Origin of the sequence: Rothia koreensis, assembly GCF_004136575.1 — a bacterium.
Lineage (GTDB): Bacteria > Actinomycetota > Actinomycetes > Actinomycetales > Micrococcaceae > Rothia > Rothia koreensis.
On record NZ_NOIQ01000001.1, the window covers coordinates 283,402 to 341,072 of the forward strand.

Here is a 57,671-nt window from a genome sequence, read left to right on the forward strand (position 1 = left end):
TCCTCCAGGTTCCTTACGCGGAGTCCATGAACTTCATGTTCCTCGCCGGATTCCTGCTGGCCCTGGTGCGAGGAAATCTGGTCATTTGTTCGCTGGTGCTGATCCCGACCTGCTTGTCCCGACCGGTCGGGGTGCCCGTGGCGGCCGCGCTGGGGTTCTGGTGGCTGACCCGTTTCGTCCTGGCCTACCGCGAACGTTCCTCGACGGAAGGGTTCGCTCGCTTCGCCGCCTCGTTCCGAAGAACCGCACGATACCTCGGCGTCGCCCTGTTCGCCTGCGTCTGCGCGCTGGCCTGGCCCGGTATCGCCTGGATCGCCACGGGGCGATACGACGCCTACACCTCCACCGAGACGGCGTGGCGCGGTGAGCACCTGCTGCCCGTGCAGCCCTGGATCGACCAGTCGCTGAACTACTTCGGCGCTCCCGGCCCCCTCATTCTCCTGATCCTGGTCCTCGGGTTCCTGTGGGTCATGCACAGCCGCGTGGTGCTGACAACGTTGCCGCGCAATATCCGGTATTGGTGCTACGCATACGTCACATATCTGCTGATTTTTCTCTTCCCGCAGTCCTCGACCTTCCGCCTGCTCCTTCCGGTCTTCCCCCTGGCCGCGCCGCTGGTGGCGCTCTCCGAATCGCGTGCATACCGGGCAACACTGCTCATCGGGGCGGCCGTGGGGCAGCTGATCTGGGTCGGATGGCTGTGGCACTGGAAGGAACTTCCCAGCGGAGGCGACTACCCGCCGTGAGCCCGGCGGAGCCCGTAACCATCGGTTGTTAAGGTGATCGAGCTATCATTGACCAACCGAGGTTCGAACCTCCTCGGCGAACAGCGTCTATCCGACAAGGAGAAACAATGGCCGCGATGAAGCCGAGGACCGGCGAGGGACCCATGGAAGTCGCCAAGGAAGGCCGGTCCCTCATCATGCGGATTCCCCTCGAGGGCGGTGGCCGCCTGGTTCTCGAGATCACGAAGGACGAGGCCCAGGACCTCAAGGAATGTCTCGACCCCATCACGCAATAGGGAAGGGAGCGGAGCACCCGCCCAGCGGTCGAGCGAACGCACACGGACCTCAATCACAATGACCGGCTCCGGCCCATCGGGGGCTGGTAATGTGCTGGTGTGTTTGGAATCAACGGGGCCGAGTTCGTCGTCTTGGCCATTATCGTTTTCGTGGTGATAGGCCCTGAGCGCATGCCCGAGTACGCGCGGCAGCTCAAGGACCTCATCAAGTCATTGCGACGCACGGCCGCGGGTGCCAAGGATGATCTCAAGGAAACCTTGGGGCCGGAACTGTCGGACATCAACTGGAGGGCCTACGACCCCCGACAGTACGATCCGCGCCGGATCGTCCGCGAGGCGCTCCTGGAAGACGACGAGGAACAGCAGGAAGAACAGGACAAGGCCTCTGCGCCGCCTGCTTCCAACACGACGCGATTGAGCCCGGGTCAACTCGCTCCCTACGACACGGAAGCCACCTGACCCAACGACGGATTGTGGCTTCCTGGCCAGACCGGACGGTGTCCTCCGTCCGGTCTTTTTTCTGTCTTCGTGGTTCTTCTGTCCTCGTGGTTCGCCGCACGAGCCGTGACCGGGTCAGCTCAGGTCCAGGGGGAGCCTTCGCCCGGAGAGCCCTCGCTTCTGCTTTCTGATTCCGTCTGCGACGTCGGAGAGAGCCCGGGCCGAGGGAGAGTCCGGGGCGGACCACACCACAGGAACGCCCGTGTCTCCGCCTTCCCGCAGGGCCGAGTCCAACGGGACCGAGCCGAGGAGGGGCGTCTCGGTGTCGAGAGCCTGGCCCAGGCGTTCTGAGAGCATTGCTCCGCCGCCGGAGCCGAACATCTCCATGCGTGTCCCGTCCGGCATGACCATGGCGGCCATGTTTTCCACGACCCCGACGACCTTCTGTCCGGTCTGCAACGACATCGTCCCGGCCCTTTCCGCGACGTTGACCGCCGCGGGCTGGGGCGTGGTCACCACCACGAGGCCGGCGTTCGGGACCAATTGGGACATCGAGATCGCGATGTCGCCGGTTCCCGGCGGAAGATCCAGGAGCAGGACATCCAAGTCTCCGAAGTGGACGTCGGTCAGGAACTGCTCGAGCGCACGGTGCAGCATGGGTCCACGCCATGCGATAGGCCGGTTGTCCTCGAGAAACATCCCGATCGAAATGACCCGGATCGATCCGGGAACGTCGTCCCGTCCCGCCGCAACCCGTCGCGAGGCCGGAACTTCCACGACCGGAGGAAGGATCATGTCCTCGAGCTTGGTCGGCGGCTGGGTGATGTTCAGGAGCCCTGGTATCGAGAAGCCGTGCACATCGGCGTCGACGATCCCCACGGACAATCCCTCGGTGGCCAAGGATGCGGCGATATTCGCCGTGACGGTCGACTTGCCGACGCCGCCCTTGCCGGAGACGATCGCATAGACCTGGGTCAGATTGGCCGGGTCGGCGAAGGGGTTGGTCTTCGTGTGGCCGAGCTGGTCACGGAGGCGGTTGCGTGCCTCGGCGTCCATGTAGCCGAGGTCGATCTCGACCGACTCGACGCCGTCGACCGATCGGACGGCTTCCCGGACGTCGTCCTGAATAGTGTTCTTGAGCGGGCAGCCTTCAATGGTCAGCCGAATACCGATCCGGGCCGTGGTCCCGTCCAACTCGGCGTCGGTCACCATTCCCAACTCCGTGATGGGCCGCCGCAACTCGGGGTCGATCACGGTGGACAGCGCCGCACGCAATGCGTCATTCATGAGTCTCCCGCGGGGTGCGCGTATCCCGTGCACTGTGATCGGTCGTGGAACTCGCATGACTTCCGCCGTCGCCGTCCGCGGTCACGATGTCCAGGACCGACGTCCGGGGTTCGGGGCTGCGGTGCCTGTCGGAGTCCTTCGACGACGAATGCGCGGCATCGCCGTCGGCCCCGCCACCGTTCGTTTCCTGGGCGCGAGAATCCTGCACGAGTTCCTCGATGAGGTCCCGAATCTCGGAACGAACGAAGTCGCGGGTCGCGACTTCCCGGAGCGCGATCCTCAGCGCCGCGATTTCCCGGGTCAGGTATTCGGTGTCCGCCAGGTTCTGCTGGGTCCGTTGCCGATCCTCCTCGGCGACCACGCGGTCACGGTCGTCCTGGCGGTTCTGGGCGAGCAGGAGGAGAGGGGCCGCGTAGGACGCCTGCAAGGACAGCATGAGGGTCAGCAGCGTGAAGTTCAGCGCGCGGGGGTCGAACTGCCACGACTCGGGCAGCAGCGTATTCCACCCGAGCCACACGGCCACGAACACCGTCATCCACACGAGGAACTGGGGCGTGCCCATCCACCGTGCGAAGGACTCGGTCATGACGCCGAAGGCCTCGGGGTTCGGCTGGTACCTCTGGTACCACTTGGGCTTGCTCGCGAGCGGCGTGTCCAGACCGGCACGGTGGGTATCGCGGGTGCGGCGATTTCTGGTCGTCTCACTCAAATTTGCGTCCCACCTTTCGGACGGGGGTGCCGTCGTCGTTGGTGCGCCAATCCTCGGGGAGGAGCGCGTCGAGAACGTCGTCAATGGTCACGGCGCCGACGAGGCGATCGTGTTCATTGGTCACGGGAATGATGGTCAGGTCGTAGGTCGCCAGGACCCGGGAGACATCCTCCAGGGAGGCGACGTCAGGGATCGGTTCGATGCTCCGATCGATGATGTTTCCCACGGGTTCCGGTGGTGCGAGACGCAGGAGCTCCTGCATGTGCACCATGCCGATGTACCGACCGGTCGGAGCCTCGAGGGGCGGGCGGCAGACGAAGACCGCGGCGGCGACCGCCGGGGGAATTTCCTCCTGCCTGATGTGGGCCAGGGCCTCGGCGACGGTCGCTTCCGGGGGAAGGATGATCGGCACCGGCGTCATCAACGATCCAGCGGTTCCTTCCTCGTACTCGAGAAGCCGCCGGACGTCTTCGGCGTCGTCGGGTTCCATCCGCTCCAGGAGCGCCTCGCGCTGGTTGTCGGTGAACATGTTGAGCAGGTCGGCGGCGTCGTCCGGTTCCATCTCCTCGAGGATGTCCGCCGCACGGCGAATGTCCAGGCTGGAGAGGATACGCACCTGGTCCTCCTCGGGAAGCTCCTGGAGGACGTCCGCGAGCCGCTCGTCCCGGAGTTCCTCCGCAACCTCGAGCATGCGTTTGTCGTTGAGGTCGTGGAGGGCGTCCGCCAGGTCGGCGGGCTGGGTGTCCTCGTGGGTCGCCAGGAAGTGCGAGGCGCCCTGAGGATCCATCGCGGTCCCGTAGACCACGTCCTCCCAGTCCACGACCAAGGCCTCGTTCTTGCGTCGCACGAAACGGCCCGTGGTACCGGCCCGACGAACGAACAGCTCGGTAATCTTCCAATCGCCGTTCTTGGTCTGCTCCATGGCGCAGTCCTCGATGGTTGCCTCGCCCGAATTGTCCTTGAAGTGGACCTTGCGGTCGAAGAGCTCACCGATGACCAGGGCTTCTGCCCCGCGCTGCTCGAAACGGCGGAGATTCACCAGCCCGGTCACGATCACCTGGGTCGCGTCCATGCTGTTGACGCGCGTCATCGGCACGAAGACGGGCTTCTTCCCCAGGACCTCGACGACGATGCCCACCACGAGCGGTTGCAGGTGTTTGCGCTTGGCGTCCCTGTTGAGCACGACGACGTCCCGCAGGCGCCCCAACCGGTCGCCCACGGGATCGAAGACATCAAGGCCCAGGAGCCTTGCGATGAAGATTCTGCTCGGAACGTTGCTCACTGCAACAGCGTACTCATATATCCCGGCCAGTATCATCCCGCCGGTTCACCTGTGGCGATACCCACGAGAATGGTTGGCGGTCAAGCCCGGAGTCAGGGAAAATGGTCCGTATGGCTAATTCCGGAAAGTCCAGACTCGCCGCCTTGCGGACCGAACAACTCGCGGGGTCCGTGACCGTGGGCAAGTTCTCCAAGTACCAGGACGCCCAGGGCGCGGTCGACCTTCTGGCCGAACGCGGCTTTCCGGTCCAGAACCTCGCGATCGTCGGATCGGACCTCCGCCAGGTTGAACACGTCGTGGGGACTCTCTCCTATGCGAGGGTCGCGGCCTCAGGGGCGCTCCAAGGTCTGTTCTACGGCGTGGTTCTGGGCGCCTTGCTCATGGCCTTCGGACGGGAATCGCCCCTCTCCGCCTTCCTGACGTCCATCCCGCTCGGCGTCGCGTTCTGGATGATCCTTTCGATCGTCGGATATTCGCGGCGCGGCGGGCAACGCAGCTTCACCGCTGTAGGCCAATTGGTCGCCGGAAGCTACGATCTGGTGTGCGCGCCCCAGGAGGCGGGTGAAGCGCGTCGTCTGTTGGGCGGTCATCGATCGGCGCCGACCTTCCGTCCCGCCGCGAACGAGCAGCCGGGATTTCCGGGAGGACCGCAAGGCTCGGGAGATCGTCCGGCCAACCAGCCTGGCTCGCCCGGGCCTGACGGGCCGTGGGGTCAGGCGGCCCCGGGACAGCGGCCGAACCATACTCAGACCCCGCCACCGCATGCCGCGGAAGGCTCCGCGCAGAACAACCCGACCGGGAACGACGGCGCCGCCGAGACCCCGGACCGGTCACAGGCCCGGGATTTCAAGGATCTTCCCGACGGACGCCCCCGCTTCGGCATCCGCTCCGACGAGGCCGGAACCCAGAGGGACGATGCGGCTGGCGCCGGCGGTAGCGAGCGTCGGGACGAGCCACCGACGGGGGATTCCGCTCCGGACCACGGTCGACGGCCCGACTCGTCGGGCTTCTGAGAACCCGGCGCGGCAGCGGCGAACGCAAAGCGCCGCACTCAGCGGCGCACTCTTGATCATTGACCTGCGCCCCCGGTCCACGTGGACCGGGGGCGCAGGTGCATGCCGTACACGGTCTACCGGGACAACTCGGCAATCCAGGACTCGATGTCCTCCGTCGTCCGCGGGAACCCGGCGCTCATGTTCTCGGGGCCGTCCTCGGTGATGAGAACATCGTCCTCCAGCCGGATTCCGATGCCGCGGTACTCCTCGGGCACGGCCAGGTCGTCTTCCTTGAAGTAGAGTCCCGGCTCGATCGTGAAGACCATGCCCGGCTCGATGATCCCGTCCAGGTAAAGATCCCGCTTGGCCTGTGCACAGTCGTGAACGTCCAATCCCAGGTGGTGGCTCGTACCATGCGGCATCCACCGGCGATGTTGGCCCCCGTTGTCCGAGATGGCTTCCTCGACCGAGCACGGGAGCAGCCCCCACTCGTCCAAGGACTCGGCCAGAGACTTCATCGCGGCCGCGTGCACATCGCGGAACCGGTTGCCGGGAACGGCGACCTCGAAGGCGGCGTCGGAGGCTTTCAGCACGGCGTCGTAGATCTTCTTCTGAACGGCGGTGAACGTGCCGTCGACCGGCATGGTCCGGGTGATGTCCGCCGTGTAGAGCGTGTCGTCCTCGACGCCGGCATCCACCAGAATTAGTTTGCCGTCCTCCACGGTTCCGTTGTTGCGGATCCAGTGGAGCACGGTGGCATTGTTGCCGCAGGCCGCGATCGTTTCGTAGCCGACGTCGTTGCCTTCGGCCCGGGCGGCGGCGAAGAACGCGCCCTCGACGATCCGTTCACCGCGGTGATGCTCGCGGGCCTGGGGGAAAGCCCGAACGATATTCTCGAAGCCGGTTTTGGTCGAGGCAATCGAGCGACGAAGGTTCGCGATCTCTTCCTCGTCCTTGACGAGACGCAACTCGGACAGGGCCTCGGTCAGTTGGCCGTCGAGCGAATCCGATTCCTCGAGATCCACGCTCGTGTTCAAGCGGGAGGTATCGACGAGGGCGTCGACGTTCAGATCCACCTCGCGCAACAGACGCACACGCACGCCGCCCAGCGCCTGGGGGCCGGCGTTCTTGGTGATGGCCACCTCGACGTCGGACAGGTCCTGGCACCGGATTCCGTACTCGGACTCGATCTCCTGCAGCGTGGGTCGGGGGCCGACCCAGAACTCGCCGTACCGGGGGTCGGCGTAGAACTGCTCCGAGTCGCGCCCGGCCAGCGGACGGAAGTACAGGGTCGCCTCGTGGTTCGAACCGTCCGCGGCCGGTTCGTCCAGCGGCTCCAGGATCAGCACGGCATCCGGCTCGTGGTCGACGCCGAGACCGGTCATGTGGGCGAAGCCCGAGTGGGGGCGGAAACGGTAGTCCGTATCGTTGGACCGCGTCTTCAGCGGTCCGGCCGGAATCACCAGACGCTCACCGGGGAATTTCGCCGACAACGCCGCACGACGCCGGGCCGCGTGATCGGCCACCGAAGCACGCTCGGGGAGCGGCTTGTTCGAGGCCGCCCATTGGGTGCCCATGAAATCCTTGAACGCGCTCGATCGCGGCGGCTGCGAGCGGTTGCCGACCCGTTCCTCAAGAGGCTGCTGGTCGGCGGATTCCTGGGTTTCCGGGGAATTGTTCGAAGTCATGACTCCACAATATCGCCCGAGTTCGGACGCCGCCTCCCGGGCACCGAGTAGATTGGTTCCCGTGTGCATTGATCTCCATACCCACTCGAACGTCTCCGACGGAACGGAGCCCCCGGCCGTCGTCGTTCGCAGAGCTGCCGAGGCGGGCCTGACCTCCGTTGCCCTGACGGACCACGATTCGACCGCGGGGTGGGAAGAAGCAGCACGGGAGGCATCCTCCCTCGGCATCGACTTCGTCCCGGGGACGGAAGTCACCTGCGCCTCGGAAGACGGCATCTCGGTGCACCTCCTGAGTTACCTGCACGACCCCGAGGCTCCGGAACTGCGCGCCGAAATCGACAGGTCGAGAGCGGCGCGCCTGACTCGGGCGCGACGCATGGTCGACCGGCTCGGCGAAGACTTTCCCATCACCTGGCCGGACGTCGAGGCCCAGGTCAACGCCGATGCGACGGTCGGCCGCCCGCATATTGCCGACGCCCTGGTCGCGGCCGGAGTATGCCGGGACCGGACCGAGGCCTTCGCTACGATCCTCACCACGGGAAGCAAGTACTACGTCCCGCACTACGCGCCGAATCCGGCGCTCGCGGTATCGCTCGTGAGGCGGGCCGGGGGAGTACCGGTATTCGCCCACCCGCTCGCGAGCAAGCGTGGGCGGACCGTGGGGCTGGAGGTCTTCGAGGACATGGTCGACGCCGGTCTGGCCGGAGTGGAGGTATACCACCGGGACAACGGGCCCGAAGACCGGCAGTGGCTCCTGGAGTTCGCTCGAACGCACGGGCTGATCGTCACCGGGTCCAGCGACTACCACGGCGCGGGAAAGCCCAATCGTTTGGGAGAGAACACGACCGAGCCGCAGGCTCTGGAGGCCATCAGGGCCCAGGCGCGATCCCCCCGTTAGACACCATCGATCCAGTCAGGCTCGGTCAGTCCTCGATCACGCGAGCGTGCGGAAGCCGGTTGCGCATGATCTCGATCGCCTGATCGTTGGAATCAATGCACACGAAACGTCGTTCCAGAGCGTGGGCCACGGCCCCCAGGCTGCCCGATCCGGCGAAGAAATCGAGGCACCAGTCCCCAGGTCGGGAGGAGGCCGCCACCATTCTGCGCAACAGGCCCATGGGCTTCTGCGTGGGGTACCCCGTCTTCTCCTTGCCCGTCGGCGAGACGATCGTGTGCCACCACACGTCGGTCGGTAATTTGCCCCGGGCAGCCTTTTCCGGCGTGACCAGTCCCGGAGCCATATACGGTTCCCGGTCCACCTCGGCCGAGTCGAAGTGGTAGTTTTTCGGGTCCTTGACGTAGACCAGGATGTTGTCGTGCTTCGCGGGCCAGCGCCTCTTCGCCCGGGCGCCGTAGTCGTACGCCCAAATGATTTCGTTCAGAAAGCAGTCGCGGCCGAAAACCATGTCGCACATGACCTTGGCGTAGTGGACCTCCCGATAGTCCAAGTGGAGATACAACGTCCCGGACTCCGTCATCAGGTCACGGGCCAGTTCCAGGCGGGGGAGCAGGAAGGACCAGTAGTCCTCGAAGGCGTCGTCGTACCGCGACAAGGATTCGAGGACACTTTTGTATCCGCGGCCCTTGAAGCCACGCCGATCCGCGTCCTCCGGATCCACGCGGTGGCTCCGGAGGTTGCGCCTGACCTGGGCGCGCCCGGTGTTGAAGGGCGGGTCCACATAGATCATCGAGAAGGCCTCGGTCGGCAGATCCGCGAGGACGTCCCGGTTGTCTCCCCGGATCACCAAGTCCTGGTCGTTCAGCTCGATTCCCACGGGAGCCGGGGCTACTCGGCCGACGAGGCCTGCGAGCCCGAGGCACCGCCCGTGCGACGCCGACGCCGGCGTCGCCGGGGAGCATCCCCGCCACGGCCACCGGATTCGGCGGATCCGCCGTCGGACCGCTGGGGTCCGGAACCGTTGCCCTCGCGAGGACCCTGTGAAGGCTTCTCCGAGCGACGACGCCCACCGCGGCCACCGTTCCTGGACCGCGAGCCCGAAGACCGGCCGGAAGGGCGAGCCTTCCCGCGGCTCTCGCCGCCGGAACGGGAACGACGGTCATCGCCGTCGATGTCCTCGACCTCTTCGGCCTCCAAACCGGCGTGGGTGCGCTTGTTGCGGGGCAGCTTTCCCTTGGTCCCCTCGGGAATGTCCAGGTCGGTGAACAGATGCTTCGAGGAGGAGTAGGTCTCGACTGGCTCGGGGACGCCCAGGTCCAGTGCTCGGTTGATCAGGGACCACCGGGGAACGTCGTCCCAATCGACCAGGGTGATCGCAGTGCCCTTGTTGCCCGCGCGCCCGGTCCGCCCAATGCGGTGCAGGTAGATCTTCTCGTCCTCCGGGCACTGGAAATTGACCACGTGCGTGACGTCCTCGACGTCGATCCCGCGGGCGGCGACGTCGGTCGCCACGAGAACATCGACCTTTTCGTTCCGGAACGCACGCAGAGCCTGCTCGCGGGCGCCCTGTCCGAGGTCGCCGTGGATTGCTCCCGCGGCGAATCCGCGCTTGACGAGCTCGTCGGAGAGGCGGGCGGCGGCACGCTTGGTCTTCGTGAAGATGATGGTTCGCCCGCGGCCGTTGGCCTGCAGCGCCCGAGCGATCAGCTCGTCCTTGTCCATGGGGTGCGCGCGGTAAATGACCTGTCGAATGTCCTTCTTGGTCGCGCCTTCGTCATCCGGGGTCGAAGCGCGGATGTGCATCGGGTGGGACATGTAGCGGCGGGCCATGGAGATGACCGGTCCGGGCATGGTCGCGGAGAACAGCATGGTCTGACGGACCTCGGGCACCGAGGCGAGAAGCCGTTCGACGTCCGGCAGGAAGCCCAGGTCGAGCATTTCGTCGGCCTCGTCCAGGACCACCGCCCCGACCTGCTGGAGGTTGAGGTACTTCTGCCGGTGGAGGTCGATGAGGCGACCGGGTGTCCCGACCACGATCTCGACGCCCTTCTCGAGCTCCGCGATCTGCGGCTCGTAGGCGCGTCCGCCGTAGATCGTGGCGACCCGGGCATTGCGCTTCCGCGCCGCCACGGAGATGTCATTGCCGACCTGAACGGCCAATTCCCTCGTGGGAACCACGATGAGGGCTTGGGGCGCGCCGGGGGACTTGAGGGAGGCCCAGGCGGCGTCGTCGCGACCGACGACGCGCTGGAGCACCGGCAATCCGAAGCCGAGGGTCTTGCCGGTACCCGTCTTGGCCTGGCCGATGATGTCCTGTCCCGACAGGGCGACGGGCAAGGTCATGGACTGGATGGGGAAGGGGTGGGTGATCCCCTTCTCGGCCAGGGCTTCGCAGATGTCCTCGCGGACGCCGAAATCTGCGAAGGTCTTGTCTTCTTCGGGGCGAACCTCCGGGGATTCGGCGGCATCGGTCTCCAGGCCGCGCTGCACGGTGTCGGGGGTTTCTTCGAGAACTGTGGTTTCCGGATCGTTGTCTTGGTTCACGGGGATGAGCTCCACTCGGTCGATGGTGTGACCGCAGGGCGGACGGTTGGGAACCGTCGCGCGGAGGCTGGTTGCGCACGTCTCGCGGCGCTCAACCTCAGCGGTCGAAGGATCGGTAGGAAGCCGATCGCAACAATCATCGGGTGAGGCGCGCTTCCTCGAAATCCGAGGTGGCGCCCCGTGGCGGACGTCAATTCAACAGGAAACGACCGGGCATCCAGGGTTCAGTCTATCCCGCTGGACGAAACGAAGGGAGGACCTGGCCCGATTCGGGCGGGTCCTCCCTTCCGTCAGCGGATTGCGGGCAGGTTGCTCAGCTGTCGCTGAACGGGCCGAAGCCGATGTGGCGCCGCGTTTCGGCGCCGATTTCGACGTAGCCGATCGAGGCGCCGGGGACGAGGGTGATGTTGCCCTTCGAATCGGCAAGTTCGAGCAGGCTCTGGTTGGCCAGGGCCTCGGAGACCTGCTTCTGGACGGACTCGGGCGTCTGGTCGGATTCGACGACGACCTCCCGGGCGACGTCCTTGATACCGATCTTGATTTCCATGCGTATTCCTCCTGCGATGATGGCGGGAACGGGACTCGAGCCCCAGCCTACTCAACCCTCGAGCGAGCTGGTGCGCACCTCGCACCGATTTCGCTGAGCGCGGTAGTCACTCCCACGGCTTGTCGACGTTCTCCAGGCCCCGCCAGACGAGTTTGAACAACAGAAATTGCTGACGCAATTGCTTGTCCGGGCACTCCGTGGTGGAGACGATGCGGGCCGCAGATATGGCCAGGCCGACAAGGGCCTGGGCCAGGAAGTCACAGTCCTCGTCGTCGAGGTCGCTGTTTTCGCTCAGTGTGCGACCCAGGCGCTGCGAAACCCGTGCCACGAGACCGTCGAGCTTCCGAGCGACGGACTCGTTGGCCCGCGCGTCCGATTCGAACAGAATCCGGTACACATCGTGATCATTGATGACGACGTCGATGAAGTTCGCGATCATGGCCTTGGTTCGGGTCTTGTTCCCGATGTCGCGGAGCAGGGGAGTGATGACCTGGTTCTCGAAGAGCTCGATCGCCGACTCGAGGACAGCACAGTACAGCTCGTGCTTCCCCGAGAAGTGCTGGTAGAGAACGGGCTTGGACACGCGCGCTGATTCGGCGATGTCTTCCATCGTGGTGGTGTGGAAGCCGTATGCGGCAAAGTGCTCTCGGGCCACGGAGAGCAACTGACGACGTCGTTGGGGCCCCGGCATCCGGGTACCGAACTCATATCGTGGCGACAGTTCTGACGAGCCAGACATGGGAGGGGCAGTCCTTTCATGGCGATTCGGCCGCATTGTCCAGGACCACGGGTGGTGGCGGCACCATCGGACCATGAGCGTCCCGTGACCACGCCGTCCGGGTCCAGGACACTACTATAAGACTTGTTTGCCCTTGTCAGGACGCTTTCTGTTGCTCCGCGACGTCGTGTCCCGCGGGCGTCGTGTCCGCTTCGGGGGAATCCTCTGCGGCCGGCTCCGGGACGGTGATGTCGTACAGCGCCTCGATCGCGTCCATGAACTCCTGCTCACGGCCTTCCGCGGCCAGTTTCCGAGCCTTGACCATGGGTGTGTGCAGCAAAGAATGCATCATGCGGCGCATCGCGAATTCGAGCTGATCCGCCTGGGCGCCGCAACCGTACTGGTGCCTGACCTTGTCCATTTCGGTGTCCAGAACCGCCATGGTGTGACGCCTCAGGGCGACGATGGCATCGTCCACGTTCTGCTGGTTCCTGTGTGCCCTGAACTCCCGCGTGGCCTTCTCGACGATCGCGCGGGCCGCGGAGACCGATTCGTTGGCCTCCTCCGGGGCCGCGAGCCTCACGGATTCGAGGGTGATGAGTTCGACACCGTCCAGGTCAGCGATGGAAGGATCGAAATCTCTGGTCAGAGCCATGTCGACGACGATGTGGTTGCCTTCCGGGAACGTCTCCGAAGAAAAGGGGGTCGATCCGCCGCTGCAACCGATGATGACGTCGGAGGCGGTCATGGCCTGAGTCAATTCCGCATCTGTCACGGGTGTTCCGCCGCGCTTCGCGGTGAACTCTTCGGCGCGACCGGATGCGGAGTACACCCAGACGTTGTGACAACCTCGTGCGCTGAGTGCGGCCATGGTGGCACCCGCGTAGGCGCCCGTGCCGAAGACCAGCGTGTGGGCCTCCTTCCACGGCGTGGTGGCAACCTCTTCGGCGAGGTCGAGGGCGACGGAGACGATGGACCTGCCGCGCTCGCCGAGAGCAGTCTCGGTCCCGACCGTGCGTGCGGTCCTGGCCGCGGCCTCGAACAGACGAATGAGTTCGCCCGACGCCGTGCCTTCTTCGCGAGCGTTCATGAGGGCCCGTCGCACCTGCCCGGTGATTTCCCGTTCGCCGACCACGGCAGACTCGAGCCCCGTGACCACGGTGAACAGGTGGGATGCGGCGTCTTCGTCCCGGAGGATCTCGAAGGATCCGCGGACGAAGGATTCGTCGAGATCGGCGGCATCGGAAATGGTGGCAACCATGGCGTCCACGGCCCGGTCGACGTCGCCGTCGGTCGCGAGTGCCTCACCGTAGAGTTCGAGCCGGTTGCAGGTCGAGAGGGTCACGAGGCCCTTGAGCGGCCCCTCGTTCACGAGGGCAGGACCGAGCGCCCCGACGCCCGTCGTCAACGTGGCGACGGTATTCAGGTCAACATTCTTGTGCGATGAAACCAGCGAAAACAAAACCACGACTCACTCATAATAACCACGTCCCGAGAGACCGCGAAACACGCTCGGAGTGACTCTCGCGACCCCGATCCCGTGATGACAACCTGTCCACAAAAACGGTCCGACAAGTTGGCACAATGGAATCATTATGACGACTCCGAACCACGCGCCCCGGCCGATGTTGACCGAGGCGCAGCTTTCCCGCCTGCCCTCCGAACACCCCCTGCGCACGGCGGGCACGGACCGCTCGCCCATGATCCGGGCCATGCTCGGGGACAGGCCGGAACACCCGCCGGTCTGGTTCATGCGGCAGGCCGGTCGTTCCCTCCCCGAGTACCGGGCGGCCAGGGAAGGCACCAACATGCTCGAGTCGTGTCTGACACCCGACCTCGCGTCGGAAATCACACTGCAACCCGTTCGCCGGCACCACGTGGACGCCGCGATCTTCTTTTCCGACATCGTCGTCCCACTCAAGGTGGCCGGCCTCGACGTCGACATCCTGCCGGGCAAGGGCCCGGTCATGGGCGCGCCCTTCAACAGCATGGAGCGGATCGCCGAGTTGCCCGAGGTGCCGGACTCGGCTTTCGATCCCATTCGCGAGGCGGTCGCACTGACCGTCGAACAGCTCGGCAGCACGCCCCTGATCGGATTCGCCGGAGCGCCGTTCACCGTGGCCGCCTACATGGCCGAGGGCGGCTCGAGCCGGGACCACCTGGGCCCCCGCACCATGATGTACCGCGACCCCGAAGCCTGGGACGCACTCGCCGGATGGGTTTCCAGAGTCTCGGCCCAGTTCCTTTCCGCACAGATCGAAGCGGGAGCCAGTGCCGTCCAGCTCTTCGACTCGTGGGCCGGCTCCGTTTCCGAGCGTGACTACAGGGAGCATGTGATGAAGTACTCGGCCGGGGTCCTCTCCGCGGTCGAACCCTATGGTGTGCCACGGATCCACTTCGGCACGGGCACGGGTGAGCTCCTCGTGGCGATGAAGGAGGCAGGAGCCGACGTCGTCGGCGTGGACTACCGCATTGACCTGGACCAGGCCGCGGAGAGAGTGGGCCGCGATACACCGCTGCAGGGAAATATTGACCCGGCCCTGCTGGACGCGGGGTGGGGTGTTCTGCAGAAGCACACCATGGACGTACTCTCGAAGGGTAAGGCCGCCGCTGCCCACATCGTGAATCTCGGGCACGGCGTCCCGCCGGGAACGGACCCCGCCGTACTGACCCGGCTCGTCGAATTCATACACGAAAGCTAGCGTCGATGGCATCCCAACCTCAGAAAGTCACCCCGGATCAGGCCAACACCCTCAAGAGCCCTGAGGCGCCGGGCGATTCCTCCCCGGCCCATGCCCCGGACGCGGTTCGTTCGCGCAAGGCCCGGACCGCGCTCGTGGTCGGCGGCGGCGTCTCCGGCCTGCTGGCTGCCCGCGAACTCGCCGATCGCGGCCTGCGCGTGGTGCTCACGGAATCCCGGGACCACTTCGGAGGAGCCGTGGGAGCGCACCAGGTAGGCGGCATGGTTCTCGACTCGGGTGCCGAATCGTACGCGACGCGCAATGCATCGGTTGCAGAACTCATCGATGATCTCGGCCTGGGAGAGGCGCGGACCACGCCCTCGCGAGTAGGATCATGGCTGTACTTGCCCAGCGGTCCGATCCCCATGCCTTCCTCGGGGATCCTGGGAATTCCCGCGAATCCGGGCGACTCAGAATTGCGCCCCGCGCTCACCGCGGCCGGTCAGCGCAGAGCGGCCATGGACCGGTACTTGCCGTCGTCGGTCGGGGCCCACCAGAAGACCCTCGGCGGTCTGGTCAAGGCGCGGATGGGGCAGCACGTCGTCGACGGACTCGTCGCGCCCGTGACCATGGGCATCCATTCGACCCACCCGAACGAGCTCGACGTCGACGCCGTGGCGCCTGGACTCAGAGAGGGGATCCGTACCTACGGTTCCCTGGGTGCCTCCGCGGCGGTACTCAGAGCGAACTCGCCCGCCGGATCCCAGGTGGCCGGCCTCGTGGGCGGGATGAACCAGCTCTCCGAAGCGCTGGTCAATGACCTGACCCGTCGCGGGGTGCGCCTCCTGGCAGGATGCGACGTGATCGCGGTGGACCGTGACGAGGTCACGCAGAACTGGATCGCGATCCGGCGTCAGGAGGGCTCAGCGGGAAAACGGGCGGCGCTGACCGCCGACGTCCTGGTCCTGGCCACGGACGGACCCACGACCGTTCGCCTGCTGGGGCCCCACCTGGACAGCGACCTGTTGCCCGAAGTGCGCCGCGGGCCGGAGATCGCGCTCGTGACACTCGTTGTGGATGCACCCGCGCTCGACTCCGCGCCGCGAGGCACCGGGGTTCTTGTCAGCGACCGTGTCAGGACCGTCCGGGCCAAGGCCCTGACGCACATGACGGCCAAGTGGCAGTGGATCGCCGACCGCGTGGGGGAGCACCGGCACATTCTGCGGCTCTCGTACGGTCGCGGGCCGACGTCGGAGGGGCAGTCCATCACGGAACTGACCCTCTCGGACGAACAGCTCATGAGCCTTGCGCTCCACGATGCTTCCCGGATCATGGGCACCAGCCTGAGCCGCAAATACCTGCAGGGGGCCGACGTCGTCCGGTGGAAGACGGCGATGCCGCAGGTTTCGATCGGTCACGCCCAGAAGGTCAAGGCATTCCGCCAGAACCTCACGAAACTCAGCCGGGTCGCTTCCGTCGGGGCCTGGCTCTCCGGTACCGGTCTGGCCTCGTTGGTCCCGGACACGCGCACGACGATCGCCGATCTCGATCTCGGGTGAGCAACGGTCGGTCGACCGGCGACCCTCGTGGGGTCGATCCCGGTCGGAATCTTGTAAGCCACAGACGCATGAAGCGCCTTGCGACCAAGGCGCCCGCAGTGAAAGGACAGGTCAGTTGATGACTGAACAGAATTCTGGCAACTCGCAGGCAGGCGCGGACCGCGCGGCCTCTGGGGACGATCGCCTCTACTACGCGCTCTACACCGTCTTCGCGCGTCGGAACGATGCCCAGACGGCCCCGTCGGAGGGGGCTGCCGAGGAACTCAGGAAGACCGTGGAGTCGATCGAGTCGGACGGCGTCGTCGTGCGCGGAATGTACGACGTCTCCGGGATGCGCGACCACGCGGACATCATGGTTTGGACCCACGCGGACAACCCCGAGGACCTGCAGGCCGCGGTCAGGGACCTGCGCAGGACGGAGGCCCTGAAGGGAACCGAGATCGTGTGGTCGACGATGGGTGTCCACCGCGACGCGGAGTTCACCAGGAACCACGCACCGGCCTTCGCGCGGGGGAAGGACCCCGAAGCCTGGGTCTGCGTCTACCCGTTCGTTCGTTCATGGGACTGGTACTACATGGACGAGAAGCACCGGGCCGAGATGCTCAAGAACCACGGCATGAAGGGGCGCGACTACCCGCAGGTTCTGGCCAACACGATCGCGACCTTCGCACTCAACGACTACGAGTGGGTCCTGGCCCTGGAAGCTCCGGAGCTCGTCGATCTGGTCGACCTCATGCGCCACTTCCGCAACACCGAGGCGCGACTGCACGTGCGCGAAGAGACCCCGTTCTACACCGGCCGAAGGATCGGGGCCGAGGACGTGGTGGAGGTGCTCCGATGAGCCTGACCCGCATCGACCCGATTCCCAACCGGACGGATCCCGACAACACGGCCAGCAACGGGCCGGCGTCGCTCGAGGACACCGACGGCTTCGTCTCCGAGGAGACCATCGACCGGACGCGCTCGCAGGCGCCGGAGAACTACGACGCCGTGATCCTTTCGTCCTTCGGCGGGCCGGAAGGCCAGGATGACGTGATCCCGTTCCTGCGCAATGTCACGGCCGGGCGCGGGATCCCGGACGAGCGCCTCGAAGAAGTCGCTACCCATTACCGCGCCAACGGCGGGGTCAGCCCGATCAACGAACAGAACCGTCAGCTGCTCCAGGCCCTCCGTGACGAGCTGGCCGAGAACGGGCCGAACGTGCCTGTCCTGTGGGCGAACCGCAATTGGGAACCGTACGTCGCCGACGTCGTGCAGGAAGCCTACGACAAGGGGTATCGCAAGCTCCTCGTCCTGGCCACCAGCGCTTATCCCGGCTATTCGAGCTGCCGGCAGTACCGCGAGGACTACGGCATCGCGCTCGAGAAGCTCGGCCTGGGGGATGACCTCCGGATCGACAAGCTCCGTCAGCACTATGACGCGCCGGGCTTCATCGAGTCCTTCGCCGAAGGCCTCACGCAGGGCATTCAAGAGGTCAAGGCGAGGATCGGCGCGAGCGACAAGCACGCCGCCGGCAACGGAAGGGTGCGTATCGTGTTCTGCACCCACTCGGTTCCGACGACCGCGGCCAACGAGGCCGGCCCGCGCGGAGTGGAGTACGAAGGAGGCTCGGCCTACGTCGAGAAGCACCTCGAGGCCGCCCGTTCCGTGCTGCGCCTCGTCGAGGAAGCGGACGCGGACCTGCTCTCGGATTGCGACTGGGAACTGGCGTACCAATCCCGGTCCGGCTCGCCCTCGACTCCGTGGCTCGAACCGGACATCAATGATGCCCTGGAGGCGCTGGAAGGTTCCGTGGACGGTGTGGTGATGGTTCCCCTGGGTTTCGTCTCCGACCACATGGAGGTCAAGTGGGACCTGGACACCGAGGCCATGGAGACTTGCGAGAACCTCGGCTTCGAGGCCGTCCGGACGCCGACGCCGGGCACGCACCCGGCGTACGTGCGGTCACTGCGCGACCTGATCGCGGAGCGATTCGTCGAGACGGCCCCCAGCACGGACCCCCGAGAACTCGATGCCCTGCGGGTCAGCGCATGCGGGGGCAAGGGATGGTTCGATCGGTGCGATTCCAACTGTTGCCTTCCGGCTCGGCTCAAGAACCCCAAGCCCGTCATCGCCGACCACCCGGTCGCGGCGACCGCGGATTCCGAGGCCGTATGACGCGGATCCTGGTGGGAACGCGCGGTTCCGCGCTGGCCACGACCCAGTCCCAGTACGTGGCGGACATGCTGGTCGAGGCCGGACAGGACGCGCAGCTCAAGACGGTGACCACGACGGGGGACATCACCTCGGGGCCGCTCGCCCAACTCGGCGGGACGGGGGTTTTCGCGGCGGCGCTCCGGCAGGAACTGCTGGGCGGTGCCGTGGATGTGGCGGTCCACTCGCTCAAGGATCTGCCGACCAAGGACCTGTTCGAGGGCAAATTGTCGCTCGTCTACCCGCCCAGGGGCGATCCTCGTGACGTGCTCGTTGCTCGGGACGGTTTGCGCCTGGAGGATCTGCCGGAAGGATCGAGCATCGGAACCGGGTCCCCCCGAAGGGCCGCACAGATCCGTGTGCTGCGCCCGGACTGCTCGGTCACCGACATCCGCGGCAACGTGGGAACCCGGTTGTCCCGAGTGGCCGGTCTCGAGCACTACGCCACGAACGACAAGGGCGTGGGCCGAGGAACCCACGGCGACCTCGACGCCGTGGTTCTCGCGGCATCGGGGCTGCAGAGACTGGGTCTCGAGGACGTCGTCACGGAGTACCTGGATCCCACGAAGGTTCTGCCTGCCCCGGGGCAGGGGTGCCTGGCCATCGAGTACCGAACCTGGGACACGGGAGAGGACCTGATGACGGCTCTTGCCCAGATCGATGATGCGCAGGCGCGGCTCACCGTGGAAGCCGAGCGTGCCCTGCTGCTGCGGCTCGAAGCGGGCTGCGCGGCGCCCATTGGGGCCTATGCCCAGGTGGCCGGAGAGTCGCTGACGCTCGACGTCGTCGTCGCCGATCCCCGAGGTACGGAAACCCTCCGGGAAACGAGGTCCGCGCCGGTTCGGGACGAGGACGCCGCGAAGGCCCTCGGGACCGAGACCGCCGAGGCTCTCCTGGATCGCGGTGCGGCCGAGTTCACGGAGCTGACGCTCGAGTGACCGGACAGGTCGACGCCGCGGACCGGGAGGTTGCGGCCGCGCCGCGTGTCCTGGTGACGCGCACTCCGGCGCGGTCGGCCGAGCTGGTCGAAGGCCTGACGAGCCAAGGATTCGCTCCGGTACTGAGCCCCCTGTCCGAAGCCCAAGCGGTCTCAGGACGTGCCGGGTCGGACGCGGTCGGCCTTCTGTCCGGAGGACCCTACGACGTCGTGACCTTCACCAGCGCCAACGGCGTCTGGGCCGCCGACGTTCTGGCGCGCGAGCACTCGGCGCGCTCGCTGGGAGAACTCTTCGGGCACGCCCGCGTCTGGTGCGTGGGCGAGGCCACCAGGGCGGCCGCAATGAACTTGGGGCTGACCGTTCAGAATCCGCCGCGAGAGAACAGCGCGGCGGGAATGCTGGAGGAATGGACGAGAGTTATGGGGGAGGGGCCGGGACAATCCGTGTTGTGCGTGCACGGCGAGCCGGCCCGCACGGAACTGGTGGACGGGTTGCGCGATCGCGGACACCGGGTCCGGGAAGCCACCGTCTACGAACAGGTACCGTTTCCCGCGTCGCGCCCGCTCATCGAGACGGAGACCGAACGAGCATCTCCGGCGCCCGTGCTCGGGCGGGAGGCGACGTCGACGTGCCTCCGGGCGGAGGGCGTGGACGCGATCGACGCCGTGGTGGCGACCTCGCCCCGACTGATCCAAACCCTCGCGGACCTGGGGCCCGTCCGGGTTCCGGTGATCTGCATCGGTCGCACCACGGAGCGCGCGGCCCGGGAACTGGGCCTAGACGCCACCCGATCCCCGGGGACATCGGCCGCGCACCTGACGGACACGGTGTCCCGGGTCCTCGGGTACGACGAACACCGAACGACACACACGAGTTGAGCAGGAAAGAAGTGATGACCGTGAGCGATACGACCGCGTCAGGAAAACTGGATCTCGTCCGGAGGCCGCGTCGGCTCCGGACGAACCCGGCCATGAGGGACATCATCGCCGAGACTCGGCTGCACGCAGAAGACCTGATCCAGGTGCTGTTCGTCCGTGACGGCATCGACCATCCGACGGAGATCGTGTCGATGCCGGGCCAGTACCAGCACACCATCGAATCCCTGGTGGAAGCCGTGCGCAGCGCCGTCGATGCCGGCGTGAAGTGCGTGGATCTGTTCGGAGTTCCTCGGGACGAGGACAAGGACTCCGAAGGGTCGGCCGCGTGGGATCCCGAGGGAATCCTCAACCGCGGCATCGCGGCCGTGCGACGGGAATTCGGGGACCAGGTGGTCATCATGGCCGATACGTGCCTCGACGAGTTCACCGACCACGGCCACTGCGGACCGCTGACCATCGATGGCACGGGCGAGACCGTGGTGGACAACGACCGCAGCGTGCACCTCTACGAGCGCATGGCCGTCTCCCAGGCCCGAGCCGGAGCGCACGTGGTCAGCCCGTCCGGAATGATGGACGGACAGATCGCAGGCATCCGACAGGCCCTCGACGAGCAAGGTTTCCAGGACGTCTCGATCATGGCCTACTCCGCCAAGTACGCCTCCGGGTTCTTCGGTCCGTTCCGCGACGCCGTCGGCTCGTCCTTGCAGGGCGACCGGAAGACCTACCAGCAGGACCCGGCCAATCGGCGCGAATCCGTCCTCGAGACCCAGCTGGACCTCGAGGAAGGAGCGGACATGGTCATGGTCAAGCCGGCGATGGCCTACCTCGACGTCGTGCGCGAAGTGGCCGACCTGTCGACCGTGCCCGTGGCGGTCTACCAGGTCTCGGGCGAGTACGCGATGATCGAAGCGGCCGCGGCCAACGGTTGGGTCGAGCGTGAGCGAATCGTGCTCGAGGCCCTGACCGGGATGCGCCGCGCCGGGGCAGACCTCATCTTCACCTATTACGCGACCGAGGTTGCCCACTGGCTGAGCCAGGGCAAGCGATAGGGTCCGCGACAGAACACCATCACACTGAGCAGGAGGACATCTTGACCGTATCCGAGGAACTCTTCGAACGCTCCCAGAGGGTCATCCCGGGCGGGGTGAACTCGCCGGTCCGCGCGTTCAATTCCGTCGGCGGAACGCCGCCGTTCATCGTCGACGCCGAGGGGCCCTACGTCAAGGACGCCGACGGCAACCAGTACGTGGACCTCGTCGGTTCCTGGGGACCCGCCCTTCTGGGGCACCGGCACGAGGCAGTCATCGAAGCGGTGCACACGGCCGTGGACCACGGTCTGTCCTTCGGGGCCTCGACCGTGGGAGAGACGGAACTGGCCGAGACCGTGGTCGACCGCATCAACCGGTCCGCCACGAACGGGCCCGCGATCGATCAGGTCCGGCTGGTGTCCACGGGAACCGAGGCGACCATGACGTCGATCCGGTTGGCCCGCGGGTACACCGGCCGCGACAAGATCATCAAGTTCGCCGGTTGCTACCACGGCCACGTGGACGCCTTGCTCTCCGAGGCGGGTTCCGGCGTCGCGACCCTCTCGCTGCCCGGATCGGCCGGCGTGACCCAGGCGACGACGGCGGAGACCATTGTGGTCCCGTACAACGACCTGGACGCGGTCCGAACCGCCTTCGAGAAGTATCCCGGAGAGATTGCCGCGGTGATCACGGAGGCCGCCCCGTGCAACATGGGGGTCGTGACCCCGGGACCGGGGTTCAACGCCGGTCTGCGCGAGCTGACCCGAGAATTCGGCGCCCTCATGATCTTCGACGAGGTCCTCACCGGTTTCCGCGCCTCTTCGGCCGGATACTGGGGCCTCACCTCGGCCGAAGAGGGAGGCTGGGCCCCTGACATCTACACCTTCGGCAAGGTCATCGGCGGTGGGATGCCCATCGCCGCTCTGGGCGGACGTCGGGAGATCATGGAGTACCTGGCCCCCAATGGCCCCGTCTACCAGGCAGGAACGCTCTCGGGGAATCCCCTGTCCGTTGCAGCGGGCATCGCGACGCTGCGCAACGCAACGGGCCAGGTGTACTCGGCGATCGATCGTGCCTCGTCACACCTCAGGCAGGAGGTCGGGGCAGCTCTGGACGCCGAAGGGGTGCAGCACTCGATCCAGTCGGCGGGAAACATTTTCTCCGTGGCCTTCGGCACGGGCGAGAACGGCGTGAGGAACTACGAAGACGTCAAGGCGTCCGAGTCCTACCGCTACACCGCGTTCTTCCATTCGATGCTGGATTCGGGGGTGTACATGGCGCCCTCGCCCTTCGAGGCCTGGTTCCTCTCGGCCGCTCACGACGACGCCGCGATGGACCGCATCGTCTCCGCACTTCCGGCGGCGGCCCGCGCCGCGGCGTCGTCGGAGAGGCCGCGCTAGGAACGCTCTGAGTCCGGCTGGACGGGCCAGTCGCCGTTGACCTTCGAGGTCTTGCCGATTCTGTCGAAGTAGGCCTGGAGGTCCGCGGCCTGTTCCTTGGCCCAACCGATCTGGAGATCGTGAAGTTCCCCGGCTGGCATGTCCAGCTGGGGATACTTGCGGGTCATCGCCCCGGCCAACCTCTCGGTGGCCAAGCAATCCGCCGCCGAGGTGTGGGCGTTCTCCAGCTCGACCCCATATTCCTGCGTGAGATTGCTCAGGGTCCGTTTGCCCTTGTGGTACTTGTCAACCTTCTTGTTGAACACGAGAGGGTCAAGGACCGGGTACGGGGCGAGGTCGGGCATCTCGCAACGGCGGAGTTCGCGGGCGAGCACGGTGAAGTCGTAGACGGCGTTGAACGCGAAGATCGGAACGCCGTCGGAGAACAGGCCGCCGATGGCCGAGGCCAGTTCGTAGACCACCTGCTTGAGAGGAGCACCGTGTTCCTGAGCGTGTTCGGTCGTGATGCCGTGGACCGCGGCGGCCTCCTCCGGGATGGGGACGCCGGGATCGGCGAGCCATTCGCCGTGCCGGAGGACCTCGCCGTCGGGGGCAATGAGGATCAGCGACGCCGTGACGATGCGCGCCGTCCTCGGATTCGGGCCCGTGGTCTCCAGGTCGAAAGTGGCACGTGGGCACTGCGTCCATGGCCGCGATCCGGCCGGTGCGTCGCTCGTCATGATCACCACCGTACCCGGACTCGCTCCCGACTCGCGCGTCACTTATCTGCGTTCCGATCAGGGCCTCGGCCCCGAACGGCCTTAACTTGTCGGTCCGCCGTGGTGTGATGGTCACATGAGCCTGAACGAACCGGCCATGAGCCACCATCGGTCTCGCCGTCCCGCCGCGAACCTGATTCTGGGCGCCCCGGGAACGGGCAAGACCACCGCCCTGATCGATCGCGCGCTGGAACACGTTTCCGAGGGACAAGGAACCGGATCCCCGGCCGAACAGATCCTTCTTCTGGCACCCACACGAACGCTGGCGGATTCCCTGCGGGAAAAGTTCTCCCACAAACTTTCGGCCACGGTGTCCTCGCCGCCGGCGCGTGCTTGGCACTCCTATGCGTTCGATCTGTTGCGGCGTGGCCACGCGGAAGGGCTTCTGGAAGGAGTCGACTTCGAACCGAGGCTGCTGGCCGGTCCGGAGCAGGACGTGCTGATCGGCGAGATGCTTCGGGCCCACGCGGAGGGATTGGGCGCCCGTCCCGGATGGCCACAGGACCTGATCGAGGCCATGGGCACGCGAGGGTTCCGCAGGGAGATTCGCGAATTCCTCGATCGCTGTGCGGAATTCGATCTGACCCCGGCGAGGGTGCGTGAATTGGGCGAGGTGCTGAACCACCCCGAGTGGATCGCGGCTTCGGAATTCCGCGTGGAGTACGAGCAGCTCAGGCGCCTGAGAATGCCTCAGGCCTATGATCCTTCGGCCCTGATCCATCGGGCCGCGGAGTTCCTGGAGGAGAACCACGAATTTCTGGCCAAGGAGCACGAGCGCCTCAGCCTGGTTCTCGTGGACGACCTGCAGGAGGCCACACCCGCGGTGATGCGGTTGCTCGAATCTCTCGTGCCGGCCGGTGCCGCGAATCCGCCGGAACTCGTGATGACGGCCTGCACGGACACCGTGGTCCAAGGGTTCAGGGGAGCGCGTCCGGAGGTGCTGTCCGATCTGTCCCGGAGGCTGGGGGCGTACCCCGAGATCCACACGCGGCGGCTCGAACACCAGCACCGGATGCCGGCGCTGCTGGCCGACGCATTCCGCCGAATTGCGGAGCGAATCCCGGTGGTGGCCAGAGCCCGGCACGATCGGTCTCCGGTTCCCACTCCGGAAGTGACGGCTGGCGCGGATGCGGGGCAGCTTGCAATCCGGCTGACCGCCTCGGCCCAGCACGAGCTCCGGCTGATTTCCCAGGGAATCCTCGAGGAACACATTCGGGGCGGAAGGCCGCTGGACGACATGGCCGTGATCGTCCGGGACGGTGCCTCCTTGTCGAGGATCAAACGTCATCTGGAATCCGATGGCATCCCTGTGTCCATTCCGGTGGCCGAGGCCCCATTGCGCGAAGAGCCTGCCGTTCGCCCGTTTCTCGATGCCCTGTGGCTTGCGGCGGGCGAGGACGCCGCGGCGGATCTGCCCAGAGTCCTGTCCCTCCTGTCCTCGCGCCTGGGCGGTGCCAGCCCCTCGACGATTCGGAGGATCCGACAGTCGCTGCGCGCCGCCGAATTGCGGTCCGGAGGGACCCGGTCCAGCGACGAACTTCTTCTGGCTGTGCTGAACACATCCCCGGACGGCACAGACACGCAACCGGCAAGACGAAGCTCTCGGGGCCCGACCTTCGAGGAGCGCGCTCACATGCCGCTGGACAGGTTGAGAAGAGTCCTCGCCGCGGGCAGACGAGCCATGGGGGCCGCGGACGCGACGGCGGAAACCGTCCTGTGGGCACTCTGGGAGGCCAGCGACCTGGCTCAGGAATGGCGTCGGCTCTCACGGGGATCGGGCCCGGCCGCGCAGAGGGCCGACCGTGACCTGGACGCCGTTCTTGCACTTTTCGAGGCGGCCGAGCGCTACGTCGACCAGCAGCCGGGCGCAGGAGCCAGAGAATTCCTGGAATACATCGACAGCCAGGATCTGCCGATGGACACGTTGGCGCCGCGGTCAGCGGGCGGGGCATCGGTGGCCCTGGTGACCCCGGCCTCCTCGGCAGGTCACGAGTGGGGATGGGTTCACGTCGCCTCCGTCCAGCAGGGCACCTGGCCCAATACCACCCTGCGTGGGGGTCTTCTGAACACACCGGAACTATCCGATATCGCCCTCCTGGGCGTCGAACAAGCGGCGCGCGTGACGCGGCGAAATCGGCTCAGGGAGACTCGGTACGACGAACTGCGGATGTTCGCCACGGCCGTCAGCCGTTCGTCCTCAGACCTCGTGGTCAGTGCGGTGTCCAACGACGAGGACGAACCGAGCGAATTCCTCGACATCCTCGACCCCGACGCCATGTCCCGGGCCGAGGTCGAACCGGTGCGCCGGCCGATGACCCTGAGAGGCCTGATCGCGGAACTCCGGATGTGGGCCCAGTCTGCCGAACACCCAGAGTTGGCCGAGAGGGCGGCCCATCAGTTGGCGAAGATCGCTCGTGAACCCGCGGAGCCACGTCCGGAGCCCCACGGGCACCGGTCCGATGACTCTTCCACGGACGGGGCACAGGGGTCGAGCGAAAGGGGCGGGATCCCAGGAGCGCACCCGAGGGACTGGTGGGGTTTGGCTCCGCTGTCCGATGACCGGGCGCCCTTGAACGCTGAGGACCCGGTTCCGTTGTCACCCTCGAAGCTCGAAACGATCAAGAGGTCCCCCGTGGACTGGTTCGTCAGTTCCGCGGGCGGCGAGCCCGCGAGCGACCTGTCTCGGTCGGTGGGAAACCTCATCCACGAGCTCGCCCAAGACATGCCGGAAGCGGCCGGACACGAACTCGAGCAGGCGCTGGAGGAGAGATTCGGCGACCTCGGTCTGCCCGATACGTGGGAGACCCGCGTCCTCTACGAGCGCGCGGTGACCATGATCCGGAAATTCGCGGAGTATGCCGTGGATTCCCGGCTCTCCCTCCACAGGAAGCTGGTCGGGGTCGAAGGCGGATTCACCGTCCTCGTCCCGGGGCCGGCTCGGGACGCACTGCTCTCCGGGCGGGTCGACCGGCTCGAAATCGACGAACTCGGCAGATACGTCGTCATCGATCTCAAAACCGGCAAGACCGCGCCGACCACGGCGGAGGTCCTGGAACACCCGCAACTGGCCGCTTACCAGGTCGCTCTGGAGGCCGGCGCGGGACGGGAGATGTTCGACGAGGACGGTCGGGAACGGCCGCGAGAGCAGCCCCTGGTCTTCGACGGCGCAGGACTGACCGAACTGTCCGGAGGGGCCGCACTCGTCCACCTGGGCACCTCGACCAAGGGGTACAAGCTCCAGTCCCAAGATGCCCTGGACAAGGGTGACTCCTGGGCCGTGGAGCTGATTCGAACCTGCGTCGAGCTGGTGGCCCACGAGAGGTTCCAGGCTCGGCACAACGAGTCCTCGGGAGGCTTCGGTCTCACATGCCGCTTGCCCGAAATTTGTCCGCTGTGCTCATCAGGGAGGCAGGTCACGCAACCGTGAACGAATCCGTATTCACCCACTCGGCAAGGTACTCCCCGGAGGACATCGCGACGGCGCTCGGACATCCATTGCCGACTAGGGAACAGTCGTCCATCATCAGCGCGGACGCAGCACCGCGCCTCGTGATCGCCGGTGCCGGGTCGGGCAAGACCGCGACCATGGTCGACCGCGTGGTCTGGCTCGTGGTCAACGGGTACGCCAGACCGGACGAGATCCTCGGGGTCACCTTCACCAAGAAGGCCGCAGCAGAATTGCGGCATCGCATGACGCAAAGGCTCGCCGTGCTCCGGGAGCAGGGCCTGTACCAGCCCGAAACGGAGAGCGACGAACCCATCCTCGATCCGACCGTCAGCACCTACCACGCGTACGCCAAGTCACTGGTCTCGGAATACGGCTTGCGGATGGGGATAGAGAAGGACGCGACACAACTCGGCCAAGCCCAGTGTTACCAATTGGTCGCACAGATTGTGGAGGCCTGGGACGGCGAACTTCCCGACAAGGTCCCGGCGGCCTCGACGCTGGTCGCGAGTGTCTTGCAATTGTCAGGGGAATGCTCAGAACACCTGCGCTCGCCGGCCGAGGTGGTGACCTATTGCCAGGAAGCACTGGTGACCCTGAGAAACCTCCCGAACAACCACCCCAAGCAGCTCAAGAAGGAGGAGAAACTGCGTGGAACCCTCGTCGAGAAAATAGAGCAAAAGCTTCTGGTCGCTCGCCTTGTCGAGAGATACCAGCGGGTGAAACAGGCCATGCAGGTCATGGACTTCGGTGACCTGCTGGCGCACGCGGCGACGATGGCACAGGGTGTTGAGTGCATGAGCGCGGAGCAGCGTCAGCTCTATCGCGTCGTCCTTCTGGACGAGTTCCAAGACACGTCCCACGCCCAAATGGTCCTCTTCTCGAGTCTCTTCGGGAACGGTCACTCCGTCATGGCCGTCGGGGACCCCAAACAGTCGATCTATGGGTTTCGAGGTGCTTCGGAAGGGCAACTCTTCGACTTCTACCGGTACTTCCCGTCGGCGCACGAGGAAGCCGACTATCTGACGACCGCGTGGAGGAACGGGACGCGTATCCTCGAAGCGGCCAACACCATCGCGCAACCGTTGTCGACCAGGGGCGAATGGGTGCGGGCCGAATCCATGGTCGACGTGCCGGATCTCGCGCCGAGACCCGATGCGCCGGATGGACGGGTTCTCTGCGGTGTCTGGGACAGCGACCACCGGGAAGCCGAAGCCATTGTCGGAACCATCGCCGAGCACAGAACAGATGCCCAACGGGAAGGTCGCCCCATACCGAGTGCGGCCGTCCTGTGCCGCGCCCGACGCCACATGGAAACCGTTCGGGCAGAATGCGAACGTCAGGCGGTCCCGTATCAACTCGTCGGGCTCGGGGGTCTTCTCGAGACCCCCGAAGTCACCGACATGGTGGCCGTGCTCCGCGTCCTTTCGGACCCGTCGCGATCGGATTCTCTGATGAGAATCATGGCCGGTGCCCGGTGGCGTATCGGTCCCCGGGACCTCATGGCGTTGAACGACTGGGCCCGATTCCTGGCACGCCGTCGTCGGACTGCGGTGCTCTCGGGGATGGCAGAAGACCTGACGACACCCGAAGGCCAAGGACCGGGTGAGGACCTCCCGAGCGGGGAACCGACGAGCGGGGAACCGACGGGCGAGGACGGATCCGACGCGCGATTCCACGATGCCAAGCAGCGCCTCGATGCCCTCCTCCGAGGCGGCGGGGACCAGAGTGAGGGATCGAGCCTGGTGGAAGCCCTCGAGACTCTTCCCGAACCCGGATGGACGTCGGCCGCCGGCCGCTCACTCAGCGCGGAGGCCCGCAACCGCCTCGAACGGCTCAACCAGGAGCTCGAAGAACTTCGGGGGTACCTGGGGGAGGACCTGATGAGCCTCATGTACCACATCGAGCGAGTGACCATGCTGGACATCGAGCTCGCCTCCAAACCCGGCCGCGACGTCCACCAGGCGAGGGAGAACGTGGACGCCTTCTACCAGGCTGCTGCCGACTATTGTTCGAGCGCACCTCGGCTGGCCGCGAGTCTCGAGGCTGGCGCGAGCGTGGGCTCCGATGCGGAGGACGACGCCGCTTTCTCCGAGCTCAAGGAACACCGTTACACCGTGACATCCTCGGCCACGGGCGTTACCGCCTTCCTCGCGTGGCTCGATGCGGCCGTCGCCGAAGAGTCCGGCCTGCCCATGCCCGTCCAGCCCTCCGACTCGTCGACTGTTCAGATCCTCACCGCGCATGCCGCCAAGGGGCTGGAGTGGGACGAGGTTTACGTCCAAGGGCTCACGGAAGGCGGTTTCCCCTCGAGCACCGTGGACTCGTGGTTTTCCAGCGTGGGCGCTCTGCCCTGGTCGTTGCGGGGCGACGCGAGGTACTTGCCCCAGGTCGAGCTGGATTGTGGCTCGACGCAGGAGCTGGAAGAGTCCGGCGCAGTATTCCGCGAACACAACCTGGCGCGCACGATCGCGGAGGAGCGCCGTCTGGCTTACGTCGCCACGACCAGGGCACGCGATGTTCTCTTCTTGTCCTCGAGCCGTTGGAGCGGAACCAAATCCACGCCGAATACCGTCTCGAGGTTCTTGGACGAGGTGATGGAGATCCCGGGACCCGACCCGCTGACCCCGGAGATGATCCACGAAGCGAAGATACCGGAAGAAGGCGCATCGAATCCGCAGAGGGAGCTGATTCGCGCCGCCCTGTGGCCGTTCGACCCGTTGGCCCGACCTGTCGTCACAGAGTGGGAGTCGGAGGAAGAACTCAACGCCCTCGCCTCCGTACCTGGCGCCGGACAGGGCGGGATGGATGATGAGCCTGCCGTCTCGAGGAGGCCGGACGTGGAACGGGCGGCCTCCCTGGTCCTGGCTCACCTGGAGACACCGGGCGACGCCGAACCGGCGACGTCGGGACCAAGTTCCGGGCGATCCTCGGGCGCGGACCGGGCGGGTCTCCCCGACACCCAGAACTGGGCCGAGGAAACCGATCTGCTTCTTGCCCTGCACCGGGCCGCCGGAGAGCGGGATTCCGAACCCGAGATCCCCGCTCACGTCAGTGCGTCGCTGGTGGTCGACCTCGCCCAGGACCCGAACAGGGTCATCGAGCAGATGCGACGACCGATGCCTCGACGGCCCGAGACATCGGCTCGTGCGGGTACCCGCTTTCACGAATGGGTCGAGCACCATTACGGAACGACCGGCATGCTCGACTTCGGGGAGGACCCCACGGCAGGGGAGGAGGATCCCGACGCCGACTTGGCGGCGCTTCAGGAACTCTTCCGTCAGAGTCCCTGGTACGACCGGCAGCCATGGGCGGTCGAGTACCCGATCGAGACACCCGTCGCAGGGTTCACCGTGCGCGGACGAATCGACGCCGTCTTCCGCACCTCGGATCCCGAGGGAGGCACACGCTGGGAACTCGTTGATTGGAAGACCGGTCGAGTGCCGCGCGGAGAGGACCTGTCGCACAAGGCCGTCCAGCTGGCGGTGTACACCTTGGGTTTCGCCCGACTGCACGGAATCGATCCTTCGGAAATCTCCGCCTCGTTCTACTACGTGGCGCACGGCGAAACCGTGACCCCGCCGTCGATAGCGGACGAATCCGAACTGTCAGAACTGCTGGCCCGGGTCAGGGCAGGGACGTCCCCGCAGAAGTAAGGGGGATGCTACTCCCGATGGATCGTGGGCATCGGCCCGGTCGGGTCCTCACTGGGTGTGGCACGTGAGGAACCGTGTCCCGAAGCCGTCCCGCCGGCGTCCGGCGTGTCCCGTGGGGCGTCTGTTGAGGAACCGGACGGGGTGGATCCGGTCGATCTCTCCGGTTCCTCGGTCCGGCCGGCGGAGGACGTCGAATCCGAGGACCCGGAGGTCGTGCCAGGGGCCGTGGGGCTCAGCGCACCGGACTCACGAAGATCGGACTCCAAGGCCCGAAGCATCGACACCGCTTCGTCCACGGACTCCCGGTCATCCTGTTCGAGACTGCGCACCAGCCACTGGGCCAGCGCAAATTCTGCGTGGAGATAGGCCCTGCGGAGGAGGAACTGATCGGGGGCGTGGGGCAACTGGACGGAATAGACCTCGATAATGGCGTCCGTGAACTCCTGATCGGGGCAGCTCATGAGCCAGGAGAAGTCGATCGCCGGATCGCCCACGTGGAGGTCGTGCCACCCACGCACGGCGGTCAGGAGCGTTCCGTCCAGGACCAGATTGTCCTCGGTGAGGTCCCCATGGACGGCGGTGGGCCGGAACTGCCACATCGATTCGTCCTCGAGCCACGCTTCCCACCGGCGCAACAGCGCGGACGGGATCTTGCCGGTGCTCGCGGCCCGGTCGAGTTCAGAAAGCATCCTGCGGCGGCACTGTTCATTGGAATAGATCGGGAGGTCCGCTTCCTGGACCATCTCCGCCGGGAGCGTATGAATCGTGGCGATCATCTTCCCCACCTGCGTCGCCAACGGCTCGCGCTCGGGGGAGACGACGTGCGAGCGGCGGGCGAGCTCCTCGATGTCGAGGACCTCCCCAGGTACCTCGGGATACACGAACGTCTTGAGACCACGACTGTCGGCCGAACCCACCACGGTGGGCAGTTGGAACGGCAACCGTGCCCGCAGCCCGGGGGAAAAGGAGTGAAGAATGACATGCTCGGATTCGAGCCGGACACTCGCCTCGTGGTTCTGCGGCGCACGAACAATCCACCGCTGCCGTGCGGAGTCGACCACGAGCGCCGAACCGTAGTCCGGGTTGTCGTCCTCGTACGGGTACGCGGCCACGGGGAAGAGGCCCGGCACTCCTGCCGAGGCCATAGCGGCTAACGTTAACGGTGTTAATTTCACTCGTTCAGGGTACTAGAGACACATGAAAGCAGGCTGATCACGTGAACCCCCGTTTTGTCACACAGCCCACACCCCCGCTGGGGCCGGATTTGCTGGGGACATACCCGATTCGGCGCATCGATGACGCCCAGGACAGGGGCGAGCTCGTAGATTCAGCTCTGAGCGATCCCGCGACACAAGTTCTGGTCCTTGACCAGGGCAAAGTCCGCACCCGGCAGGCCGAGGGCGGTACTCGAATCGCGTGGGCCACCACCGACGACGCCGACATCGTGGCGTACCTGGGCACCTCCGCGGACCAGTCTCCGATCCTCCTGGGCCGAGCTCCCCGCACCAGGCCCGAAGACCTCCAAGCAGGAGATCCATGGCCCGAGGACGCCGACCCGAACGCGGCCGTGGAGGACGCTACGGACTGGTTGGGACTCCGGGATGCGGCCCCGGTGCTCCCGCGGGAAGAGAGCACGTGGTTGAGCGTCGGCATCGCGCTCATGAATTGGCATCAGAGCTCCTCGTTCTGCCCGTCCTGCGGATCTCCTACCCACCCCGAGGCCGCCGGGTGGGCGCGCGTCTGCGATGCCGAGGGGCGGGAGCTGTTTCCCCGGACCGACCCGGCCGTGATCTCGGCCGTGGTTCACACCGATGACGACGGCGTCGACCGCCTTCTCCTCGGGCACTCGGTGGCCTGGCCGGAAGACAGGTACTCCACGTTCGCGGGCTTCGTCGAGGCCGGAGAGTCCCTCGAAGCCGCCGTTGCGCGGGAGATCCGCGAAGAGGCCGGCGTCGAGATCGGCGAGGCGACGTACATGGGATCCCAACCGTGGCCCTTCCCGAGGTCCCTCATGGTCGGTTTCATTGCCCGTGCGGAGAGTCTGGATTCGGCGGAACCCGACGGGCGGGAAATCTCGAGCGTTCGATGGTTCACCCGGGACGAGTTGGAAGCCGCCGTCGTGAGCGGCGAACTGCGGCTGCCCGACCGGGTCTCGATTGCCCATCACCTCATCGCCGATTGGTACGGTGGACCTTTGCCTCAGCCGCCGGAGAGGTCGGAAGATTCCGGGACGGCGGGGCAGGGACCCACCACTGATTCCGAGGGGGCGACTCAGCGCTGAAAACCGCGACCGAACTGTTGCTGCCGGGAGACCCTCCGAGCCCCGATCAGATCCTCGAGGGGCTGGATCCGGAGCAGCGTGAAGTAGCCACGAGCCTGCAGGGACCCGTGTGTGTTCTGGCCGGTGCGGGTACCGGCAAGACCCGTGCGATCACACATCGCATCGCGTACGGCATCGCGTCGGGCGCCTACGTCGGTCAGCGGGTTCTCGCCCTGACCTTCACCTCCCGGGCGGCGAACGAAATGCGGAACCGGCTGCGTTCACTGGGCGCCCAGGGGGTTCAGACGCGAACCTTCCACGCGGCGGCCCTGAGGCAGCTCCAGTACTTCTGGCCGCAAGCCGTGGGCGGAACGCCGCCGCAGCTGGTCTCGGGCAAGGCGCAGCTGATCACTGAGGCCGCGTCGCGCCTCAGATTCACGACGGACCGAGCCATCGTTCGCGACCTGGCCGCTGAAATCGAGTGGGCCAAGGTGTCGATGCTGACCCCTGACACGGTCGAGGAGCACCTGGTCGACCGGGAACTGCCGACCGGTTTCACGCCGGTCGGCATGGCACGCATCATGCGTGGGTACGAGGACCTGAAGACCGAGCGGAACGCCATCGACTTCGAGGACGTCCTTCTGGCGACCGTGGCGATCCTCGAAGAAGACCCTGCCGTCGCCGCGGCCGTGCGCCAGCAGTACAGGCATTTCGTCGTCGACGAGTACCAGGACGTCTCGCCCCTGCAACAAAGGCTGCTCGACAGTTGGTTGGGAGGCCGTGACGAGCTGTGCGTCGTCGGCGACGCCTCGCAGACCATCTATTCCTTCACCGGGGCCACGTCGAAACATCTCCTCGACTTCCCGCAACGTCACCCCGATGCCACCGTGATCAAACTCGTTCGGGACTACCGATCCACGCCGCAGGTCGTGAACCTGGCGAATCGCTTGCTCACCTCGAGGAAGCCCGCGCGCGATGCGACGCCGGGAGCCTGGGCGCCGCCCCTCGACCTGCAGGCCCAGCGCCCGAGCGGCCCCGAGGCGGACTGGTTCGAGTATGCGGACGACGAACAAGAGGCGGCGGGGATCGCGGAGGACATCGCGGACCTGATCTCGAAGGACGGCGTGGACCCGGCGGAGATCGCCGTCCTGTTCCGGACCAACGGGCAGTCGCAGGCCATTGAGCAGGCGCTGACCGATGCCGGCATCGGGTACCAATTGCGGGGTACGGAAAAATTCTTCAACCGGCCCGAGGTCAAACAGGCCATCCTCCAGATCCGTTCGTCGGCGCGCGCCGCGGGGGACGAGCCGGCGCCCCAGTTGGTCAGGGATTGCCTGGCCTCGCTCGGATACAAGGACAAGCCTCCGGCGAGCACCGGTTCCGTGCGGTCGAAATGGGAATCGCTGGCCGCCCTGGTGTCGCTGGCGGACCGGCTCGCGGCGGCCCACGACGAGAAGAGCGGCTCGGGAGAATCTGCCTTCACCATGTCCATGCTGGTCGAGGACCTCACGCGGCGAATCGCTCATCAGGATGCACCGGTCATGAACGGAGTGACCCTCGCGTCGTTGCACTCTGCCAAAGGCCTGGAGTGGGATGCGGTCTTCCTGTGCGGACTCAGCGAGGGGCTCATGCCGATCAGTTTCGCCGAAACCGGGGACGAGATCGACGAGGAACGTCGCCTGCTCTACGTGGGCATCACCCGGGCCCGTGAACGGCTCTCACTGTCATGGTCACTGTCCCGCACCCCCGGGGGCCGGGCACATCGGAAGCGCTCACGCTTTCTCGACGGTATCGCCCCACGGATGTACGGATAGATCCGGGTCGCCCGCGACCGGCGTCGCCAGGCCCACCGCATCCGACTCCGGACCGCCCGACTCGAGGGCACCGGAACCCGGAGTGCCCGAACCCAGGGCGCACACGCAATCCGGCCACGCGGGGCCCGTCCACGGGTCCGTACCCGGTCGTTGGCCTGTGGCTACCGCGCCGATGAGCGCCACGATGCTCATGGGCGTGAGCCCCGGCCGGGCGGCGTCGTGTTCGGCCCGGGCGCGTTCCAGACAGTCGGGACACCGGCGGCGTTCCCACGTCGTCGCATGTCGGGCACCAATCATCCCTGCGTGGTCACGAAAGAGCTGGAGACAAGGCACATCGGGGACCACCGGTAGGTCCCACGAGGTGTCCTGCTCCGGCCAGCAGGTCTCGACGACGACGTCGGGCCTGACCACCAGCCCGGTCACCGGAGATGATGCACCGGGCCTACCGTCGTCGTCATGGTGAGGCCAGCGGAGGTAGGCGTCCTCAGGGCGAAAGCCTCCACGGGCCAGGACCTCCGGAACCTGCTGGGACAACGCCCACATCAGGCACGTGGAGCGGAGGCGACCTCGATGGAGAGGACGGTAGCTTGCCGAGAGGAGGTCGAGTTCGTCCACGGGAGAACGGTCCACAATCCAAGGAAGAATTCCCGTGAGCCGAGTGTAGACCAGCACGGCGTCGGCCACTCCGCCGGGCAACCCGACGAACAGCGGAACGGGCTGGGCGAGCCGATCCCGGCGCGTGGGGCACCAAGGAACATCGCCGGATGCTCCTTCCGGAGGGTCGTGGGTCGGGCAGTGGTGGACGGTCATACCACTACTTTGCCGGGTTCGGACGGGCCTGCGGGCCGTTCTCCACAGGCTCCCGATCGATCGGTGAGGGGAAGCCCGGAATCGGGACTTCGCGCGATGATCCGGACGCGTAAACTGTCGTTGATGTCACGACTTCCTTCACGCGAGCGGCTTGCCGCAGACCGAGGACAACCAGAGGTGGAGATCAGGCGTTCCGCGAAGCGGCGCAAGACGATCTCGGCACGGTGGGAAGGGGACATGGTCGTTCTGCTCGCCCCGGCAGGGATGACGACGTCCGTGGCCCGTGATTATCTTCGCCGGTTGCTCCCGAAGCTGCTGGCCGAACGCTCCGCACGTCGCGAAGACCCCAGACGCACGGACGCGTACCTGGAGGAGAGGGCCGCGCACGTGGCCCGGTCCTACTTGGACGACAGGGTCAAACCCGTCTCCATCGGGTGGGTCACGAATCAGAACACTCGTTGGGGATCGACCACTCCGGCCACCGGAAAGGTCAGGATCTCGCACCACCTCTGGTCGGCACCGGAATACGTGGTCGACTACGTGATCCATCACGAGCTCTGCCACCTGGTCGAGGCATCGCACAATGCACGCTTCAGAAAACTCGAAGCCCTCTTCCCGCACGCGGGTCAGGCCAAGGCCTTCCTCGAGGGGATGGTGTTCGAGAGGAACCGGCTCGAGGACACGAACGCCGACCCCGCCTGAGCGGGGCCGGCGTTGCGGGGAAAGGTCGCGACGCCGCGCGGCCCTTCCTTCTGTCTAGTCGTTTCGCGGCTGATCGTCCGAGCCGTCGCCATCCTGCGGGCCGGAATCGTTGCCGTCCTCGGGCTCGCCCGGCTGGTCGTCGTAGCCGCCCGAGAGCAACTTCTCCAAGGCGGCGTCCATCTCTTCGTCGCTGGCGTGCAAAAGGTCCCTGGCCGAACCGAAGTTCTCCGGGTGATCCAGATCCTCATCGGTGGGCAGGTTCTCCGGCGCTTCCCACAAGGCATCGCGTTTCTCGACGCCGTGTTCTTCCTCGTAGCCCTTCCAGAACTGGGAAGCCTCGCGCAGACGCCGAGGGCGCAGCTCAAGACCGATCAGAGACCCGAAGGCCTTCTCCGCAGGGCCCCCGCCGGCACGGCGACGCCGCAGCGTCTCGGTCAAGGCGGCGGAGCTCGGGAGGTTCTTGGTCGCCTCGGTGCTGACGTGATCGACCCATCCCTCGACCAGGGCCAACAGGGTCTCCAAGCGGCGAAGCGTGACCTCCTGGTCATCCGTCAGCGTCGGTTTGAAAATGTCCCCCGACAACGCATCCTGCAGAGACTCCGGGTTCATGGGATCCATGTCCCGGGTTGCCTCCTCGATGCGGTCCATGTCGACGTGGATTCCGCGGGAGTACCGCGTGATGAGGTCCAGAATGTTCTCCCGCAACCACGGATTGGCGTGGAACAGCCGGATGTGGGCGGCTTCGCGCACGGCCAGGAAGAGCATGACTTCCTGAGCCGGGAGGTCGAGTCCGTCGCCGAAGTCCGCGATGTTGGACGGGAGCAACGCCGATCGCCCGGGAGACAGGGGAAGGCCTATATCGGTCGAGGACACGACTTCTTTCGACAATTCCCCAACGGCCTGCCCGAGTTGCATGGCGAACATCATGCCGCTCATCCCACCAATCACGGACGCGCCTTGGCCAAGCATGGATTTCATCTCGTCAGGCATCTGCTGCGTCAGCGCCTCGCTCATGGCTTCGGTGACCGAATTCGCCACGGGCTCGGAAATTTCGCGGAACGTGTCGAAGCAGTTCTCGATCCATTCGCTGCGCGACCACGCTTCGTCGGCCAGAGCCGCACGGTCGAAATCGATGACGGGATCCAGCCAGAGCTGCGCGAGTTGGGCGGCGTCCTTCACGGCGGACTTCTGGGTGCTGGTCACCGAGGGGTCCTTCTCGGCCGAGGCGAGACGGCGTGCGTGCTCGCGGGCCTGCCCCCAATTCGCCGAGCCGTCGGAGTTCATCCCCGACATCATGGACTGGATCTGCGCGAACATCCCGGACATCATCGCGGGGTCCACCGGCATGGCCATTCCCTGGAGATCCTCCGGGTTGATGCCTTGACCAGAGGAGAGCTTCCGGAACAACTCCTCGAAGGGGTTGTCCTCGTTGTCGTCGTTGTTGCCGTTGTTGTACGGATTGTTCGTACTCATGACACCTCGTGGTCGTCGGTTGCCGTGAGGCCGTAAGCCCACGGCGTGTCTTCTCGGTCCCCATTAAACGGCACCGACCTCGAACGCGTCAGTCCTGGGCCCCGATTTTCAGCTCATGGCACAGCGACTCCGTGATTTGGGGCAACTGTTCTGGCGATACCGGGCCGAGCATACAGGTCGGTGCGTTAACATGGCGAGGCCGTTAGTCCTACCGATGCGAGAGAGCCCCGGATGTCCCACCCGAAGACCAGATCCCTGCGATCCAGGAAGATCCGCCGTCCGCAACTCGGAACGGTCGCAGGCGTGGCGACTCTGGGGCTGGTTGCGGCAGGCGCCCTGATTCCGCCGGACTTCGTGACCGAGGGCGCAGGACCGACGTTCAACACCATCGGCGAATACAAGGGCAAGCAGTTGCTGTCCATCTCGGGGCACCCCACGTACCCGACCGACGGCAATCTCGACATGACGACGGTCTATGTTGCCGGCGGCCCGAACGGCGCCACCAGCGCCCTCAACGTGCTCAGTGCCTGGTTCAACAAGGATGCGACGGCCCTTCCCGCGGCCGCACTCTATGAGCCGACCATGACCCAGCAACAGGTCAGTTCCCAGAACACGGCCGACATGACGAATTCGCAGAACTCGGCGCAGGCCGCCGCGGCCAAATATCTCGATCTGGACTATTCGACGACGCTCACGGTTCAGGGCTCCACCCCGGACGGCGCCGCGAAACTCTCCAAGGGTGACGTGCTGAAATCCGTCAACGGGGAGCAGCTGAAGTCGTACGATCAGCTCAAGCAGGCGCTCGCCGACGGCAAGGGAGCCCCCGTGGACCTCGGCTATTCGCACGGCAAGGACGGTGAGGAGGAGACAGTCACGGTGACCCCGAAGAAGGACGACTCCTCGGGGGAGTACCGACTGGGACTGTATCTGAAGTCCGACTACGACTTTCCCTTCCACGTGGACTACGGCCTGGACTCCGTGGGCGGTCCGAGCGCCGGCATGATGTTCACGTTGGGGATCATCGACGAAATGACGGACGGAAAGATGACCGGTGGGAAACACTTTGCCGGTACGGGCACGATTGATGCCCAGGGGAAAGTGGGACCGATCGGAGGGATTCGGCAGAAGATGATCGGCGCGAAGAACGACGGCGCCAGCATTTTCCTGGCGCCTTCGGAGAATTGCGACGAAGTCAAGGGCCACATTCCTGACGGGCTCTCCGTCGTCAGCGTCTCGTCCATCGACGACGCCGCCCAGGCCGTCGAGAAGGTGGGGCAGGGTGAGGACCCGTCGTCCTTGCCCCAGTGCACCGGCTGAATCACGACGACGTCGGCCCGCACCGTTCCATGACGGAATTCCCCAGGTCACAAGTGGAGTTGCGCACACAAAAAAGGCAAAATGTTAATTCACGGTTTTCCGATCGGTGAGATCGGGTCGACCGTGTTGTGAGATCGGCATTCGCCCTTTCGCTCATCCACCGCACCGCTAGTTGAGGATTCCCGTGACGACAGGATCATCGGCCCCACGTACACCTCGCAACAAGTCCGGCGCCTCGGGCCGGAAGAAGCGCCCGCTTCTGACGACGTTCATCATCGTCGTGGCCCTGGTCATCGCGTTCGTCTACATGTCGCAGGTCTACACGGAAGTCCTGTGGTACAGGCAACTCGGGTACATCGGGGTGTTTGTCCGGGAGAACATCATCAAGATCGCCGTCTTCGCGGTCGGCGCCGTCGTCATGGGCCTTGCCCTGTGGCTGAGCCTGAGATTCGCCTGGACCCGGCGCCCGTCCGAGAGGTTGCAAGCGCAGCCGAAGCAGGGTGACGAGGGATCCGAGGCAGGTTCCGAGAGGGAGGACCTGCAATCCGTGTTCAACCAGAACATGGAAAGGTACCAGCAGGCCCTCGAGCCGATGCGACGGATCCTGATGGTCGCGATCCCCGTGGTCCTGGGGCTGTTCGGCGGGCTCACGATGCTGGCCCAGTGGGATACCGTCGCGCTGTTCTTCATGCAGGAGCCCTTCGGGGAGAAGGACCCGCAGTTCGGCTTCGACATGTCCTTCTTCATGTTCACCTTGCCGTTCCTCCGCATGGTTGCCGGTTACCTCATTACGGTGCTGGTGCTGTCGGCCGTGGGCTCGCTGGTGACCCACTACCTGTACGGCGGAATCGTGGTGCACGAGAAAGGCATTGCCACCACCAGGGCCCTCAAGGTCCAGATGGGAATCATCGCGGCGGTTCTTCTTCTCGTGCTGGCCGCCAACTTCTGGTTGGCGAGGTATTCGACGTTGCTGTCCAACAAGGGATCCTGGACCGGTGCCTTGTTCACGGACGTCAACGCCGTGATGCCGACGAATGCCATCTTGGCCATCGCGGCCCTGATCGTGGCACTTCTCTTCGCTTACTCGGCCTTCGCCGGCCGGTGGCGGTTGCCCCTGATCGGAACGGCCATGCTCTTGGTCGTTTCGTTGGTTGCGGGTGGTCTCTATCCGTGGGTCGTCCAGCGTTTCCAGGTGACTCCGACCGAACAGTCGATGGAGAACGAGTACATCCAGCGGAACATCGATATGACGCGCAGCGCGTACGGGCTGAGCGACCTGAAGACGCAGGACTATGATGCGACCGTGGACACGGGCAAGGGCGCCCTGGACGGCGACACCCCGACCGTGTCCAATATTCGTCTGCTGGACCCGAATGTCGTGTCCAACTCGTTCGCTCAGTTGCAGCAGTTCAGGCCCTACTACCAGTTCGGCAAGAGCCTCGCGGTCGACCGCTACAACGTGGACGGCCAGAACGAGGACACGGTGATTTCCGCCCGTGAGCTCAACCCGGACCAGAACCAGGGTTGGTACAACCAGCACGTGGTCTACACGCACGGGTACGGCGTCGTGGCCGCCTACGGCAACCAAGTCGAGGCGGACGGAAAGCCGAAGTTCATGCAGGAAGGCATCGCAGCCAAGGGTGTCATCTCGGACGACTACGAACCGCGTATCTACTTCGGACAGTCCTCGCCCGACTACTCGATCGTGGGCGGCTCTGACGAGGACCCCAAGCTCGAGCTGGACCGGCCTCAGTCGGCCGATGACGAAGGCTCCGGCGATGCCAAGTACACGTACTCGGGCGACGGTGGGCCGAAGCTGGGGAACTGGTTCAACCGCCTGGCATATGCCATCAAGTACCAGTCCTCGGATCTGTTGCTCTCCGATGCGGTTCGGCCCGACTCGCAGATTCTCTACAACCGCGATCCCGGCGATCGCGTCAAGAAGGTTGCTCCCTATTTGACCGTGGACGGAAACCCCTACCCGGCGATCGTGGACAACAAGGTGGTCTGGATGGTGGACGCCTACACGACGTCGAAGGGGTACCCGTACTCGACGCCGACCTCCCTGGGCGACGCGACACAGGATTCCCAGACCGAGGCGGGTGGCAGCAAGGCTCTGCCCAATGACAAGGTCAACTACATCCGCAACTCGGTCAAGGCGACGGTCAACGCGTACGACGGTTCGGTGGACCTGTACGCCTGGGACGATCAGGATCCCGTGCTGAAGTCCTGGCAGAAGGTCTTCCCGACGACCGTCAAGTCCTACAAGGACATGAGCGCGGATCTGATCGATCACGTCAGGTATCCCGAGGACCTGTTCAAGGTCCAGCGTGAGCTGCTGAACAAGTACCACGTGGACGACGCGAACAGCTTCTACGCGAACGACGACGTGTGGCAGACCCCGAAGGACCCGACCCAGGATGAGGCCCAGGACCTGCCGCCGTACTACATGTCCTTGCAGATGCCGGGAGACCAGAGGACCAGGTTCTCGTTGACGAGCTCCTTCATCCCGCAGCAGTCGGATTCCAACACGCGCAACGTCATGTACGGGTTCGTCTCGGCCAATGGTGACGCCGGTACCGGGAAGGACGGGGAAAAGGACCCCAACTATGGCAAGATCGACCTTCTGGAGCTGCCGAGGAACTCGGTGGTCCCCGGGCCTGGCCAGGCGCAGAACCTCTTCGACTCGGACACGGATGTCTCGACGGAGCTCAACCTGCTCCGCCAGGGCGCCTCGCGTGTGGTCAACGGAAACCTCCTGACGCTGCCCGTCGGTGGAGGAATCCTGTACGTCCAGCCGGTGTACGTCCAGTCCAGCGGAGATGCGTCCTACCCGACTCTCCGCCGCGTCCTGGTCGGTTTCGGTGAGAAGGTTGGTTTCGCTCCGACCCTGGATGAAGCGCTCAACAAGTTGTTCGGCGGCGAGTCCGGCGCCCAGACGGCGCAGGACGCCGGTGTGGACAGTACCGAGGCCGACGCCGGAGAAGGCGGTTCCGAGGGAGGCAGCTCGAGCGGCGGAGAGTCCCCGGATCTGAAGAAGTCTCTGGACGAGGCCAACAAGGCCATGCAGGATTCTTCGGAGGCCATGAAGAACGGCGACTGGGCCGCCTACGGGAAGGCCCAGGACCGTCTGAACAAGGCGCTCGACGACGCGCTCAAGGCCGATGGAGCCCAAGGGGAGAACAGCAAATAGCCGTTGGGTGAACCCCGAGCCTCTTGGAGGAGGCCCGGGGTTCACGGCCCCCGAAGGGTGAGCTCACGCACAATAGGCCCCTGTGGTTTGCGGCGGTGGCGGGGCGCGCGTATAGTAGAACAGGTCGCCGCGGGGTGGAGCAGTTCGGTAGCTCGCCGGGCTCATAACCCGGAGGTCGCAAGTTCAAATCTTGCCCCCGCAACGAAATGAAGGCCACGTCAGCTTCCGCTGACGTGGCCTTCTTGCTTTAACTCCGTGGTTGATCCAGCGGGCTTGGGGGAATAACCGGGACCGCTCGGCCGAGCAGAACACCTGCGCCGACGGAATGGACGCTGTCGGCGCTCGGGCGCTGCCTGACAGGCTCTCTGAGCGTGCAATGACCCCAGGCGGGACGCGACGGGCTCCGTCGGGCCGGGGAACTAGTCCTCGACGTGGCGGCTGTGGTTGAGGGCGTCGAGGAAGACGTGTGCCACGTGCTCGTCCGCCAGGCTGTAATAGATCGAGCGTCCGGATCGGCGCCCCTTGACCAGGTGGGCCTCGCGGAGGCTCCGGAGATGCTGGGACATCAGGGGCTGGGAGATGTCCAAGAGGTCCACGAGTTCGCCGACGGTCTTCTCACCTTCGCTCAGGAGGTGAATCGTGGCCGCCCTGGCGGGGGAGGACAGTGCGGAGAACAACCCGCAGACAGGTTGGTAGGCGTCCAGCTCTACGGCGGCGTCGGTATTCACGGTGTTCCTCCTGCACGGGCATGGGGCGAGTGGCTGGCACGGCGTCGGGAGCGCTCGGCTCCCGACGCACACGGTCCAGAATAAGCGGGCGGTGGCTGGGTCAGTTGCCCTTGTTCTTCAGCGCCGCGAGCCGCGCCTCGACCTCGGACTGCTGCGACAAGTCGTCCAAGGATTCGAACTGGGCATCCAAGGAGGAAGAGGCCAGTTCCTCCTGGCCACGCACTCGAGCTTCCTCGCGGCGAACCTTGTCCTCGAAACGGCTGACTTCACTCGTGGAGTCCATCATGTCGAAGGCGCGCAGGGAATCGTTGACCTGGCTCTGGGCTTGTGCCGACTTCTGACGCGCGTTGAGCTCGTCCCGCTTTCTCGACAGTTCGTCGAGCTTGGATCGCATCTTGTTCAGACCGTCCTTGAGCTTTTCGACCGTCTCCGTTTGAGCGGCGATGTGCGGTTCGGCGTCCTTCGCTTCCTTCTCGGAAGTCATCTGGCGTTGCAGCGCAACCTTGGCCAGATTGTCGAATTTGTCCGCACCCGCCGTATCGCCGTCGGCACGGTAGCGGTCGGCGGTCGAGGACGCGGCCGCGGCCTTCTGGCCCCACTCCTCGGCTTCCTTGACGTCTTCGGCGTGGTCCTCTTCCAGCATGCGCAGGTTGCCGATGGTCTGGGCGACCGCCTGTTCGGCCTCGACGATGTTGTTCTTGTAGTCGCGCACCATCTGGTCGAGCATCTTCTGAGGATCCTCGGCAGAGTCGATCAGCGCATTGATGTTGGCCTTCGCCAGTTGGGCCACGCGACCGAAGATTGATTGCTTGGTCATTGCTTTCCTCTTTTCTGGGTGTGGAGGCGAAAGGACGCCTCGCGTTCCGTGGGTCGTTGGTCTGGTACTGGGACAGTGGTGAGGCTGCGGACTGGACGGTTTCGAGGAAGGGGTATTACAGGCCCTGGCCGGTGAAACCTCCTCCGAATCCGGGGCCGCCCATCCCTGGGCCGCCGATCCCTGGGCCGCCGATTCCGCCGGTTCTGCCGGGCCTTCCGTACCCGGACCCGAACAAGATGCCGCCCAGAGCGGCCGATCCGTTCCAGTGCTCCGGGCCGTGCCCGCGGCGAGCGAAGTCGTCGACGTCGCCGGAAGCCATCCGCTGGGCGTCCTCCGCCAATCGGATGGCTTGGTTCGCCCGGTTCAGAGCGCCCGAAGGATCCGACAGGCGCAAGCTCTCCGCCTCTTCGAGATTTCTCTCGGCCTCGCCCAACCGCGTTCTGGCCTCCGCCTGGACCCCACCACGGCGGGCCCTGACATAGTCCGAGGCCGAGGTCAGGCGTGCTTGTGCGGACACCATGGTGTGGGCCAGTGTCTCCCTGGCCGCTCGGTCGCGTTCGTTCTGGTTCCGCACGCTCTCCAGACCCCGATCGAGCTCTTTCCTCGATTCGGCCAAGCGGCTGGAGAGCGTCAGCGGATCGATCGGTCCCTGGGTGCGCTGTTCCTCGATATCGGCGACAACGGTCTCTACGTTCGCGGCCGGGCCCGTCAGGTCGGCGAAGGTCCCTCGTTCCATGAGAGAACGAGCCTCTGCGAGATCCGAGGTCGCTCGGTCGACTGCCTTGCGCAGGGCCGAATCCGCGTGGTCGAGGTCCCTTCGGGCGTGGTCAATGGATTCCACCAGTGTTCGTGCCTGGCCAACGGCCTCTTCGCCCGATCGTATGCTGACCACCGCTTCCGAGGTATTTCCTTCATTCAGCAAGTCCTGTGCCCGCGTTGCGGCATGCTCGGCAAAGTCCAGACGATCGGTGGCCTGAGGGGGATTGTCGGCGACGGACGCAGTCGCCTCGGGGGAGTACGCGGTCATCAATTCGGCGTGACGGCTTTCCGCTTCGGGAATTTTGTCCCGCCAGGTCCGTATCTCTCGATGCAGGGATTCGAGCGCATCGGGAGCATTGCGCTCGAGTTGCCTCAAGTCGGCGAAATTCTGTTCATGCTTCTTGAGGGATTCTTGGGCGTCCTCGCAACCGTGGACGATCTCTTCGAGCCAGGCACGCTGGTCCTCTTCGGAATCGGGTATTTCGTCGTCAAGTTGCTTCTGGAGCTGGAAACTCCGGCGCATGTGCCCTTTGGCCTGTTCGACGGCCGTCTGGAAGGGACGGATCTGATCCTCACCGAATTGGGCCTCGGCGAAGGCAATCTCCTGCTCGCTCCGGGCGATGACATCGTCTGTTTCCACGAGCAGACTGCCGGCCCGTGACCTCAAGCGAGCGATCTCTTCCGTCTGACGGGGAGCCGCGGTCCCATAGCGGGATTGCACGGAATCGTACCGTTCGCGCTGCGTCTTCTTCCGGTTCCTCGATGAGAGGAACCACCATGCCGCAGCCCCGATGATCACCAGAGCAAAGACGACACCGGCTCCAGCTCCGAACGCGCTGCCGACGCCAGCGGCCGCAGGTTTCCCCGCCGCCGTGGTCGCATCGACACCCCAGCCTTCTGGCGGCAACGCCACGAGGGGGGATGCGGCCGTGAGGAACGGATGGATGGCCGGATTCATGGGGAACCTCGCTGGTGTCGGTCCTGTCGGTTCTTGTGAACCAGTCTAGGTGAAGGCCCGCCCGGGCAGACTGAGTATCCACAGTTTCTTCGCCCAGAGCGTGCTGGCAATCGCCCTCCTTCGCGTTTCAGGGAACATCCAGAATTCGCACAAGTTGGCCTCAGTCCGATGGGCCATAGTCGAGGAAGATCTTCACTTCCCGCACCAGAGAGTGCAGCGCGGCCGGTTCGCGCTCCGATCGTTGAGATGAAAGGCATGACATGTCCCAGAACCCCGATGAGTACGGCGAGAACCCTGGCCGGAGGGCCGACGGCGGTGCCGACCACCAGCCTTCCGCGCAGGACGGGAGCCAGGGAGAGCTCTCGGACACCGGGCGCGGGATGGGGGAGAACACGTCCACTCGTCCGATCCCGGGCTCCGGGGCCTGGGCGGCGGGAAGCCAGCACGAACCCGGCCACGAGTCGAGGCAACGGAACCAGGGCGGGCCCCAGTTCGATGGCACAGGCCAATCGGGAGGCGAGGACTCGGGGTACCAGTACGGCTCGAGCCCGTACGGCCAGTTCTACGCGGGTGGTGCCTATCCCGATCAGAACTATTACGCCGAGAACGCGGGAGAAGGGCGCGGGGCTCGTCGTTTCGGGACCGGGATGCTGATCGGCGGTATGGTCCTGGCCGCACTGGTCGGCGGCGGAACCGCAGTCGGGGCCGGTGCCCTGCTCGACCACCAATCTGCATCCGGATCGAATTCCTCCTCGTCGAAGACCACCATCGTCAACAACCAGGACTCCGTCAACGCCGTCTCGGCCTCGGCCCAGAAGGCGTCACCCTCCGTCGCGACCATCTCTGTTTCCGGTAGCTCCCAGAGCGGATCGGGCTCCGGCGTCGTTCTGGACGACCAGGGCCACATCCTGACCAACACCCACGTGGTGACCCTGGACGGGACCACGAGCAACGCATCGATCCAGGTCAAGCTGTCCAACGGAACGGTCAAGAAGGCGACGGTCACGGGTACGGACCCAACGTCCGATCTGGCCGTCATCAAGATCGATCCGCAGGGGACCGACCTGACTCCGGCCTCGATGGCCGACTCGAGCAAACTCAACGTCGGGGACATTGCCGTGGCCATCGGCGCCCCGCTCGGTCTCGACGGCACGGTGACGGACGGAATCGTCTCGAACCTGTCGCGCACGATCTCCGTCGCCTCATCGGCCGCGCCCAACGAATCGGATGCGAATCAGGACGATTCCGGGGGCAGCTCCTCGCCGTTCCGATTCCAGTTCCCCGACAAGGACGGAGGAACCAAGAAGAGCCAGTCCGACAAGACCATTGCCCTGAACGTCATGCAGACAGACGCTGCGATCAACCCCGGCAACTCGGGTGGGCCCCTGGTCAACTCGAAGGGCGAGGTGATCGGCATCAACGTCGCCATTGCCTCCGCGGGACAATCCAGCGGGAGCAGCTCCGAACAAGGCGCATCAGGCAACATCGGCGTGGGATTCTCGGTTCCGATCAACTACGCCAAGAGGGTGGGCCAGGAGATCATCGATCACGGCCAGGCCTCCCACGGCTACCTCGGAGCCAGCGTGTCATCCAGCCCCGCGTCGGAAGGAAATACCTCCGAAAGCTCCTTCACCAACGGAGCCGTGATCAAGAACGTGGTCTCGGGGTCGCCGGCAGACAAGGCGGGGCTGAAGGCGGGCGACGTCGTCAACAAATTGGACGGCCACGCTGTCTCGGATGCCGAATCCTTGACGGCGGCGGTGCGCGAGGCCTCCGCGGGCAAGAAGGTGGATATCAGCTACTCGCGCAATGGGCAGTCCACGGACGGCGAGGTGACCCTGGGGGACGCCGCCGAGTCCGGCCAATAGGACCCGGACGAGACCCGGGCGGAGCCGCGGCTACAGAACGCCGCCGTATCCGTTCTGACGCCACGCCTCGTAGACCGCGATCGAAGCGGAGTTTGCCAGGTTCAGGGAACGTCGTCCGGGGAGCATCGGAATGCGAACGAGCTCATCGATACGGGGGCTGTCCTGAACCTCGTCGGGCAGCCCCACCGATTCGGGACCGAACATCAAGGTGTCGCCTTCCGCATAGCGGACATCGGCGAAGTTCTTGGTGCCTCGCGTGCTGAAGGCGATCATGCGTGACCCGTCCAGCGCGCCCCACGCGGCATCCAGGTCAGGGTGAACCGTCATGGCCGCCAAATCGTGGTAGTCGAGGCCGGCCCGCCGCAGGTGGGCGTCCGAGAAGTTGAATCCGAGAGGCTCGACCAGGTGGAGGTGGGCCCCCGTGACCGCCGCGAGGCGAATGGCATTCCCGGTGTTGCCTGGTATTTCGGGGGTGTAGAAGAGGATATTGAACACGTCGACCAAGTCTAGCCGTGCCCCCTGGAGCTCTGCGGCCCGAAGCTGAGGCGGGGTCCCTAGAATGGGGGCGGACGGCGGTTCGGTAACCGCTATGAACACCTTCCAGGCCACGACCGAAGGAGCAACCGCAGTGCAGGGCATCTATCTCGACAACGCGGCCACGGCCCCCGTCAACGAAGATGCGTTGCAGGGCATGGTCGAACAGATGCGAATCGGTGGCAATGCCTCGTCCTTGCACGCCGCCGGACGTCGAGCGCGCATGGCTGTGGAAACCGGGCGGGAACGAATCGCCCGGTCGGTCGGAGCGGACCCGGCGGAGGTCATTTTCACCTCCGGAGGCACGGAAGCAGACAACCTCGCGGTCAAGGGCATGTACTGGAAGAGGCGCGAGAACCGTCCCGATCGCAACCGCATCTTCTTGAGCACCGTGGAACACCACGCCGTCAAGGACGCGGTGCTCTGGCTCGAGGCTCATCAGGGCGCACGCGTCGAATGGCTCGAGGTGGACTCCGAGGGACGAGTGGACCCACAGGATCTCGAACAACGGCTTGGCTCCGGAGCCGATGACGTGGCGTTCGTGACCGTCATGACGGCGAACAATGAGGTCGGTACCATCCAACCGGTCGCAGAGCTTGCCTCGGCGTGTGCCCGTGCGGAGGTCCCCTTCCACACCGATGCGGTCCAAGCCTTCGGGGCCGTGCCGGTGGACTTCTCGGCCCTCGGGTGCGCCAGCATGGCCGTCTCGGGCCACAAGATCGGCGCACCCATGGGCATCGGCGCTCTGGTCGCGCGCCGTGATGCCCCATTGGCTCCGGTCATCCACGGGGGCGGGCAGGAGCGTGATGTGCGTTCCGGAACGATCGACTCGCCCGCGATCGTCGGATTCGGTATCGCCGCGGAACAGGCCCATGATCGGCTGGACGAAGAATCAGAGCGGATCCGGAGACTTCGCGATCGTCTGGTCGAAGGGGTTCAGTCACGAATACCCGAAGCGGTTCTGCGCGGTCCCACCGATTTGTCTCCGGGGAGCCGACTTCCCGGCAATGCGCACTTCACTTTCCCGGGATGCGAGGGCGATTCCTTGCTCTTCCTGCTGGACATGAACGGCGTTCTCTCCTCCACGGGTTCGGCGTGCAACGCCGGGGTCCCTCGTCCCTCCGAGGTCCTGCTGGCCATGGGGGTCGACGAAGTGACGGCTCGCGGCGCCCAGAGATTCACGGTCGGGGCGGCCACCACGGAGGCCGATGTCGACGCCCTCCTGAATGCCCTGCCGACAGCCTACGAGCAAGCCTCCAAGGCCGGCATGGCCGACCATGCCCCGGTCGGCCCCTGGAGCTGAGACGGAACCAGGCCGCCGCACGGAGAAGCCGCACACCTTCTCACGTGATCGAAGGAATAGCACGCGGAACGAGAACGTTGTACCGTGGCGAAGCTTGTGACCGGACTGAGGCAGGAAGAGAGCGCATGAGGGTATTGGCAGCAATGAGCGGGGGAGTCGACTCCGCAGTTGCGGCGGCGCGGGCCGTCGATGCGGGACACGACGTCGTCGGCGTCCATCTCGCCCTGTCCCGCATGCCAGGAACGCTTCGCACCGGATCCCGCGGATGTTGCACGATCGAAGACTCGATGGACGCCCGCCGCGTGTGCGACAAGCTGGGCATCCCATTCTATGTCTGGGACTTCTCCGATCGGTTCAAGGAAGACGTCGTCGACAATTTCATCGACGAGTACGCGCAGGGCAGGACGCCCAATCCCTGCATGCGCTGCAACGAGAAGATCAAGTTCTCCGCCCTCCTGGAAAAGGCCGTGGCTCTCGGGTTCGACGCCGTGTGCACGGGTCACTACGCGAAATTGGTCGAGGATCCGGACGGAAACGTGGAACTCCATCGCGCCGCAGACTGGGCGAAGGACCAGTCCTACGTGTTGGGTGTGCTGACGCACGAGCAGCTCAAGCACTCGATGTTCCCCCTGGCCGAGACGCCCACCAAGGCCGAAGTCAGGGCCGAAGCGGAGGAACGCGGTTTCTCGATCGCGAAAAAGCCTGATTCGCATGACATCTGCTTCATCCCCGACGGCGACACCCGCGGGTGGCTCGAAGAGCGCATCGACCTGGAAGAAGGCGAGATCAAGGACACCTCCGGCGAGGTCCTGGGAACCCACCGGGGAGCCCGGGCCTTCACCGTGGGTCAGCGCAAGGGGCTGTCGATCGGACGGCCCGCATCTGACGGCAAGCCGCGATTCGTACTCGAAATCCGACCGAAGACCAATGAGGTCGTCGTCGGGTCCAAGGAAATGCTGGCCGTCGACGAGATCCGCGGAATCCGGGAAACCTGGGCCGGCCTTCCGGCGCCCGAGGCGCAGCGGTTCGACGCCGGGACGGACCAGCCCGGCGCGACGTCGGAATCCTTCGACATCCTCGCCCAGGTCAGGGCGCATGCCGATCCCGTTCCCGCCGTGGCACACCTGGAAATCGGGAACGTCGATGGTGAGCCCTCCAGGGAGCTGGTCGTCAGGCTCGAAGAACCCTTGCGCGGGGTAGCGCCCGGGCAGACGGTCGTGATCTACCAGGGGACTCGCGTCCTGGGGCAGGCGACGATCAACCGTGCCTACTCGCTCTCCCGGCCCGACATCGCGGGACACTAGGCGGGCAGTTCCGGTCCTGGTCCGCCGACCGCACGGCCGGTATGCGGTCGGCCCCTGACCATCCGTAGACTGTCTGACTATGACGCAGAACTCTGAGCCCAGCGAACCCTTCGACGCCCGCGCCAGTTCTTTGAACGACGTCGACCCGGCCGTTTTCGAAGAATTGTTGAGGATGCGCGGCACCATCGACAATATTGACGCGGCGTTGGTCCACATGCTCGCGGAGCGATTCCAGGCGACCCAACGGGTTGGGTTGCTCAAGGCCCAGTACCAATTGCCACCAGGTGATCCCCATCGGGAAGCGGCCCAGATCGATCGGCTGCGACGGCTTGCCGAAAGCGCTCGGCTCGATCCGGAGTTCGCGGAAAAATTCCTCAATTTCATCATCAGTGAGGTCATTCGGCACCACGAGCGCATTGCCGAGGACCACAACCGTGATCGCGAGGCCACGGGTGGCAACGAGTGAACGCGATGCCGGGACGGACTGATCCGACGCCGTCTGCGCGTCGAATCGTCGCTTCCTCGCGAGGCCGCCTCGCGGGAACCGATTTTCATGAGGCCGTGGTCGCGGCACGGGGTGAACTGGGCTCTCCGCACCGGGCGCCGTTTCCGGAGCTGTCAGAGCGGGGATTCGCGGCAACTCGCACGGCTCGTACCGTGTCGTGCCTTGCGGAACTGTTCGCGGACGGGCAGCCCTTCGGCTGGCGTCTGACCTCGCGCCCGAGCCACGAGTCCGTGGCCGCGTCCTCCCGATTCCGGAGCGATATCAACGTACTCGCCGACGTGATCGGCGGGGAAGGCAGCGGCCACCAGGGGTCGACCGTAGTATCGCTCACCGGGCCGGTGAGCCTGGCCGCGGATCTCGGTCTGAGCAACGGCGAAGCGGTTCTCAGCGACCACGGGGCCCGGCGGGAACTTGCCGAGTCCTTGACCGAAGGAGTCGCCGCACTGTCCGAGGCGCTGAGGACCGCCGTCGAGGACGAATCGCTGGCGATCAGGTGGCTCGAGCCGCACCTGGAGCGCGCGCTGGCCGGACGGATCCCCACGTCGAGCGGATACCGCACCCTGCGCGCCGTACCGCGGGCCGAGGCCGACAGGTTTCTTTCCGACCTCGCCGCGGCATGCGACAGGCTCGGAATCGACGCGGTGCTCGACGTCGACGGTCCCCTCCCGGACCCGGAATTCGGGCAACACTTTCACGGCGTGGCCGCGAGGCCACTCGGCCGGGGCAGCGCCGAATGGGAAGGCATCGCCGGCGTCGTGGACAGGGGACAGGAAGCGTGGCTCGGCATCACCGACGTCGGGGACGAGGACGGCACGGTCGATACCGTCCGATCCTTCTGGCGAACGTGGCGGGATCTCGGGTTGGGGGCGAAGGAGCTGTCTGCCGTCACCATCGAGGAAGCCGACGATCTCGCTGCCCTGTCTCCCCTCAGGGGAACCGAAGTCCAGCGCCGGAGCGCGACGGTTGCCGAAGGATTGCTCGACCTGTCACGTGAATGAGACCACGTGCCCCGACCGCGGATCGGCCCGGTGCGGCCGCGCGGCTGTCGGAGCGTCGGCCTGTTTCGTCGCGTAATGTTGAAGAGAACAGCATGTCGACCCCAACCTTGTGTGTTGCACCCGACGCGGGCAGCCTCAGGAGATCGTGAGAGGAGCGCGAGTGAAGGCGCGAATTCTGGTAGTGGACGATGACGAAGCCCTGTCCGAGATGGTCGGCATCGTTCTGACCAACGAGGGTTACGAACCCACCTTCTGCGACGCCGGAGACCGTGCCGTCAGCGCTTTCGAGAGCTACGATCCGGACCTCATTCTGCTGGATCTGATGTTGCCGGGGATGAGCGGCATCCAGGTGTGCGAACGCATCCGTGAAACCTCCGATGTTCCGGTCATCATGCTGACCGCCAAATCCGATACGGAAGACGTCGTCCGCGGGCTCGAGGCCGGTGCCGACGACTACATCGCCAAACCGTTCAAGCCGGCAGAGCTTCTGGCCCGCATCCGGACCCGTTTGCGGACGGGAGAAACCCGATCCAGCGAACGCATCGATATCGGTGACCTGAGCATCGACCTCGCGGGCCGCGCCGTCACGCGCGGTGAGGACACGGTGCGTTTGACGCCACTCGAATACGACCTCCTGGTCAACCTCGCCCAGGAACCGGGACAGGTACTCTCGCGCGACCTTCTCCTGGACCGGATCTGGGGTTACGATTCCGACGCCGACCGCAGACTCGTGAACGTGCACGTTCAGAGGCTTCGGGCAAAGATCGAAAAGGACCCCGAGAAGCCGGATCTCATTCAGACCGTCCGCGGGGTGGGGTACAAGGCGAACGCCAGCCAGGTGCGTCGATAAGAGGACATGGCAAAGCACACACCACGCAGCGCAGGACGGCGCCTACTGGGCGCTGTTCCGGCGTTCTTCCGAGGAATTCGCAGACGGCGGCGGGAGTCTCTCCAGTTCTCCGCCGTGATCGTCGCGACCTCTCTCGCTCTGGTGGCGTTCATCTTTGCCGGCAACTTCCTTTCGACCCAGATCGCCAACAGCCTGTTCAAAGAACGCCAGGAACAGGCTCTGGAGGAGTCGTCGAGCGGTTTCTCCGACGTACAGAAAATCTTTGACAACGCGGTGGCCTCGGACCAGAACGAGGTCCAGTCGCTCATGCGCGAGACGCTCACCATTCTGGAGAACCACGGTGCTGACGCGAAACGTCAATGGATACTCATCCCCGTCGACTACCACCAGGGCCAGGGATATGTCGGGCCCCTGAGCCAGAACGACTGGATGACGTCGTCGTCCGTGCCCCAGGACCTGCAGAAACAGGTTGCGGCGCAGAACGGTGTCTTCTGGCAGTCGTCCAAGGTCCAGGCGAACGGAGACGGGGCGGAAATCCCGGTCCTCTTCGTGGGGACCAAGGTGCACCTGAACCAGGGCAATGACTACGCGCTCTACCTCGTCTACGATCTTTCGTCCTCCCAGAAGACTCTGGACTACATCCAGCTGGTGATCGTGGCGGGGTTCGCGATTCTTCTGATCTTCGTTGCGACGATCGTCTGGTGGGTGACGCGCTCCGTGATCCGGCCCATTTCCCAAACCGCGCGCTCGGCGGAGCGTCTGTCCCGTGGGGACCTCAACGAACGCGTCGCGGTGAGAGGCGAGAACGAGGCCGCGGTGCTGGGAAATTCCTTCAACCACATGGCCGACAGCCTCCAGGACCAGATCATTCAGCTCGAGACTCTGTCCAAGATGCAGCAAAGATTCGTCTCGGACGTCTCCCACGAGCTGCGCACCCCTCTGACCACGGTCAAGATGGCCGCGGAACTGCTGTACGGGGGCCGGGAGGAGATGGACCCCTCCTTTCAAAGATCCACGGAATTGCTGTACCACCAGGTCGATCGCTTCGAGTCGTTGCTGTCCGACCTGTTGGAGATTTCCCGTTTCGACGCAGGCTCGGCCACGTTGGACTCGAGCACCGTGGACCTGGCGGATCTGGTCGAGGACACCGTGGAGTCCGTCCGGCCCCACCTGGACAAACAGGGACTGGACGTGCGGCTCCACGGGACCGAGGAACGGTGCTCCGTGGAGATGGACCCGCGGCGCATCGAGCGCGTCGTGAGAAATTTGCTCGTCAACGCAATCGAGCACTCGGAGGGGCGGCAGATCGACGTCTACATCGCCTCCAACGAGCTCGACGCCGCCGTGGCTGTTCGGGACCACGGCGTGGGCATGACTCCCGAGCAGACCCGGGAAGTGTTCAACAGGTTCTGGCGCGCGGATCCCTCCCGCAAGAGGACTTTGGGAGGAACCGGCCTGGGCCTGTCCATCGCCGCGGAGGACACACGACTCCACCAAGGGCGGCTGGAAGCGTGGGGACAGCTCGAGCACGGCGCGTGCTTCCGGCTCACCCTGCCCAAACGAGGAGGGCGTCCGGCCGGTGACTCGCCGCTGGGTCTCCCGCCGGAAGGCGTGCCTGACACGCCCGCTTCGCTTCCCGAGGTCGAGGACCGCGGTGCGGAGGATCAGGACTCCGAAGGCTCGCAGGAGGACACCGAATGAAGAGCGGAAACAGACCTCAGGCTCCCCGGCGGCGTCGGTCGTCGGCCGTACGCGCCGTCGCGTGCGCGACCGCCGTCGGACTGCTGGTCGTCGGGTGCGGACGCATCCCAACGAGCGGCCCGGTCTACCACTACAACGAACCCGACTCCCAGGCCTCGTCCACGGCCCCCGCGTTCAACCCTTCGGGACCGGAGAAGGGTGCCTCACCGAACGAGATTCTCAGCGGCTTCCTCCAAGCCGGAACCGGGGTCGAGAACGACTACTCCGTGGCTCGCGAGTATCTCACCACGGAGCTCGCCGGGACATGGAAGCCAGAGGACCGGACGCTCGTGCGAAGCAATGACGTCTCGATCGACGCCAAGGACGGCAACCAGCCGGCCACGGCGGAGGTCAACGTGTCGACGTCGATCGACGGGAGGGGCATCGCGACGTCGTACAGGAACCCCGACAAACAGAAGATCACCGCGAAGTTCCAGCAGGTCAACGGGCAGTGGCGCATTTCGGAGATTCCGAACGGAACCATTGTCTCGCGGCAGGAATTCGAGCAGCTGTTCCGCTCGTTCACGCTCTACTTCTACGATCCGACGTTCAGCTACGCCGTGCCGGACATCCGCTGGTTCGCCAATCGTTCGACAGCGGCGACGTCGGTTGTGCGCGTTCTGCTCCAGGGCCCGGCGCCGTACCTGGAAGGCTCGGTCGTCTCGGCGATACCGGCGGGGACGAACCTGATGAGGCAATCGGTTCCGGTCAGCAACTCCTCGGCCGAGGTGGGCCTGTCCGGTGAAGGGGTCACCGACGCGAACCAGCTGACGCTCGAAAGGATGAACACCCAACTCGAGCAGACGCTGAAGAGCACGAGCTCGGTCGACAGCGTGCGATTGTCGGTCGACGACAAAGCCGTGGAAACGGGGAAGGTGGCCGACTACCGGCCCGCCTCCGTCAACCCCCAGGTTCCCAGCCCCCAAGTCGGGGTCCTGGACGGGCAACTCGTGACGTACGCCGATGGGCAGTCCCGCAAGGTCTCGGGACTGGAGTCCAACGACGTCGAGCCCAGCATGCCGACCATGGACACGGACCGCCGGCTGTACGCGTACACGAATTCGGACCGCAACCACCTTGGCGTCCGGTCGACCAACGGCAAGTCCATGGACGCCGATATGGACGAAAACATCACTGCCCCGAGCATCGATGCCAACAAGTGGGTGTGGGCCGGTGGCTCCGAAGGCTCCGTGTACGCATGGAACACGCGCGGCGACAGCCAGGACCCGCAGACCGTCGGTGCCGACTGGCTCAAGGGCCAGCACATCCAGTCCTTCAAGGTCTCCCGCGATGCTTCCAGAGCCCTGATCGTCACGGGCGAGGGCAACGATTCACGCGTGTGGATCAGCGGCATCAAACGGGACGACCAGGGTGCTCCCGAAAGTCTGGGGGAGCCGCTGCGCGTGGGGACGACCCATAACGCCACTCAGGCCGCATGGATCTCCGATACCGAGGTCGTGACGGCAAATACGCAGGACGGCAGCGTGCAGACCGTGTCTCTCTCAGGGGACACCCACGACGTCAACGGCTTGTCGGACATCGAGCACATCACCGGTGGCAATGGACGAGAATCCGTCTACGCGCAGACCGGCGGGGACACATACATTCTGACGGGAACATCCTGGACGCGCGTGGACACCAAGGTCCGCGACCTGTCCTACGCGGAGTGAACGGGTCGTCCACAATGGGCCGATCTCTGACCACAGCACCACGCAGCAGGCCATAATGGCGGCAATCCATCGATGGATCGGGGGTGCGGGATGGGAACGTGGCGCGACAGACGGACCTACGACGCCGCCGCCTCGGCGGTCGCCGGCACGCTGGCGGACGCCGTCGAGGTGGTCATTCCGCAGCCCTGCGCCGTGTGCGCGAGCGGCCGGGGCCCCGTCTGCCGCGTGTGCAGGGCGCTCGTGCACCGATGGTCGGCTTACCCCGTCAACGTGGCTCCGGTGCTTCCGCACTGGCCGTCCGACCGGATCTGTATCGCCTCTGGCCCCTACCGCCACGAATTTGCCCGACTGATTCTGGCCTTCAAGAACGGAGGCCGGCTGGACACCGCGCCGGTTCTGGGGCGTGCGCTGGGCCGGGGTCTGGCTGCCTTGCTTCGGGACGTCGAGGGACAAGAAATGCAGCCCTCACGGTCTCGGGCCGGGCACGCGCCCGTGATCATTCCGGTGCCCTCCTCGGCACGAGCCTTCCGACGGCGCGGATTTGTGCCCAGTGAGGTCCTGGCCCGCCGAGCGACGGCCCCGAGGTCGGGCCTCGGGGCGGTACCGCGCAACGCACGCCTGCAGGTGGCTCCGGTCCTGATGGCTCGGCGTCGTCCGATGCGCTCTGTCCTCGACTCACGAGTTCGCCGGGCAGTGGGCCAGAAGGGACTGAACGCACGTCAGCGCTCGGCCAGAGCGGCGTCGTCCATGACGATCGGCATGCCTGGCCTGGCGGGGGTGATGGGCTTGCGCCCGGACCTGGACAATCGGCCGTGCATCCTCGTCGACGACGTGGCGACGACCGGGTCGACATTGCGGGAATCGGTGCGAGCGGTCGAAGACGCCGGTGGCCGAGTGGTCGGAGCCGCCGTGCTCGCGAGTGTTCGCCTCCCTGGGAAGAATTGCTCGATGTTCAGCGAGTCACATCCTACGGATGGGTGACGAAAGATCGTCGGTCGATTAACGTTGAGTCAAGGAGACGGTCAGATCCTCTCCCCGTGAGGCTCGAGGACCCCGAGCGCGGCTCGCAGGCCGGCGAGACCTCACCTCGCCCAACCACGGGAGGCCATCGTGGAACTCAACGTATACGGACGCAACGTCAAGGTTCCGGATCGTTTTCGGGAGTATGCAGAGGAAAAGGTCGAGAAGTTCGAGAAGCTCAACGAGCGCGTGGACGTCATTGACATCAAGGTCAGCAAAGTGGGAAACGGTCCCCAAGCCATGACGGTTGAGATCACGGTCCAGGGAAAGGGGCCGGTCCTTCGCGCCGAAGCCCAGGGCTCGGACAAGTTCGCTGTTTTCGAGGACGCCTACTCGAAGTTGTTGGAGAGGCTTCGCAGGGCCCGAGACCGCAGGAAGATCCACC

General features: G+C 65.4%; 47 protein-coding genes and 1 tRNA gene (2 of these 48 only partly in view). 31 read left to right on the plus strand and 17 right to left on the minus strand.

The features are described from left to right. From EWU68_RS01370 to EWU68_RS01380, 3 genes are all read left to right on the plus strand, one after another. Window positions 1–746, plus strand: partial view of a hypothetical protein gene (locus EWU68_RS01370; RefSeq protein WP_129314080.1) — the 3' portion only. It extends 595 nt beyond the left edge of the window; the window shows 746 of its 1,341 coding nt (coding positions 596–1,341); its start codon lies beyond the left edge, outside the window; the stop codon is at window positions 744–746. Window positions 747–853: 107 nt separating this feature from the next. Continuing rightward, the gene (locus EWU68_RS01375) at window positions 854–1,021 is read left to right on the plus strand and encodes a DUF3117 domain-containing protein (protein WP_129314081.1); all 168 of its coding nucleotides are present in this window, start codon (window positions 854–856) and stop codon (window positions 1,019–1,021) included. Window positions 1,022–1,120: 99 nt separating this feature from the next. After that, on the plus strand, window positions 1,121–1,480 hold the full coding sequence (locus EWU68_RS01380; RefSeq protein WP_129314082.1) for a twin-arginine translocase TatA/TatE family subunit: 360 nt from the start codon (window positions 1,121–1,123) through the stop codon (window positions 1,478–1,480). Between the two features lie 114 nt (window positions 1,481–1,594). On the opposite strand, the gene EWU68_RS01385 is transcribed toward EWU68_RS01380, so the two are convergent. Genes EWU68_RS01385 through EWU68_RS01395 form a run of 3 tightly spaced genes read right to left on the minus strand, consistent with a single transcriptional unit; the run spans window position 1,595 to window position 4,737 of the window. Then, the gene (locus EWU68_RS01385) at window positions 1,595–2,746 is read right to left on the minus strand and encodes an Mrp/NBP35 family ATP-binding protein (protein WP_238692243.1); all 1,152 of its coding nucleotides are present in this window, start codon (window positions 2,744–2,746) and stop codon (window positions 1,595–1,597) included. Further along, window positions 2,739–3,455 (minus strand): DUF1003 domain-containing protein, encoded by a 717-nt coding sequence (locus EWU68_RS01390; protein WP_129314084.1) that lies wholly within the window; start codon window positions 3,453–3,455, stop codon window positions 2,739–2,741. Before EWU68_RS01390 ends, EWU68_RS01385 begins: the two co-directional genes overlap by 8 nt. Then, window positions 3,448–4,737 carry a magnesium transporter MgtE N-terminal domain-containing protein gene (locus EWU68_RS01395; RefSeq protein WP_238692244.1) on the minus strand — a complete coding sequence of 430 codons (1,290 nt, stop codon included), beginning with the start codon at window positions 4,735–4,737 and terminating at the stop codon, window positions 3,448–3,450. The genes EWU68_RS01390 and EWU68_RS01395 overlap by 8 nt, the downstream gene beginning before the upstream one ends. A 110-nt stretch (window positions 4,738–4,847) precedes the next feature. Here EWU68_RS01395 and EWU68_RS01400 point away from each other — a divergent pair, with 110 nt between their 5' ends. Further along, a complete protein-coding gene (locus EWU68_RS01400) occupies window positions 4,848–5,750 on the plus strand; it encodes a general stress protein (RefSeq protein WP_129314086.1) in 903 nt (300 codons plus the stop codon). A gap of 116 nt (window positions 5,751–5,866) precedes the next feature. Here EWU68_RS01400 and EWU68_RS01405 read toward each other — a convergent pair whose 3' ends face one another. After that, window positions 5,867–7,420, minus strand: coding sequence for an aminopeptidase P family protein (locus tag EWU68_RS01405; protein ID WP_129314087.1), 1,554 nt, complete (start codon window positions 7,418–7,420; stop codon window positions 5,867–5,869). A 61-nt stretch (window positions 7,421–7,481) separates the two neighbouring features. Here EWU68_RS01405 and EWU68_RS01410 point away from each other — a divergent pair, with 61 nt between their 5' ends. Then, window positions 7,482–8,318 (plus strand): PHP domain-containing protein, encoded by an 837-nt coding sequence (locus tag EWU68_RS01410; RefSeq protein ID WP_129314088.1) that lies wholly within the window; start codon window positions 7,482–7,484, stop codon window positions 8,316–8,318. Between the two features lie 25 nt (window positions 8,319–8,343). Here the strand turns inward: EWU68_RS01410 and EWU68_RS01415 are convergent, their stop codons facing one another. The 5 genes from EWU68_RS01415 to EWU68_RS01435 all read right to left on the minus strand — a co-directional run bounded on the left by EWU68_RS01415 (window position 8,344) and on the right by EWU68_RS01435 (window position 13,595). After that, window positions 8,344–9,195 carry a DNA-methyltransferase gene (locus EWU68_RS01415; protein WP_238692245.1) on the minus strand — a complete coding sequence of 284 codons (852 nt, stop codon included), beginning with the start codon at window positions 9,193–9,195 and terminating at the stop codon, window positions 8,344–8,346. Between the two features lie 11 nt (window positions 9,196–9,206). Continuing rightward, window positions 9,207–10,862, minus strand: a complete 1,656-nt coding sequence (locus tag EWU68_RS01420) for a DEAD/DEAH box helicase (RefSeq protein WP_420852859.1) — start codon at window positions 10,860–10,862, stop codon at window positions 9,207–9,209. 313 nt (window positions 10,863–11,175) lie between these two features. Then, the gene (locus tag EWU68_RS01425; RefSeq protein WP_129314089.1) at window positions 11,176–11,409 is read right to left on the minus strand and encodes a DUF3107 domain-containing protein; all 234 of its coding nucleotides are present in this window, start codon (window positions 11,407–11,409) and stop codon (window positions 11,176–11,178) included. Window positions 11,410–11,515: 106 nt separating this feature from the next. After that, window positions 11,516–12,148 carry a TetR/AcrR family transcriptional regulator gene (locus tag EWU68_RS01430; protein ID WP_162421326.1) on the minus strand — a complete coding sequence of 211 codons (633 nt, stop codon included), beginning with the start codon at window positions 12,146–12,148 and terminating at the stop codon, window positions 11,516–11,518. A 136-nt stretch (window positions 12,149–12,284) separates the two neighbouring features. Further along, a complete protein-coding gene (locus EWU68_RS01435; protein ID WP_129314091.1) occupies window positions 12,285–13,595 on the minus strand; it encodes a glutamyl-tRNA reductase in 1,311 nt (436 codons plus the stop codon). A 127-nt stretch (window positions 13,596–13,722) separates the two neighbouring features. Between EWU68_RS01435 and hemE the strand changes: the two genes are divergently transcribed. The 8 genes from hemE to hemL all read left to right on the plus strand — a co-directional run bounded on the left by hemE (window position 13,723) and on the right by hemL (window position 22,804). Beyond that, complete coding sequence (gene hemE / locus EWU68_RS01440) at window positions 13,723–14,829, plus strand: uroporphyrinogen decarboxylase (protein ID WP_129314092.1); 1,107 nt, start codon at window positions 13,723–13,725, stop codon at window positions 14,827–14,829. Window positions 14,830–14,834: 5 nt separating this feature from the next. Next, window positions 14,835–16,367, plus strand: coding sequence for a protoporphyrinogen oxidase (gene hemG, locus EWU68_RS01445; RefSeq protein ID WP_129314093.1), 1,533 nt, complete (start codon window positions 14,835–14,837; stop codon window positions 16,365–16,367). Between the two features lie 118 nt (window positions 16,368–16,485). Continuing rightward, entirely contained in the window at window positions 16,486–17,208 is a 723-nt protein-coding gene (gene hemQ / locus EWU68_RS01450) for a hydrogen peroxide-dependent heme synthase (RefSeq protein WP_129314094.1), read from the plus strand. Then, entirely contained in the window at window positions 17,205–18,524 is a 1,320-nt protein-coding gene (locus tag EWU68_RS01455) for a ferrochelatase (protein ID WP_129314095.1), read from the plus strand. The genes hemQ and EWU68_RS01455 overlap by 4 nt, the downstream gene beginning before the upstream one ends. Continuing rightward, window positions 18,521–19,498 carry a hydroxymethylbilane synthase gene (gene hemC / locus EWU68_RS01460; protein WP_129314096.1) on the plus strand — a complete coding sequence of 326 codons (978 nt, stop codon included), beginning with the start codon at window positions 18,521–18,523 and terminating at the stop codon, window positions 19,496–19,498. The genes EWU68_RS01455 and hemC overlap by 4 nt, the downstream gene beginning before the upstream one ends. Continuing rightward, window positions 19,495–20,376 carry a uroporphyrinogen-III synthase gene (locus tag EWU68_RS01465; RefSeq protein WP_129314097.1) on the plus strand — a complete coding sequence of 294 codons (882 nt, stop codon included), beginning with the start codon at window positions 19,495–19,497 and terminating at the stop codon, window positions 20,374–20,376. Before hemC ends, EWU68_RS01465 begins: the two co-directional genes overlap by 4 nt. A 47-nt stretch (window positions 20,377–20,423) precedes the next feature. Then, window positions 20,424–21,425 carry a porphobilinogen synthase gene (gene hemB / locus EWU68_RS01470; protein ID WP_129314483.1) on the plus strand — a complete coding sequence of 334 codons (1,002 nt, stop codon included), beginning with the start codon at window positions 20,424–20,426 and terminating at the stop codon, window positions 21,423–21,425. 41 nt (window positions 21,426–21,466) lie between these two features. Next, entirely contained in the window at window positions 21,467–22,804 is a 1,338-nt protein-coding gene (gene hemL, locus EWU68_RS01475; protein WP_129314098.1) for a glutamate-1-semialdehyde 2,1-aminomutase, read from the plus strand. On the opposite strand, the gene EWU68_RS01480 is transcribed toward hemL, so the two are convergent. Next, on the minus strand, window positions 22,801–23,523 hold the full coding sequence (locus EWU68_RS01480; protein ID WP_129314099.1) for a 3'-5' exonuclease: 723 nt from the start codon (window positions 23,521–23,523) through the stop codon (window positions 22,801–22,803). The two genes, hemL and EWU68_RS01480, sit on opposite strands and share 4 nt — an antisense overlap. A gap of 115 nt (window positions 23,524–23,638) precedes the next feature. Between EWU68_RS01480 and EWU68_RS01485 the strand changes: the two genes are divergently transcribed. Both EWU68_RS01485 and EWU68_RS01490 read left to right on the plus strand, forming a co-directional pair. Next, window positions 23,639–26,989, plus strand: a complete 3,351-nt coding sequence (locus EWU68_RS01485) for an ATP-dependent helicase (protein WP_238692246.1) — start codon at window positions 23,639–23,641, stop codon at window positions 26,987–26,989. Continuing rightward, the gene (locus EWU68_RS01490) at window positions 26,986–30,663 is read left to right on the plus strand and encodes an ATP-dependent helicase (protein WP_165162081.1); all 3,678 of its coding nucleotides are present in this window, start codon (window positions 26,986–26,988) and stop codon (window positions 30,661–30,663) included. Before EWU68_RS01485 ends, EWU68_RS01490 begins: the two co-directional genes overlap by 4 nt. An 8-nt stretch (window positions 30,664–30,671) precedes the next feature. On the opposite strand, the gene EWU68_RS01495 is transcribed toward EWU68_RS01490, so the two are convergent. Beyond that, window positions 30,672–31,808: a phosphotransferase gene (locus EWU68_RS01495; RefSeq protein ID WP_206064419.1), complete on the minus strand. Its 1,137-nt coding sequence runs from the start codon at window positions 31,806–31,808 to the stop codon at window positions 30,672–30,674. A 71-nt stretch (window positions 31,809–31,879) separates the two neighbouring features. Between EWU68_RS01495 and nudC the strand changes: the two genes are divergently transcribed. Together nudC and EWU68_RS01505 are read left to right on the plus strand one after the other, a co-directional pair. Further along, window positions 31,880–32,944, plus strand: coding sequence for an NAD(+) diphosphatase (gene nudC / locus EWU68_RS01500; protein ID WP_202976673.1), 1,065 nt, complete (start codon window positions 31,880–31,882; stop codon window positions 32,942–32,944). Window positions 32,945–32,961: 17 nt separating this feature from the next. Further along, window positions 32,962–34,737, plus strand: a complete 1,776-nt coding sequence (locus EWU68_RS01505) for an ATP-dependent helicase (RefSeq protein WP_338049669.1) — start codon at window positions 32,962–32,964, stop codon at window positions 34,735–34,737. Here EWU68_RS01505 and EWU68_RS01510 read toward each other — a convergent pair. After that, window positions 34,696–35,547: a hypothetical protein gene (locus tag EWU68_RS01510; RefSeq protein ID WP_129314102.1), complete on the minus strand. Its 852-nt coding sequence runs from the start codon at window positions 35,545–35,547 to the stop codon at window positions 34,696–34,698. The genes EWU68_RS01505 and EWU68_RS01510 overlap by 42 nt on opposite strands. A 123-nt stretch (window positions 35,548–35,670) precedes the next feature. Here EWU68_RS01510 and EWU68_RS01515 point away from each other — a divergent pair, with 123 nt between their 5' ends. Then, window positions 35,671–36,249: a M48 metallopeptidase family protein gene (locus tag EWU68_RS01515; protein ID WP_129314103.1), complete on the plus strand. Its 579-nt coding sequence runs from the start codon at window positions 35,671–35,673 to the stop codon at window positions 36,247–36,249. 54 nt (window positions 36,250–36,303) lie between these two features. Here EWU68_RS01515 and EWU68_RS01520 read toward each other — a convergent pair whose 3' ends face one another. Beyond that, window positions 36,304–37,722, minus strand: a complete 1,419-nt coding sequence (locus EWU68_RS01520; RefSeq protein ID WP_129314104.1) for a zinc-dependent metalloprotease — start codon at window positions 37,720–37,722, stop codon at window positions 36,304–36,306. A 231-nt stretch (window positions 37,723–37,953) separates the two neighbouring features. On the opposite strand from EWU68_RS01520, the gene EWU68_RS01525 reads away from it, so the two are divergent. The 3 genes from EWU68_RS01525 (at window position 37,954) to EWU68_RS01535 (ending at window position 42,434) form a co-directional block, all read left to right on the plus strand. Then, entirely contained in the window at window positions 37,954–39,039 is a 1,086-nt protein-coding gene (locus EWU68_RS01525) for a YlbL family protein (protein WP_129314105.1), read from the plus strand. A gap of 184 nt (window positions 39,040–39,223) precedes the next feature. Next, window positions 39,224–42,232 carry a UPF0182 family membrane protein gene (locus EWU68_RS01530; RefSeq protein WP_129314106.1) on the plus strand — a complete coding sequence of 1,003 codons (3,009 nt, stop codon included), beginning with the start codon at window positions 39,224–39,226 and terminating at the stop codon, window positions 42,230–42,232. Window positions 42,233–42,360: 128 nt separating this feature from the next. Then, window positions 42,361–42,434, plus strand: a tRNA-Met gene (locus EWU68_RS01535). Between the two features lie 217 nt (window positions 42,435–42,651). Here EWU68_RS01535 and EWU68_RS01540 read toward each other — a convergent pair. The 3 genes from EWU68_RS01540 to EWU68_RS01550 all read right to left on the minus strand — a co-directional run bounded on the left by EWU68_RS01540 (window position 42,652) and on the right by EWU68_RS01550 (window position 45,494). After that, on the minus strand, window positions 42,652–42,960 hold the full coding sequence (locus EWU68_RS01540) for an ArsR/SmtB family transcription factor (protein WP_238692247.1): 309 nt from the start codon (window positions 42,958–42,960) through the stop codon (window positions 42,652–42,654). 100 nt (window positions 42,961–43,060) lie between these two features. After that, window positions 43,061–43,777 (minus strand): PspA/IM30 family protein, encoded by a 717-nt coding sequence (locus tag EWU68_RS01545; protein ID WP_129314107.1) that lies wholly within the window; start codon window positions 43,775–43,777, stop codon window positions 43,061–43,063. 115 nt (window positions 43,778–43,892) lie between these two features. Next, on the minus strand, window positions 43,893–45,494 hold the full coding sequence (locus EWU68_RS01550) for a TPM domain-containing protein (protein WP_129314108.1): 1,602 nt from the start codon (window positions 45,492–45,494) through the stop codon (window positions 43,893–43,895). Between the two features lie 260 nt (window positions 45,495–45,754). Between EWU68_RS01550 and EWU68_RS01555 the strand changes: the two genes are divergently transcribed. Next, a complete protein-coding gene (locus EWU68_RS01555; RefSeq protein WP_129314109.1) occupies window positions 45,755–47,362 on the plus strand; it encodes a S1C family serine protease in 1,608 nt (535 codons plus the stop codon). Between the two features lie 30 nt (window positions 47,363–47,392). On the opposite strand, the gene EWU68_RS01560 is transcribed toward EWU68_RS01555, so the two are convergent. Beyond that, the gene (locus EWU68_RS01560; protein WP_129314110.1) at window positions 47,393–47,857 is read right to left on the minus strand and encodes a tRNA (cytidine(34)-2'-O)-methyltransferase; all 465 of its coding nucleotides are present in this window, start codon (window positions 47,855–47,857) and stop codon (window positions 47,393–47,395) included. A gap of 94 nt (window positions 47,858–47,951) precedes the next feature. On the opposite strand from EWU68_RS01560, the gene EWU68_RS01565 reads away from it, so the two are divergent. From EWU68_RS01565 to hpf, 9 genes are all read left to right on the plus strand, one after another. After that, the gene (locus tag EWU68_RS01565) at window positions 47,952–49,199 is read left to right on the plus strand and encodes a cysteine desulfurase family protein (RefSeq protein WP_129314111.1); all 1,248 of its coding nucleotides are present in this window, start codon (window positions 47,952–47,954) and stop codon (window positions 49,197–49,199) included. A 125-nt stretch (window positions 49,200–49,324) separates the two neighbouring features. Beyond that, on the plus strand, window positions 49,325–50,503 hold the full coding sequence (gene mnmA, locus EWU68_RS01570) for a tRNA 2-thiouridine(34) synthase MnmA (protein WP_129314112.1): 1,179 nt from the start codon (window positions 49,325–49,327) through the stop codon (window positions 50,501–50,503). Window positions 50,504–50,582: 79 nt separating this feature from the next. Next, entirely contained in the window at window positions 50,583–50,969 is a 387-nt protein-coding gene (locus EWU68_RS01575; protein WP_178979644.1) for a chorismate mutase, read from the plus strand. Between the two features lie 191 nt (window positions 50,970–51,160). After that, a complete protein-coding gene (locus EWU68_RS01580) occupies window positions 51,161–52,006 on the plus strand; it encodes a uroporphyrinogen decarboxylase/cobalamine-independent methonine synthase family protein (RefSeq protein WP_165162083.1) in 846 nt (281 codons plus the stop codon). Window positions 52,007–52,166: 160 nt separating this feature from the next. Further along, entirely contained in the window at window positions 52,167–52,856 is a 690-nt protein-coding gene (gene mtrA / locus EWU68_RS01585; RefSeq protein WP_129314115.1) for an MtrAB system response regulator MtrA, read from the plus strand. Window positions 52,857–52,862: 6 nt separating this feature from the next. After that, entirely contained in the window at window positions 52,863–54,557 is a 1,695-nt protein-coding gene (mtrB, locus tag EWU68_RS01590) for an MtrAB system histidine kinase MtrB (protein WP_129314116.1), read from the plus strand. Then, window positions 54,554–56,266, plus strand: coding sequence for an LpqB family beta-propeller domain-containing protein (locus EWU68_RS01595; protein ID WP_129314117.1), 1,713 nt, complete (start codon window positions 54,554–54,556; stop codon window positions 56,264–56,266). Before mtrB ends, EWU68_RS01595 begins: the two co-directional genes overlap by 4 nt. A gap of 90 nt (window positions 56,267–56,356) precedes the next feature. Then, on the plus strand, window positions 56,357–57,247 hold the full coding sequence (locus EWU68_RS01600) for a ComF family protein (protein ID WP_162421330.1): 891 nt from the start codon (window positions 56,357–56,359) through the stop codon (window positions 57,245–57,247). 129 nt (window positions 57,248–57,376) lie between these two features. Beyond that, on the plus strand, window positions 57,377–57,671 hold the 5' end (the start) of the coding sequence (gene hpf, locus EWU68_RS01605) for a ribosome hibernation-promoting factor, HPF/YfiA family (protein ID WP_129314119.1). 407 nt of this gene lie beyond the right edge of the window; 295 of the gene's 702 nt are visible here — the first part of the coding sequence; the start codon lies at window positions 57,377–57,379; the stop codon falls past the right edge of the window.

Excerpts from the sequence above, each read along its gene's own strand:
- hemE (WP_129314092.1), top strand. The coding sequence starts at position 13,723 with ATGACGACTCCGAACCACGCGCCCCGGCCGATGTTGACCGAGGCGCAG.
- EWU68_RS01400 (WP_129314086.1), top strand. The coding sequence starts at position 4,848 with ATGGCTAATTCCGGAAAGTCCAGACTCGCCGCCTTGCGGACCGAACAA.
- mtrB (WP_129314116.1), top strand. The coding sequence starts at position 52,863 with ATGGCAAAGCACACACCACGCAGCGCAGGACGGCGCCTACTGGGCGCT.
- EWU68_RS01485 (WP_238692246.1), top strand. The coding sequence starts at position 23,639 with ATGAGCCTGAACGAACCGGCCATGAGCCACCATCGGTCTCGCCGTCCC.
- EWU68_RS01375 (WP_129314081.1), top strand. The coding sequence starts at position 854 with ATGGCCGCGATGAAGCCGAGGACCGGCGAGGGACCCATGGAAGTCGCC.
- EWU68_RS01595 (WP_129314117.1), top strand. The coding sequence starts at position 54,554 with ATGAAGAGCGGAAACAGACCTCAGGCTCCCCGGCGGCGTCGGTCGTCG.
- EWU68_RS01550 (WP_129314108.1), bottom strand. The coding sequence starts at position 45,494 with ATGAATCCGGCCATCCATCCGTTCCTCACGGCCGCATCCCCCCTCGTG.
- EWU68_RS01455 (WP_129314095.1), top strand. The coding sequence starts at position 17,205 with ATGAGCCTGACCCGCATCGACCCGATTCCCAACCGGACGGATCCCGAC.
- EWU68_RS01405 (WP_129314087.1), bottom strand. The coding sequence starts at position 7,420 with ATGACTTCGAACAATTCCCCGGAAACCCAGGAATCCGCCGACCAGCAG.
- EWU68_RS01600 (WP_162421330.1), top strand. The coding sequence starts at position 56,357 with ATGGGAACGTGGCGCGACAGACGGACCTACGACGCCGCCGCCTCGGCG.
- EWU68_RS01385 (WP_238692243.1), bottom strand. The coding sequence starts at position 2,746 with ATGAATGACGCATTGCGTGCGGCGCTGTCCACCGTGATCGACCCCGAG.
- hemG (WP_129314093.1), top strand. The coding sequence starts at position 14,835 with ATGGCATCCCAACCTCAGAAAGTCACCCCGGATCAGGCCAACACCCTC.
- hemQ (WP_129314094.1), top strand. The coding sequence starts at position 16,486 with ATGACTGAACAGAATTCTGGCAACTCGCAGGCAGGCGCGGACCGCGCG.
- EWU68_RS01525 (WP_129314105.1), top strand. The coding sequence starts at position 37,954 with ATGTCCCACCCGAAGACCAGATCCCTGCGATCCAGGAAGATCCGCCGT.
- EWU68_RS01545 (WP_129314107.1), bottom strand. The coding sequence starts at position 43,777 with ATGACCAAGCAATCAATCTTCGGTCGCGTGGCCCAACTGGCGAAGGCC.
- EWU68_RS01510 (WP_129314102.1), bottom strand. The coding sequence starts at position 35,547 with ATGACCGTCCACCACTGCCCGACCCACGACCCTCCGGAAGGAGCATCC.
- EWU68_RS01495 (WP_206064419.1), bottom strand. The coding sequence starts at position 31,808 with ATGGCCTCGGCAGGAGTGCCGGGCCTCTTCCCCGTGGCCGCGTACCCG.
- EWU68_RS01520 (WP_129314104.1), bottom strand. The coding sequence starts at position 37,722 with ATGAGTACGAACAATCCGTACAACAACGGCAACAACGACGACAACGAG.
- EWU68_RS01565 (WP_129314111.1), top strand. The coding sequence starts at position 47,952 with ATGAACACCTTCCAGGCCACGACCGAAGGAGCAACCGCAGTGCAGGGC.
- hemC (WP_129314096.1), top strand. The coding sequence starts at position 18,521 with ATGACGCGGATCCTGGTGGGAACGCGCGGTTCCGCGCTGGCCACGACC.
- EWU68_RS01515 (WP_129314103.1), top strand. The coding sequence starts at position 35,671 with ATGTCACGACTTCCTTCACGCGAGCGGCTTGCCGCAGACCGAGGACAA.
- EWU68_RS01425 (WP_129314089.1), bottom strand. The coding sequence starts at position 11,409 with ATGGAAATCAAGATCGGTATCAAGGACGTCGCCCGGGAGGTCGTCGTC.
- EWU68_RS01430 (WP_162421326.1), bottom strand. The coding sequence starts at position 12,148 with ATGTCTGGCTCGTCAGAACTGTCGCCACGATATGAGTTCGGTACCCGG.
- EWU68_RS01555 (WP_129314109.1), top strand. The coding sequence starts at position 45,755 with ATGTCCCAGAACCCCGATGAGTACGGCGAGAACCCTGGCCGGAGGGCC.
- mnmA (WP_129314112.1), top strand. The coding sequence starts at position 49,325 with ATGAGGGTATTGGCAGCAATGAGCGGGGGAGTCGACTCCGCAGTTGCG.
- EWU68_RS01575 (WP_178979644.1), top strand. The coding sequence starts at position 50,583 with ATGACGCAGAACTCTGAGCCCAGCGAACCCTTCGACGCCCGCGCCAGT.
- EWU68_RS01480 (WP_129314099.1), bottom strand. The coding sequence starts at position 23,523 with ATGACGAGCGACGCACCGGCCGGATCGCGGCCATGGACGCAGTGCCCA.